Source organism: Synergistaceae bacterium (assembly GCA_012521675.1).
Classification (GTDB): Bacteria; Synergistota; Synergistia; order Synergistales; family Aminobacteriaceae; genus JAAYLU01.
On the sequence record JAAYLU010000010.1, the window covers coordinates 1 to 56,658 of the forward strand.

General features: G+C 60.9%; 51 protein-coding genes. 28 read left to right on the forward strand and 23 right to left on the reverse strand.

Annotation, left to right across the window (positions count from 1 at the left end; translation table 11 throughout):
* The 3 genes from GX181_00910 to GX181_00920 all read right to left on the reverse strand — a co-directional run.
* Positions 1-3,544: hypothetical protein (locus GX181_00910; protein ID NLM70504.1), on the reverse strand; the 3,544-nt coding region annotated here is incomplete at its 3' end.
* A 270-nt stretch (positions 3,545-3,814) separates the two neighbouring features.
* Positions 3,815-4,594, reverse strand: a complete 780-nt coding sequence (locus tag GX181_00915; protein NLM70505.1) for a thermonuclease — start codon at positions 4,592-4,594, stop codon at positions 3,815-3,817.
* A complete protein-coding gene (locus GX181_00920; GenBank protein NLM70506.1) occupies positions 4,591-5,349 on the reverse strand; it encodes a hypothetical protein in 759 nt (252 codons plus the stop codon). The genes GX181_00915 and GX181_00920 overlap by 4 nt, the downstream gene beginning before the upstream one ends.
* A gap of 49 nt (positions 5,350-5,398) precedes the next feature.
* Here GX181_00920 and rsmG point away from each other — a divergent pair, with 49 nt between their 5' ends.
* The 11 genes from rsmG to GX181_00975 all read left to right on the forward strand — a co-directional run bounded on the left by rsmG (position 5,399) and on the right by GX181_00975 (position 15,927).
* Positions 5,399-6,121 carry a 16S rRNA (guanine(527)-N(7))-methyltransferase RsmG gene (gene rsmG, locus GX181_00925; GenBank protein NLM70507.1) on the forward strand — a complete coding sequence of 241 codons (723 nt, stop codon included), beginning with the start codon at positions 5,399-5,401 and terminating at the stop codon, positions 6,119-6,121.
* 1 nt (position 6,122) lies between these two features.
* A complete protein-coding gene (locus tag GX181_00930; protein ID NLM70508.1) occupies positions 6,123-6,908 on the forward strand; it encodes a ParA family protein in 786 nt (261 codons plus the stop codon).
* Positions 6,875-7,771 (forward strand): ParB/RepB/Spo0J family partition protein, encoded by an 897-nt coding sequence (locus GX181_00935; GenBank protein ID NLM70509.1) that lies wholly within the window; start codon positions 6,875-6,877, stop codon positions 7,769-7,771. The genes GX181_00930 and GX181_00935 overlap by 34 nt, the downstream gene beginning before the upstream one ends.
* Before the next feature lie 246 nt (positions 7,772-8,017).
* The gene (locus GX181_00940) at positions 8,018-8,497 is read left to right on the forward strand and encodes an HIT domain-containing protein (GenBank protein NLM70510.1); all 480 of its coding nucleotides are present in this window, start codon (positions 8,018-8,020) and stop codon (positions 8,495-8,497) included.
* The gene (locus GX181_00945) at positions 8,494-9,123 is read left to right on the forward strand and encodes a YigZ family protein (protein ID NLM70511.1); all 630 of its coding nucleotides are present in this window, start codon (positions 8,494-8,496) and stop codon (positions 9,121-9,123) included. The genes GX181_00940 and GX181_00945 overlap by 4 nt, the downstream gene beginning before the upstream one ends.
* A gap of 97 nt (positions 9,124-9,220) precedes the next feature.
* Positions 9,221-9,361 carry a hypothetical protein gene (locus GX181_00950; protein ID NLM70512.1) on the forward strand — a complete coding sequence of 47 codons (141 nt, stop codon included), beginning with the start codon at positions 9,221-9,223 and terminating at the stop codon, positions 9,359-9,361.
* 248 nt (positions 9,362-9,609) lie between these two features.
* Entirely contained in the window at positions 9,610-10,146 is a 537-nt protein-coding gene (locus GX181_00955) for a biotin transporter BioY (protein ID NLM70513.1), read from the forward strand.
* Between the two features lie 254 nt (positions 10,147-10,400).
* Positions 10,401-11,744, forward strand: a complete 1,344-nt coding sequence (locus tag GX181_00960) for a hypothetical protein (protein NLM70514.1) — start codon at positions 10,401-10,403, stop codon at positions 11,742-11,744.
* On the forward strand, positions 11,741-13,444 hold the full coding sequence (locus GX181_00965) for a PAS domain-containing protein (GenBank protein NLM70515.1): 1,704 nt from the start codon (positions 11,741-11,743) through the stop codon (positions 13,442-13,444). Before GX181_00960 ends, GX181_00965 begins: the two co-directional genes overlap by 4 nt.
* A 14-nt stretch (positions 13,445-13,458) precedes the next feature.
* Positions 13,459-13,905 carry a response regulator gene (locus GX181_00970; protein ID NLM70516.1) on the forward strand — a complete coding sequence of 149 codons (447 nt, stop codon included), beginning with the start codon at positions 13,459-13,461 and terminating at the stop codon, positions 13,903-13,905.
* A 21-nt stretch (positions 13,906-13,926) separates the two neighbouring features.
* A complete protein-coding gene (locus GX181_00975; protein ID NLM70517.1) occupies positions 13,927-15,927 on the forward strand; it encodes a response regulator in 2,001 nt (666 codons plus the stop codon).
* A gap of 6 nt (positions 15,928-15,933) precedes the next feature.
* Here GX181_00975 and GX181_00980 read toward each other — a convergent pair whose 3' ends face one another.
* Positions 15,934-17,064 carry a 3-methyladenine DNA glycosylase 2 gene (locus GX181_00980; protein ID NLM70518.1) on the reverse strand — a complete coding sequence of 377 codons (1,131 nt, stop codon included), beginning with the start codon at positions 17,062-17,064 and terminating at the stop codon, positions 15,934-15,936.
* On the reverse strand, positions 17,061-18,596 hold the full coding sequence (locus tag GX181_00985; protein NLM70519.1) for an amidohydrolase: 1,536 nt from the start codon (positions 18,594-18,596) through the stop codon (positions 17,061-17,063). The genes GX181_00980 and GX181_00985 overlap by 4 nt, the downstream gene beginning before the upstream one ends.
* 167 nt (positions 18,597-18,763) lie before the next feature.
* Between GX181_00985 and GX181_00990 the strand changes: the two genes are divergently transcribed.
* The gene (locus tag GX181_00990) at positions 18,764-19,180 is read left to right on the forward strand and encodes a glyoxalase (protein NLM70520.1); all 417 of its coding nucleotides are present in this window, start codon (positions 18,764-18,766) and stop codon (positions 19,178-19,180) included.
* Between the two features lie 55 nt (positions 19,181-19,235).
* The gene (locus GX181_00995; GenBank protein NLM70521.1) at positions 19,236-20,672 is read left to right on the forward strand and encodes an aspartate aminotransferase family protein; all 1,437 of its coding nucleotides are present in this window, start codon (positions 19,236-19,238) and stop codon (positions 20,670-20,672) included.
* Here GX181_00995 and GX181_01000 read toward each other — a convergent pair.
* Positions 20,635-21,327, reverse strand: coding sequence for a class I SAM-dependent methyltransferase (locus tag GX181_01000; protein NLM70522.1), 693 nt, complete (start codon positions 21,325-21,327; stop codon positions 20,635-20,637). The genes GX181_00995 and GX181_01000 overlap by 38 nt on opposite strands.
* 321 nt (positions 21,328-21,648) lie before the next feature.
* Between GX181_01000 and GX181_01005 the strand changes: the two genes are divergently transcribed.
* Genes GX181_01005 through panF form a run of 3 tightly spaced genes read left to right on the forward strand, consistent with a single transcriptional unit; the run spans position 21,649 to position 24,732 of the window.
* Positions 21,649-22,911 (forward strand): serine hydroxymethyltransferase, encoded by a 1,263-nt coding sequence (locus GX181_01005; protein NLM70523.1) that lies wholly within the window; start codon positions 21,649-21,651, stop codon positions 22,909-22,911.
* A gap of 4 nt (positions 22,912-22,915) precedes the next feature.
* Entirely contained in the window at positions 22,916-23,239 is a 324-nt protein-coding gene (locus GX181_01010) for a YhdT family protein (protein NLM70524.1), read from the forward strand.
* Positions 23,236-24,732: a sodium/pantothenate symporter gene (gene panF, locus GX181_01015; protein NLM70525.1), complete on the forward strand. Its 1,497-nt coding sequence runs from the start codon at positions 23,236-23,238 to the stop codon at positions 24,730-24,732. The genes GX181_01010 and panF overlap by 4 nt, the downstream gene beginning before the upstream one ends.
* Before the next feature lie 42 nt (positions 24,733-24,774).
* Here the strand turns inward: panF and ybaK are convergent, their stop codons facing one another.
* Positions 24,775-25,254 (reverse strand): Cys-tRNA(Pro) deacylase, encoded by a 480-nt coding sequence (gene ybaK, locus GX181_01020; GenBank protein ID NLM70526.1) that lies wholly within the window; start codon positions 25,252-25,254, stop codon positions 24,775-24,777.
* Positions 25,251-25,607, reverse strand: coding sequence for a DUF488 domain-containing protein (locus GX181_01025; protein NLM70527.1), 357 nt, complete (start codon positions 25,605-25,607; stop codon positions 25,251-25,253). The genes ybaK and GX181_01025 overlap by 4 nt, the downstream gene beginning before the upstream one ends.
* 168 nt (positions 25,608-25,775) lie before the next feature.
* Between GX181_01025 and GX181_01030 the strand changes: the two genes are divergently transcribed.
* The gene (locus tag GX181_01030; GenBank protein ID NLM70528.1) at positions 25,776-26,681 is read left to right on the forward strand and encodes a chemotaxis protein CheV; all 906 of its coding nucleotides are present in this window, start codon (positions 25,776-25,778) and stop codon (positions 26,679-26,681) included.
* Between the two features lie 39 nt (positions 26,682-26,720).
* The gene (dctP, locus tag GX181_01035; protein ID NLM70529.1) at positions 26,721-27,725 is read left to right on the forward strand and encodes a TRAP transporter substrate-binding protein DctP; all 1,005 of its coding nucleotides are present in this window, start codon (positions 26,721-26,723) and stop codon (positions 27,723-27,725) included.
* 246 nt (positions 27,726-27,971) lie between these two features.
* Here dctP and GX181_01040 read toward each other — a convergent pair whose 3' ends face one another.
* Positions 27,972-29,081: an aminopeptidase P family protein gene (locus GX181_01040; GenBank protein ID NLM70530.1), complete on the reverse strand. Its 1,110-nt coding sequence runs from the start codon at positions 29,079-29,081 to the stop codon at positions 27,972-27,974.
* Between the two features lie 239 nt (positions 29,082-29,320).
* Between GX181_01040 and GX181_01045 the strand changes: the two genes are divergently transcribed.
* The 6 genes from GX181_01045 to GX181_01070 all read left to right on the forward strand — a co-directional run bounded on the left by GX181_01045 (position 29,321) and on the right by GX181_01070 (position 37,455).
* A complete protein-coding gene (locus tag GX181_01045) occupies positions 29,321-30,469 on the forward strand; it encodes a DUF3798 domain-containing protein (protein NLM70531.1) in 1,149 nt (382 codons plus the stop codon).
* A gap of 167 nt (positions 30,470-30,636) precedes the next feature.
* Complete coding sequence (locus GX181_01050; GenBank protein NLM70532.1) at positions 30,637-31,761, forward strand: DUF3798 domain-containing protein; 1,125 nt, start codon at positions 30,637-30,639, stop codon at positions 31,759-31,761.
* 188 nt (positions 31,762-31,949) lie between these two features.
* Positions 31,950-33,572 carry a sugar ABC transporter ATP-binding protein gene (locus tag GX181_01055; protein NLM70533.1) on the forward strand — a complete coding sequence of 541 codons (1,623 nt, stop codon included), beginning with the start codon at positions 31,950-31,952 and terminating at the stop codon, positions 33,570-33,572.
* 46 nt (positions 33,573-33,618) lie between these two features.
* On the forward strand, positions 33,619-34,635 hold the full coding sequence (locus GX181_01060) for an ABC transporter permease (GenBank protein ID NLM70534.1): 1,017 nt from the start codon (positions 33,619-33,621) through the stop codon (positions 34,633-34,635).
* A complete protein-coding gene (locus GX181_01065; protein NLM70535.1) occupies positions 34,635-35,927 on the forward strand; it encodes an ABC transporter permease in 1,293 nt (430 codons plus the stop codon). The genes GX181_01060 and GX181_01065 overlap by 1 nt, the downstream gene beginning before the upstream one ends.
* A gap of 154 nt (positions 35,928-36,081) precedes the next feature.
* The gene (locus GX181_01070) at positions 36,082-37,455 is read left to right on the forward strand and encodes an MATE family efflux transporter (GenBank protein ID NLM70536.1); all 1,374 of its coding nucleotides are present in this window, start codon (positions 36,082-36,084) and stop codon (positions 37,453-37,455) included.
* An 8-nt stretch (positions 37,456-37,463) separates the two neighbouring features.
* On the opposite strand, the gene GX181_01075 is transcribed toward GX181_01070, so the two are convergent.
* From GX181_01075 to GX181_01135, 13 genes are all read right to left on the reverse strand, one after another.
* Positions 37,464-38,441 (reverse strand): ABC transporter permease, encoded by a 978-nt coding sequence (locus GX181_01075; GenBank protein NLM70537.1) that lies wholly within the window; start codon positions 38,439-38,441, stop codon positions 37,464-37,466.
* Entirely contained in the window at positions 38,434-39,921 is a 1,488-nt protein-coding gene (locus GX181_01080; GenBank protein ID NLM70538.1) for a sugar ABC transporter ATP-binding protein, read from the reverse strand. The genes GX181_01075 and GX181_01080 overlap by 8 nt, the downstream gene beginning before the upstream one ends.
* A gap of 74 nt (positions 39,922-39,995) precedes the next feature.
* Positions 39,996-40,874 (reverse strand): ribose ABC transporter substrate-binding protein RbsB, encoded by an 879-nt coding sequence (gene rbsB, locus GX181_01085; protein NLM70539.1) that lies wholly within the window; start codon positions 40,872-40,874, stop codon positions 39,996-39,998.
* 82 nt (positions 40,875-40,956) lie between these two features.
* Complete coding sequence (locus GX181_01090; protein NLM70540.1) at positions 40,957-41,841, reverse strand: ABC transporter permease; 885 nt, start codon at positions 41,839-41,841, stop codon at positions 40,957-40,959.
* Between the two features lie 72 nt (positions 41,842-41,913).
* Entirely contained in the window at positions 41,914-42,306 is a 393-nt protein-coding gene (gene rbsD / locus GX181_01095; protein NLM70541.1) for a D-ribose pyranase, read from the reverse strand.
* A 64-nt stretch (positions 42,307-42,370) separates the two neighbouring features.
* Positions 42,371-43,315: an ABC transporter permease gene (locus GX181_01100; protein NLM70542.1), complete on the reverse strand. Its 945-nt coding sequence runs from the start codon at positions 43,313-43,315 to the stop codon at positions 42,371-42,373.
* Between the two features lie 4 nt (positions 43,316-43,319).
* Positions 43,320-44,414, reverse strand: coding sequence for an ABC transporter permease (locus GX181_01105; protein ID NLM70543.1), 1,095 nt, complete (start codon positions 44,412-44,414; stop codon positions 43,320-43,322).
* On the reverse strand, positions 44,401-45,948 hold the full coding sequence (locus tag GX181_01110; protein NLM70544.1) for an ABC transporter ATP-binding protein: 1,548 nt from the start codon (positions 45,946-45,948) through the stop codon (positions 44,401-44,403). The genes GX181_01105 and GX181_01110 overlap by 14 nt, the downstream gene beginning before the upstream one ends.
* A gap of 80 nt (positions 45,949-46,028) precedes the next feature.
* On the reverse strand, positions 46,029-47,051 hold the full coding sequence (locus tag GX181_01115; protein NLM70545.1) for a BMP family ABC transporter substrate-binding protein: 1,023 nt from the start codon (positions 47,049-47,051) through the stop codon (positions 46,029-46,031).
* Positions 47,052-47,094: 43 nt separating this feature from the next.
* Positions 47,095-48,906: a methyl-accepting chemotaxis protein gene (locus tag GX181_01120; GenBank protein NLM70546.1), complete on the reverse strand. Its 1,812-nt coding sequence runs from the start codon at positions 48,904-48,906 to the stop codon at positions 47,095-47,097.
* A 22-nt stretch (positions 48,907-48,928) separates the two neighbouring features.
* A complete protein-coding gene (locus tag GX181_01125; GenBank protein NLM70547.1) occupies positions 48,929-51,082 on the reverse strand; it encodes a methyl-accepting chemotaxis protein in 2,154 nt (717 codons plus the stop codon).
* A 324-nt stretch (positions 51,083-51,406) separates the two neighbouring features.
* Positions 51,407-52,816, reverse strand: coding sequence for a hypothetical protein (locus GX181_01130; GenBank protein ID NLM70548.1), 1,410 nt, complete (start codon positions 52,814-52,816; stop codon positions 51,407-51,409).
* The gene (locus GX181_01135; GenBank protein NLM70549.1) at positions 52,813-53,448 is read right to left on the reverse strand and encodes a response regulator transcription factor; all 636 of its coding nucleotides are present in this window, start codon (positions 53,446-53,448) and stop codon (positions 52,813-52,815) included. Before GX181_01135 ends, GX181_01130 begins: the two co-directional genes overlap by 4 nt.
* Before the next feature lie 263 nt (positions 53,449-53,711).
* Between GX181_01135 and GX181_01140 the strand changes: the two genes are divergently transcribed.
* From GX181_01140 to GX181_01150, 3 genes are read left to right on the forward strand one after another with little or no spacing between them, the layout of a single operon-like run.
* Entirely contained in the window at positions 53,712-54,035 is a 324-nt protein-coding gene (locus GX181_01140; GenBank protein ID NLM70550.1) for a response regulator, read from the forward strand.
* Entirely contained in the window at positions 54,035-54,928 is an 894-nt protein-coding gene (locus tag GX181_01145) for a hypothetical protein (GenBank protein NLM70551.1), read from the forward strand. The genes GX181_01140 and GX181_01145 overlap by 1 nt, the downstream gene beginning before the upstream one ends.
* A gap of 20 nt (positions 54,929-54,948) precedes the next feature.
* Positions 54,949-55,446 (forward strand): NUDIX domain-containing protein, encoded by a 498-nt coding sequence (locus GX181_01150; protein NLM70552.1) that lies wholly within the window; start codon positions 54,949-54,951, stop codon positions 55,444-55,446.
* A gap of 4 nt (positions 55,447-55,450) precedes the next feature.
* Here the strand turns inward: GX181_01150 and GX181_01155 are convergent, their stop codons facing one another.
* Positions 55,451-56,359 carry an exopolyphosphatase gene (locus tag GX181_01155; protein ID NLM70553.1) on the reverse strand — a complete coding sequence of 303 codons (909 nt, stop codon included), beginning with the start codon at positions 56,357-56,359 and terminating at the stop codon, positions 55,451-55,453.
* A 132-nt stretch (positions 56,360-56,491) separates the two neighbouring features.
* Between GX181_01155 and GX181_01160 the strand changes: the two genes are divergently transcribed.
* A partial coding sequence (locus tag GX181_01160) for a hypothetical protein (GenBank protein ID NLM70554.1) occupies positions 56,492-56,658 on the forward strand: 167 nt, incomplete at its 3' end.

Sequence of the window (56,658 nt, forward strand, 5' to 3'; positions counted from 1 at the left end):
GGATATTCTCGATGAGCTGCTTTTTAACCTGCTCCTCCGGGCTCGTCGTTGTATCGCTGCCCGCTCCCGTTGGAACTTCGATCGTAATTCGGATCTTCTTGTCGTTGTCCCTGCCTGCGTTGGAAAAGGGGATGACGGCGGGCGTGTTCTCCGAGGCGATTTTCAGGTCCGTCATCTCGGGAGCGTCCCAGGAGCCGCGCAGGTTGAAGGTGGTCTCTCTGAAGTCCCTGGAGGTCATACCGCCGATGAGGCCGGTGATGAAGCGCTGAAGAAACTGGGGGTCCGTCAGAGGATTTCCGTCGATCGTCAGGAACCCCTGCATGGCGCCGATGAAGGCGTTCAACGCCCGGACGTTGATGTCTCCGGAGCACTTCAGGTCGAGCGGCGTGTCGTTCCATCCGATGGACCCGCTGGCGGAGAAAAATCTAAACACCTCGTTGCCGGGAGGGGCGGACATCCTGCTTCCGGGCAGCAGGAATATGGTTCGCCCGTCCATGTTAAAGCTTGCAATGACGGAGGAAAATGGAATCTCGCCGGAGGCGGACACGCTCTTCAATGATTCAAAACCGGAGACGACTCCGTCGCGGGCTGAGAACTGTCCGCTTCCGAAGACAAGCCCCATCATGCCACCTGTTCCGTTGCCGCGAATTGTCAGGTCGCCGATGCCGCCGACCCGTCCGGAAGAGCCTTCTAAGATGCGAGACGAGGCGCTCTCGAGGTCCATCTCCTTGACCTGCGCCGTGCCCTCGAAGCGCATTGTAAGAGGGTCGATCTTGCCGTCAAAGCGAGCCTTGCCCCCGTGAAACAGGGCGGTCCCCTCGGAGACTAGCAGCAGGCCGTCCCGCCATGTGAAAGGGATGCTGACATCCGTCATGTTCATACGTTGTATTCTGAGTGAAGAGGCGGAGGCAGTCCCTTCGAACGACGGGGAATCCGAGATGGTGCCGCTGATTTCGAATATGGCCGATCCTTCGAACATGCCCGCCGTCTGGCTGGCGACAGCGGGAATGGCCTTGCAGAGGTCTATCCCGTCCTCGTTTTCGAGGCTGTAGCGAAGGCCTTCTTCGGTGAACTCAGCCTTGCCCTTGAATGTGATGGCGCTTTCTCCAAGCTTTACGCCCGCGACGATGGAGAAGGCGTCATCTTCCTCCGGCGCCAGCGAGAAAAACGCATTCTCTATTATTAGGCCGTACGCGCTGAGAACCGGAATCTTTCCCTCGAACGATGTCGTAATCGGCCCATCGGCCTTGCCGGAAAAAGCGAGCTTGGAGAAGAGCTGCCCTCCCAGGCGCACGGAGGGAAAGTAGACGGCGGCGAGTTCGTGAAGGTCCAGTTCGCCAAGCTCCACTGCCAGGTCGACTTCTCCACCCTTCGCCAGGCCTATGACGCCGGATGCGCCCACGTTAGCCCCCAGGACCTTGGCCGACAGGTCGGCGACCTTCAGCGCTACCGGCGTCCCGACCAGCGAGCCCCGTACGGATTCCATGTCGATGCCGCCCACGGTGATACGGGGAGAATGGAATGTTATGCCCAGGGTCGGAGACGGGAGCTTTTCGGAAAGCGAGAACTCTCCGGCGATGCTCCCTTCGACTTCGTTGTCGATACTCAAGGCCGAGGTGGCCATGTCCCCGGCGGAAAGCCCGTCGAACCGCCCCTTGAGCGATATGCTCCGACTCAGAATGTCCAAGGACCCCTCCGCGCTTAACGAGCCTTTGAAAAGGGATGCCGAGGCGCTGATTATCCGAAGACTGTCGTTCTCGTACCGCCCCTGCGTCTTCAAGCCTTTCAGAGGAAGAGCGGACATAAGGGGCGTCTCTCCTCCGGAGAGAGAGAAGGTGGCCGTCGGGGAGTCGATCGGGCCGGAAAGAGTCCACGAGGCGTCGAATAAGCCACCGAGAGGGGGGGCTTGGAGAGCTCCCTCAAGCACATTCCATTTGACTCCCTTTGCGTCCCCCTGGATGGCCATTGAGGGCGAGGCCGTGTACACCTCTCTGATCGTTCCCCTTCCGGAGACGAGCCCTTCGCCGCCCGGCGAGAGGGAGAACGAATCGACGGAGATACTGTCGTCCAAGCCGCTGAAGGCGGCATTGAGTCGTTCGACCGGGACGTGCAGAATCGAGGCTCGATCGAAGGTGAGCTTCCCGGTGAAGGAGAGAGGATCAGTCTCGGGCACTGAGAGGGCGAGCTCTGCCTTGCCCGATCCCTCCAGGGAGAGGGAGGGGGCATAGATCTCTCCGACTCGCTTCAGGTTCAAGCCCTCTGAATTCAGCACCAGACTGGTCAAACTCTCCTCGTCGTCCTCGAACAGGCTCTTCCCGGAGAAGGTGAACTTGGAACCCGCCCAAGACGCGGCTCCATTGATGTCAAGGGAGGATCCGTCCTTCATCAGCAGGCTGCACGACATGTCTTCGACGTCGAAGCCTTGCAGGACGGCCCTGTCGGCGTATAAGGCCATCGGGCCGCCGAGTCCGTCGAACGGGCCGGAGAGGTCCAGCTTGAGGGATGCGAGCTCGCCTGTTGCAAAGGAGAGCCAGGGGAAGCATCTGGACCACTCGTCGATCTTCAGGTCCTTGAGGGCCAGGGCGATCTCCGCGATCGGAGTCTTGCCGAAGAAGAGCGAGAATACGCCCGAGACGGGAGAGGAGAATACGGTTGCATCCTCCGACGGGTACAGGACGGCCTTCTCCTCGTCCGCGGACCATGAAAAATCGCCGTCCATGAAAAGGTCCCAGATATCACCGTTCTCTATTGTTGCCTCCCCTGACGCCAGGAGCTTGCCGAATGGGCGTTCGATCAGCAGGGTGGAATCGAAGGTCCCCTTGGCGGTCAGTGGCAGGTTCAGAAGCTCCGAGATGAAATCGAGCCGGAAAGCATCGACGTAACCCTCCAGGCGGGTATCCGGGAACAGGGACCCCGACAGGGAGACGACGGCGTCCCCTCCCCTGAAGAAGGCGTCGGTCAAGAAGAGTTGATCCCCGGTGATGAAGGAGACTCCAAGCTCTATCGGGAATCCGAGGAATCCACCCTGCCCATAGAATGATACTGTGTCGTCCTTCGGCGTGAGGCGAAGAAAATTCAGGGATACGGAGCCCATCGGAGTGGAGAGGAACGCGGGCTCGAAGACCAGCACGGGAAGAGACGTGCTGGATCCCTCCAGCGCGTCCGCGAAATCAGTGTCGATCAGGGCATGGATAAGTCCCTCTCCCGACAGAGTGCCGGAGTTGACCGTCACCCTGCTGACGACCCCTTCCCCGCGAAGGTATGAAAGAAGGGAGAGCCTCACCGACAGGCGTTCTGCGGTTGCGATCATCTCGCCCTTGAAGAAGACGCGCAGGTTGGAGGCGGAGTAGCCGAAGACAGGGTTGCCGGACAGCCCATCCGCCTCGAAGGTCCAGCCGTCCAAACCCTCGAAGGCATCCTCGAGGGCGGAGCGGAAGACTGATGTGGCGGCGTCCTGCCCGGTCAGAAGAAAAACACCGCACAGGACAAGTGCGGCAAAAACGCAAACAGCAAGTGTGAAAACCAGCTTTTTTGGCCTGCTCATGTCGAGATCCTTTCGAAAGATGGCATCCAGCCGCCTCATATTAGCGGCAAGAGGGGATAAACGCAATGTAAAAATACGGAGGGATAAAGGGTCTAAAACGAAGATTCTCCCAAAACAAAGGAGTAATAATTACTCATGTCAATAAAGACGAGATAGTGTTTCCTTGTGGATATGTGGATAAGCATGTGAATGAACGGTGCAAAACAGGGGAAAAACCAAGGAAAGAAGGAAAATGTGGATAAATCGGCCCTATGTGGATAAGATAATGACTCAAAAAGAGATGCGCTCGACCTGCAGATCGGAGGCTATCGGGAGTTCGCACCCGTTGAAAGAGAGTGCCAGTTTGCCCGTTGCTCGAACTCTGTCTCCGGTGGAAAGGGAGAAGACGCCCTCCGTCTCCGGCCCCTTGTAGGCGACCAGGGCGGTCTTTCCCTCGCGCAAGACGATGCGTTTGGCGGATCTGTCGATCTTCTCCACGGACAGCTCGAGCGTGATGAAGCACCCGGCCAGGCAAGGGGCCTCGCTCCAAGCCTGGGAGGCGGTAAAAATACGCGGGGAAGCCAGGTGCCAAAGCCCCCTGCCGGCCAGCCTCGCCTCGTTCAACGCGTCGATGATGCGATCCGCATACTTGCGGTTCGGATGAATGATCATGGGCAGGGCGACCCCGTGCCGCACTAGCTCCTCGTTGATGAACAGCTCTTCTCCCCCGTCATCGACGAAGAGGTATGCCAGCGAACGGCCGTAACGATCGGTGAGCTCTCGGTCGAACTCGAGGCGCAGACTTCCTCTCTTCAAGAGGTCGTTGTTCAGCAAGAGCGCCTCCCTGCCCAGCTCCTCGACGGGGCGCGAGGGATGGTGCAGCTCGGGCGTGTCTATGAGCAGGTACCTGATGGTACGTGTTTCTCCTCCGTCGTCAAGTTTGATGGTGTCTCCGTCCAGAACGCGAATCCCCTTCGGTTCTACAAGGGGCGCCTCTTTTCCGAATGGCGGGAGGAAGGCGCAAAGCGCCGCGATGACGAGGGCAAGCGTTAGGTAGCCGAGATTTCTCATTTAGCTTTGCCTTCCATATATAATAGTGAAAAGAACCTCCATATAAGAGAGGGGCACATCCACGGCGACCCGCCCGCCGAAATGTATCTTTTTACGGTGGACATGTCCGAGCCAGTCGAAACCGTGGTGATCAGGTGTGTTACACCGAATGCCTTGAAGACGGAGGGGATGAAGGGAATTCCCGGACCGTGCAGAATTACGCCTTGGCACGACCTGAAAAAGGGCTCGAGGGTGAGTATTCTCCGGTCCCGAAGGGAGTCGGGTCCAAGCCAAAGCCAGCCGCCGGAGCCAAGGTACTGGCTGCTGGCCCAGACGGGATATGACCGCCTTCCCCTGTTCTTGTCGTCGAAGATGGATATGTCGCAGTTCCAGTCGCGGAGAGTGTCGACTACGCAAGGCTCCGGCGCGAATACGAAGACCTTTTCTCCGCTCAGTACGGAGGATAGATGATCCAGCGAGCTGCCCGAGGACGGAGACGGGACGATGGCGGACAGAGAGGCGGACGCGGATGCGAACTCCTGCGGGTAGGGGGAGACGACAAGGCTCGCCAATCCGTGAGAATCGAGCGACAAGAGGTTTTTGGTATGATCCTCCCTTGTCGACAGAGGCTCGTCCTCCGTGCGAGGGGTCGAGCCAACGCCCCAGCGACCGTCCGCAAGCCGCAGAAAGCTGCCGCGCCAGCCGACGACGAACTCTTCAACCGCGCACTTCGGAGCGGTCAGGGAGAATTCCAGGATAGAGTCATACAGCCTCATGAGATCACCCCTGTACATTATTATACGCCTAAGAGGAGAATAGTGGATTATGAATGAATCCGGAAAAAGGCATAATCGCAGCGCCTCGCCGTTGGACGAGGAGGAAGCGGGAAGACTGCTTGACGCGAACAGGGAGAGGCTGCATCTGTACGCCTCGCTGCTCGCCTCTTACTCGGGGAAGCTCCGCCTTACCGGTCCGTCCGACCCCGAGGTGATAATGGACGAGCACATACTTGATTGCCTCTTCTCTGTATCGCTGCTTCCAGTCGAGGGGGCTGTGATAGACGTCGGATCCGGGGGCGGGCTTCCCGGCATTGTATGGGCCCTCTGCAGACCGGGGCTGGTTGTAACCCTATTGGACAGCGTCAAGAAGAAGTGCGTCGCACTCGAAGAGATGTCCCTTGAACTGGGGCTGGAGAATGTCAGAGTTGTCGATACGAGATGCGAGGATCACGCGAGGGAGAGGCGCGAGTCTTACGATTGCGCTGCCGCGCGAGCCGTCGCGTCCACGGATGTGCTGCTGGAATATCTCTCCCCGCTGGTCTCGGCGGGAGGAAGTATAATATGTTTCAAAGGGCCGAAACACTTGGAAGAGATCGAAACAATCGAGGATGAATGGCACTTGTTGGGCCTTGGTAACTTCAAGAGATACAAGTATGAAATAGCCTCCAAAAAGAGGTACATACTTGAATGGAAAAAGACGGGAAACACTCCGGGCGAGTATCCGCGAAAGGTAGGAATCGCAGAAAAACGACGTTGGTGGAGGTGCTGACATAATGATAACGCTGACGGTGTCGAATCAAAAGGGCGGTGTGGGAAAGACCACGACCTGCATAAACCTCGCCGCCGAACTCGGCAAAATGGGCTACTCCGTGCTTGTCGTCGACATCGACCCGCAGTCCAACTGCACCAGCGGACTTGGATGCGTGGTCGAAAGAGGAGGAAATGGCCTCTACGAGGCGTTGACAGGTGAGGTCTCCCCGGAAAGCGTGGTGGTCAAGACGAGGTGGAAGGGCGTCTCGCTGCTTCCGGCGACGCTGGACCTCGCAGGCGCGGAGATAGAGCTGGCGGGCGCCATAAGCAGGGAGACGAAGCTGAAAAAGACGCTGTCCGGACTCTCCGGGTTCGATATAGCGATAGTTGACAGCCCCCCTTCCCTCGGCCTTTTGACCGTGAATGCCCTTGTGGCCGCCGACAAACTGATGATCCCCATCCAGTGCGAGTATTTTGCCCTTGAAGGGCTCGGCCAGTTGACGAGGACGGTATCACTGATCCAGGAGGGACTCAACCCTAAACTGGACATCAGCGGAATTTTGCTTACGATGCTCGATTCGCGTACAAGGCTTGCCAACGACGTCGCGGAAGAGGTAAGGACGCAGTTCGGATCCATAGTCTTTAAGACAGCCATTCCAAGAAACGTAAAGCTCGCGGAGGCACCTAGCCATGCGGAGCCGATAGGCTACTACGATCCGGCATGCCAAGGCGCAAAGGCGTATGAAGAGCTTTCCAAGGAGGTGGAAGAGCTATGGCTAAAGAGCGCGCCCTTGGAAAAGGACTAGCTTCACTGCTGCCCCCGAGCGAGTCCGCCGAAAAGCGGACAGGGTTGCTGATGCTGAAGACCGAGGAGATAGGGCAGAATCCTCACCAGCCGAGGAGAAGCGTGGATGAAAAACTGATGGAAGAGCTGGCGGCCTCCATAAAGGCTTACGGGATCATCCAGCCTATTGTGGTCAGGAAGGATGACGAGGGGAATTATGTCCTCGTCGCCGGAGCGCGAAGGCTGGAGGCGGCGAAAAGGGCCGGACTCGGGGAGATACCGGCGAGGCTGATCGAGGCGAACGAGCACGAGACAAGGGAAATGTCCCTGATAGAAAACATACAAAGAGAGGAGCTCTCCTCCCTCGATGCCGCGCACGCGATAAACGAGCTGATCATAAAGTACTCTCTGACTCACGAAGAAATAGCAAAGAACATAGGATGGAGCCGGGCGAAGCTGACGAACAAGCTGCGGCTGCTGAAGCTACCACGAAAGATATGCACAATCCTGGAGGCGGGCATGCTGACGGAGGGGCACTGCAGGGCGCTGTTGGGGATCGGGGACGAGGAGACGATGATCCTTGTCGCTCAAAAAGCCGCGACCTACGGATATACTGTGCGCCAGGTGGAGGAAATCGTCAAGAAGGCCAACGCGGACCCAAACCTGAAGTTAAAAGGACATACCAGGAGGAAGGAGCCCTCCATACTTACACAGGCCGCAAAAGAATTTGCCCGCACCAAGGGCTTCGGAGTGAAGCTGACCGAAAGGGCCAATGGCGTAAAGCTTCAACTGGACGGCATAGAACTGAACATGGCTGAGGACATATTGCGGTTCATCGAGGAGAACGCCGAGAAATATTTCCCGGGAAATAATCCCGACGCCTGACGTGCATACAAGCAGGCAGGTATACAAAAAACCCTGCGAGTGTCATGAGTCCTGCCCTGCTCTTTCAGGCACTGAGGGCTGAAAACGATAGCTCGGTTAGTCACAATTCAACGCAGTGCCGGACCTTGGAAAGCGAAGGCCGATGAGCGCGATGCGAATGAGTTGCAGGCAGGGGTCGTCATGCCGCACATGACCGTGATCTTCGAATGTTTCACGTGAAACAAATTTTGATTGGAGGCAAGTGCTATGAAAAATATCTATGCGCCGTGGAGGATGAAATATATAGTCGCCCCGAAGAAGGATGAACGGTGCATATTTTGCTGCCTCCCCCAGGAGGACTGTGACGAGGAGAACATGATCCTCTTCCGCGGTGATAAGTGTTTTGTGATTATGAATGCCTTCCCCTACAACCCCGGGCACTTGATGGTGGCCCCTTACCTTCATACGGCGGAGTTCGAATCCTTGGATAGCGAGATACTTCTTGAAATGCAGCTGCTCGCAGGCCGTTGCTTGAAGGCCTTGGACAAATCCATGTCCCCGCAGGGCTTCAACATGGGCATCAATATCGGCAAGGTAGCCGGAGCGGGCATTGACTGTCATTTGCACTTGCATATAGTGCCTCGTTGGAACGGGGACACGAACTTCATGCCGGTCCTGTCGGACGTCAGGGTGGTCGCGGAGTCTCTGAATGAGACGTACATAAAGCTGAAGCGGGCTTGGTCTTGATGCGGGATGAGTATATAGAGCCCGCCCGGGAAACGAGCGTCGAGGTAAAGATCTCGAAGTCCCGTTTTATCGGTCGCGTAATCATAGCTAAAAGCGCGGAGGATGCAAGGGCTTCGTTGAGGCAGGTCTCCGAGTTGCATAAGCAGGCGACCCATAACTGCTGGGCTTACAGAATCGGCAGTGCAGGCTCCGAGGAGTACTATTCGGATGACGGAGAGCCGACGGGAACGGCTGGAAAGCCGATCCTGGGTGCCATACTGAAGAAAGAGCTGGTCAACACGTTGGTGGTAGTGACGAGGTATTTTGGAGGCATCAAGCTGGGTGTAAGGGGCCTGATCGAGGCTTACGCCTCCACGGCCTCCATGGCCCTCGACGCCGCGGGGACGATAGAGCGAATTCCGGTCAGAAGCTATAGAATAAGGCTGGTGTACGACGAGATGGGGCTGATCTCCAGGTTGACCGGCTCCTTCGGGGTGTCCGAGGACGACCTGGAATTCATCTTCACGGAGGATGTCCTCCTGACATGCAAATTGCCCCTTGCCGATGCGGAGAAATTTGAGCAGGCACTGGATGAAATGCTTCACACATCGCGGATAATGGAGTGGAAGGCTATTTCGGATGACTAACGGCGCGGAGGCATAACGACGACCTAAAGCCGTTCGTTCCCGACTGGTTCGAGATGACGAAAGTCGAGGAGATGAACAGTATTATTGATCAGGCTAGGTGAGTGCCTTTATACTGTTTCAGTTCCGCCGGGATGACGATAATGCCTCCGCCGTCGGGATCTCCGCGGTGTGGCGTCGTAAGGACCGAGATCCCTCCCCTCCCCTCGTCGCTACGCTTCTCGGGATAGCGAACGACTAGGCTCGCTGCGCTGCGCCTGTCGCCTGCTTACGTCGCTTCGCTCCTCGGGATAAGCGATCGACACGAACGGAAAAACCGCCCGTTCGGTTGCCTGCTTACCTCCCTGCGGTCGTCGGGATGACAGTAATACTCTGGGCGTTGGTATGAAAGAACTTCAGGTGCCCGGATGATGATGCTCCTGAAGTCGGGATGACAGTAAAACCCCGGAAGCGCATGGTTCGATATCTCTGTTCAAGGAGGCTCTGCTTTTGAAGGTAAAGGAGTGGCTTCTCGCCTGTTTGTTCGCCGTGCTGACCATTGTTGGGGCGTTTGTGAGGATCCCTTTGCCCGTCGTCCCTTTGACTCTGCAGGTTCTGATCGTGCTTCTTTCCGGTTTTGTCCTCGGACCGCGCTACGGGATGCTCTCGCAGGTAGTCTACTTGATGCTGGGGCTCTGCGGGATGCCTGTCTTCAGCGGCGGAGGCGGAATAGGCTATGTTCTGTCGCCTACCTTCGGCTACCTGCTCTCGTACCCGGTCGCGGCGTATGTCGTGGGTGTGATGAGCCCGGGGGAGAATGCCGCTTTTTCAAGGTTCGCGATCGCCTCTTTTACAGGATTGACGGTGATTTATATACTAGGTGCTACTATTCTCTATTTAAATTTACGTTTTATTGCGGACAAGGGCGCAGATCTTGTCCAAGTGTTGCAGGTGGGGGTTTTGCCTTTTGTCGCGCCAGATCTATTGAAGGCTATCGGGGCTGCTTTCATCGCCAGGAAGACATCGACTGTAATCAGGCTGAATTAGGCGAAGGAGAGGCTGTCCTATGCTGATCAAAAGACGCAGAACCCAAGAATCAAGGAATTCTGTTATCATTGATATCGTAGGTTGGCTTTTTGGTCCGCATGTCCATGCGGATAGCTCCCGGCCATTCGGGATGGATGCCAGGAGCGAATCTATTTCCCGGGAAATAGATCGAATCGCCTTGGAAGGCCACGGCGTGCTTTCTTACGCGACAGAGGGAGTATTCTCATGACTTCATCGTCGAAAGAGGGGAAAATGTGGAGTTTTTAGTCACTCTTTTTATAGCTGCAGTCGTGATCCGGCTGTTTAAAATGTATTATGCTCCCTCTCAGAACAGCTCCCCGTTGATTTTTCAAAGGGGAAGCGCTGCTCTGTCGGATCTGCCGCGCAATGTCTCGAGCGTCTGGATTGAACCCGGTCGTTCTTTTACATGCAGAGGGGTCGAGATTGCAGGCGGCATGCTATATGTCGGCTCCAGGATGAGGGATTATACCGCCGCCAATGATGCCTGCCTTATAGACCCCTCCCTTCCCGTCTCTTTTGACGGGCCGTGCCGCGAGCCGGTGAACGATCCGCTTCCACGCTACGAGACACTGACGCCGAGACAGAGGGGGAGCTACTTGACATGGCTGTCGCAGGGGAGGAGAGGCCCGGCGGATCTGGCTTGGCTCCTCTTGTTTTTCTACGGGATAGAGAGACGCCTTTTCGTTGACGCGAAGAGGGAGAGCGTGTCTCGAGAGGAGCGTAACGCGCTCGTCGCCGAAGTGGCGGACCTTTCGGAGCTCTACGGCGAACACCGCTCGTTTCGCGGCCTTTGCAAGAATTTCCTGGCCACGATCTGGGTGTTAAGCGGGCTTTATGCCGATATTCCCGGCTATGTGGATTTCACCGACCGGTTTTGCGCGAACTCCTTCAAGGCGGTATTCTCCCTCTACGTCTCGAGGGGAAGGCGCATACCGGGAGAGGTGGCGCTCCAGTGGCTGCTTCTTCACCCGGAGCATATCCCGGGCGCGGCGGGTCTCGCCGCCAAGAGAGAGCCGGAGGTATTCGAGCGCCTGTTTCTGGAGGGCTACAAGGAGAGCCTCGGGGACGGCATTTTTATCCATAATAACCGCTCTCCTCTGACAATCGTCTACAAGGGCGCGAATCCATCGTTTGGCAACGGCGTGAAAGTCTCGGTGGCATCCCTACCCGACCCTTTTTTACTCGCCACTCCGTTCAGAAACATCCGCACCGTCGCGGAGGAGTGCGTCGCCGCGATGAAAAACGATCAGTCGCTGGATCTTAGGGGGCCGAGGAAAAGGGGCGACGACCAGGATCTTCTCGACTCTTTGGACGACACTCACAGGGAGTTCATGGCGCGCCTGGCGGAAAAGCCTCTGTGGCCCAGGCGTGAGGTCCTTTCGATCTGCGGCTCTCTCTCCATACTGCCCGATCCATCGATAGAGCTGCTTAACTCGTGGGCCTTCGTGAACGGAGGGTTGCCTCTCGTAGAGGACGGAGACCCGGTCTTCGTCGACCTGGAGCTTCTGAGGGAGGTGCTCGTCGGGGACAAACAGGAGGCCCCCGAATCCGACGCGTCGGGAGGGAAGAAGGAATGAAACCAGCGAAGCATATCCTGGCGGCGGCACTGTGCATGTTGTTGGCGATCTCGACCGCGGCCTTTGGCGAGTCGGTAGCGGGCCCGCCGTCGAGCCGCAAATCCGTCTTCGAGCTGTTTCGCAGAGGATCCTACCCGGTGGTGCTGATAGACCCGGGAGACGGGACGATCATCGAGGCCAACGACCCCGCGATCGAATTCTACGGGTATCCAAGCCTCGTGGGGATGACGGTTTACGAGATCAACGCCGAAATGAGAGATCAGGTCAGCAAGGAGATGGCCAGGGCGGTCGAGCGCAGCACCGGCTTCTTCAACCTAAAGCACCTTCTTGCGGACGGAAGCGTCCGCGACGTGGGCGTGCTGTCCACCCCGTTCAGGATAGAGGAGGGGGAGGTTCTGCTGTCGCTGGTCTTCGACGAGACTGAGAGGTTGGCGGCGCAGGAGGCGGTGAGGCGGAGGGACCTCTCGATAATCCTGGTCGTGCTGATCGCGCTTATTGTGCAGTCTATTCTTATGCTTGTGATGGTCAGAAACAAGAGGCTCCGCGAGAGGGCTGAGAGTACCCTGCAGGAGAGGGAGCGCACCTTCACCGCTCTCTTCTCGGGCATGTCCGAGATGGTCGCAGTTCACAGGTTCGTCTTTGACGATGAGGGCAGGCGGATCGACTACAGGATTGTGGAGTGCAACGCCGCGTTCGAGCGAGTTATCGGCTTGCCGGCGGCCTCCGTGATAGGCAGGCGTGCTACAGAGATATATGGTGGAGAGTCCCCGTACCTCGCGGAGTACTCCGAGGTGGCGGAGACCGGCGTCCCCAGGGTGCTGGAGGTCTTCTACCCTCCTTTGGAGAAACATTTTCTGATATCCGTCGTCTCCTCCGCCAAGGACAGGTTCTCCACCCTGACCACCGACGTCACCGAGATGAAACGCGCGGAGGACAGGCTCAAGGCCAAGAAGAAGGAGCTGGAGCAGATAGTCTACGCCGCATCGCACGACCTCAGGTCGCCGCTGGTAAACGTGGAGGGTTACAGCCGCGAGCTTGAGTACTCAATAGAATCCCTCGAAGAGGCGTTGAGCCTGGACTTGCCCTGCGAGGAGCGCGAGGCCGCGGCCAGGGTCCTCTTGCCCGACATGAAGGACTCCCTCCGACGCATAAGGTCCGGGGCCCGCCAGATGGACTCGTTGCTCGCCGGGCTGCTGAAACTCTCGCGTCTCAGGAGGGCGGCGCTGAACCTCGACCAGCTGGACATGAACTCCATAGTGTCCGACCTCGTCACCTCCATGCGCTTCCAGATAGAGAAGGCCGGCGCCTCCGTCACGGTGGGGAACCTTCCCCGCTGTTACGGCGATGCTGTGCAGGTCACGCAGGTATTCTCCAACCTCCTCAACAACGCTCTGAACTACCTGGCCCCGGCCAGGCCCGGGGAGATAAGAATAGAGGGAGTTCTCATGAACGATTGGTCGGTCTACTCGGTGGCCGACAACGGGACGGGGATAGCGCCTGAGCACCAGGAGAAGGTCTTCGAGCTATTTCACCGTCTTAACCCCTCCGACGGGAGCGGAGAGGGGCTGGGACTGACGATTGTAAGGCAGATTCTTTGGATGATGGGAGGGGATGTCGCTCTCGAGTCGAAGCTCGGCGAGGGAAGCGTGTTCAAGGTCTCGATGCCGACGGCCCCGCAGGAGAGGGGGACGAAAGAATGAAAGGAGAGGGACATATGAGGGAGGAAGTCGTAATACTGATCGCCGAGGACGACGAGGGGCACGCGCAGCTTATAAAGCGCAACCTTGAGCGGGCGGGGCTTTCGAACAAGATCCTGTTCTTCGCAGACGGGCAGCAGGTAGTCGACTTTCTGTTCAGGACCGGCGACGGGGATCATCGTTCCCCGCATACGCCCTACGTTCTGCTGCTCGACATAAGGATGCCGAAGCTGGACGGGACGGAGGTCCTGGCCCGGGTGAAGAGCGACCCGGAGCTGAGGAGGATGCCGGTGATAATGGTCACCACGACGGACGACCCGCGAGAGGTGGAGCGGTGCCACGAGCTCGGATGCAGCTGCTACATCACCAAGCCGGTCGAGTATGACGCCTTCGTGAACGCCGTCCGTCAGCTGGGGCTCTTCCTGGCCGTGGTGCAGGTGCCGGAAGTGAACGGGAGCCAGTGAACCGTGAGGGAGGAAGCGGGCATGAAGGGCAACGTCGCAGGGACCAGGGAGACTAGGGTTATACTGGTCGTCGAGGATGATGACGATCTGCGAACGCTGATAACCAGGCGGCTTCGACGCGAGGGCTTCGATGCCGAAGGGGCGGCGCTCGGACGGGAGGCGCTGGACATCGCCCTCTCCCGGCCGGGATGCCTGCTGCTGATCGACCACAACCTGCCGGACATGTCGGGGATCGACCTGGTCTCGCTGCTGAAGGAGAGGGGGGCGCGCAACCCCTTCATCTTCATGACCGGTCGGGGCGACGAGCAGCTCGCGGTCAGAGCTATGAAGCTGGGGGCGCTGGACTACCTTGTTAAGGGCCCCGGCCTGCTCGACAGGCTGCCTCTCACCCTTGAGCACCAGATCGGGGAGCTGGAGACGCGCAGGCGAGTGATGGAGGACCGGGCAATCCTGCTGGATAACATCCGGACTCAGATCTGGTACCTGACCGACGAGCGCACCTACGGCGCAGTGAACGCCGCTCACGCCGCGTTCATCGGGTTGAAGCCAGAGGAGATGGCCTCGAAGGACCTGTTCGAGCTCTTCTCCAAGGATGAGGCCGAGGTCTGCATGAGGTCCAACGTGGAGGTCTTCTCCACCGGGAAGCCTGTCCTGTCGGAGGAGCATGCCCGCTCGGCTTCGGGGGAATTGCGCGTGATGTCGATCTACAAATCCCCCAAGCTGCGAGACGACGGGAGCGTGGAGTACGTCGTTTGCTCTGCCGAGGACATCACTGAGCAGAAGATGGCGGAGGAGGCCCTCATAGAGGAGAAGGAGAGGGCTGAGTGGCTGGGGCGCAAGGCCGAGGAGGCGAGCAGGGCGAAGAGCTCCTTTTTGGCCAACACCAGCCACGAGCTGCGCACGCCTCTGAACGGGGCGATAGGCTTCTTGGACCTGCTGTCCGACACGGTGCTGGACCCGACGCAGAAACAGTATCTCGGCTATATCCGCTCGTCCATGTACTCGCTTCTCGATGTGATCAACGAGGTGCTGGACATATCCAAGGTGGAGTCGGACGAGTTCGACCTCGTCCTCGGCCCGACGGATATCCCCCTGCTAGCCGAACAGGCGCTCGACGTGGTGCGCGGCAACTCCCTGCGAAAGAAGCTGACCATATCTCAGAACATCTTCGAGGAGGGACCGAGATGTGCGATGGTGGATCCGGTCAGGCTGAAGCAGGTGCTGGTCAACCTGCTTGGGAACGCGGTAAAGTTCACCGACGAGGGGCTGGTGGAGCTGACAGTCGAGGCGGCGCCGAGCGAGGACGGCAGGTGCGACTATATGTTCTCCGTCCGCGACACGGGGATCGGCATAGACTCAAACTGCGTGGAAGGGCTCTTCGAGCCGTTCTACCAGGCGGATTCCTCCACGACCAGGAGGCACGGAGGGGTTGGGCTCGGTATTCCCATCGCCCAGTCCATCCTGAAGAAGATGGGGAGCCGGCTGGAGCTTGAGAGCGTTCCAGGAGAAGGGAGCCGCTTCTTCTTCACTTTGGGCGATATCGAGACGATCCCGCCGGACGAGGCACGGGAGGACTCCACGGCACGGCCCGCCATCCCTCCGCCCCTCAAGACGACCAGGCCGGCGGTGATCTTGATTGCGGAGGATCAGAAGGTCAATCGCAGGATGTTGAGGATCATGGTCTCGAAGCTGGTCCCCGGGGCCGTGGTTCTTGAGGCGCCGGACGGCGAGAAAACGGTGGAGCTGTTCGGCGACGAGAGGCCCGACATCGTTTTGATGGACCTCCACATGCCGACCATGAGCGGCTACGTGGCGACCGAACGTATTCGCTCGATCGAAAGAGAGCAGGGGGTCGCGTCTTCCGAAAAGGCGTCGATAATCGCCGTTACCGCCGACGTGCAGACGGAGTCGAAAAATGCCTGCGACAAGTTCGGAATGGACGGCTTTATATCCAAACCCCTCGACGTCTGGGAACTGCACGAATGCCTGAAGGACGCCCTGAAGGGCCTGTTGAGGCCTTAGGGGGGGTTAGCTTCGGGAATTCCACAGGTTGATCACCGCGTAGGACCGCCAAGGACGCCACGCCTCGCCCAGGGACAGGATCTCCTTGTTGGACATGCCCTCCAGCGCCTTTCTGACGCCCAGGTCCGTGTGAGGAAAGGCGTCGGACAGGCCGAACACCCTCATGCCGAGGCAGTTGGCCGTCCAGGGGCCCACCCCCGGCAGTTCAAGCAGCTTCTTCTCTTCCTCAGCAAAGTCCGCGTCCCTGGAGAGGCGGATCATCCCGTTCGTAACGCTTTCAGCAATAGAGCGGATGGATTTCGACCTCGCGCCCGTCACGCCCAGCCCCCCCAGCCGGTCGCCGATGGAGTCGGACATCTCAAGGAATGTATCCGGGCCGGGAAATGTGCGCTCCAGCCCGTGGGCCGGTGCTCGGACATAACCGCCGAAAGAGTCGACGATTCTCGCGGCCAGCGTCCTTGCAGCCTTCACCGTTATCTGCTGCCCAAGGATCGTCCGAACAGCCGTCTCGAACGGATCGAAGCAGCCGGGCGCGCGTGCGCCAGGGTCGCACAGCCCCTCCCTCAGGTCGTTCATCACCGACAGTTTTTTATAAACCAGTTCAGGGTCGCAGTCCGTGTCGAACAGTCCACGAAGGCGCGATATCACCCTCGGTAAAACAGGCAGAAGAGACGAGGAGACGGTCACTTCAAGACGGTCGTTATCCGGGTCGTCTCGCACCGAGATCCATCCGGAGTGCTCCGTTGCCGCTGTCCTGAAATGCGCAGTCCTCATGTACTCTCCGTCGATCGCGGCCTCGGCGCCTGGAATGGCCCTGTCCGCGAGGAATTTGTACATCCATTCCCATCTGTAGGGAGGTCTGTAGCGGAGATAGAGTGTGCCTCTGTCTCCGCCCGAGAGGGATTTGGCTGCATCCCGATATAAGTCCCTTTGCCGTTGAACGTAAAGCCCTGCAGGGAGGCCGAAGGCCCTCTCGAAAGCCAGATCCAGAGCCTCCTCGGATATTCGCAGACGTGGCAGGACGTCAAGGGTGCAGGTCTCTGCGAAGCAGCTCTCCTCGAAAAAAACCGCTGCTCGCCTTACTGTGTCGTGAACCGGGTCCGAGGGAAGGCCGGGTGACAGTTCAAGGACTCTCAATACTTAACACCTCCGTGGGTGAAGCGCCCTCCAGCGATTGTGCACAGCACTCCGGCGTCGCGCAGTTCCTTCCCCGACAGGTTGCTAATATCCCTGTCGAGCACGGCGATATCGGCCAGGCATCCGGCCTCTATACGGCCGCCCTCCTCCAAGCCGATGGCCCTGTACGGGTTCTCCGCGAGCATGGGCAGGGCCTCTTCGAGAGTTAGCCTCTCTTCCGGCGCGAACGTCTTTTCTATTTTGCTCGGTCTCTCCATAAGAGCCCACAGGGAGTGAAGAGGGTTGGGCGACTCGACCGGTGTATCGCTCGATGCGGATATCGGTCCGCACTCCTTCATAATCGAGCGCCACCTGTAAGCCCATTTCAGCCTCTCCGGTCCAAGTCGCAGCGGCGCCATGACGCTGTCGCTGGGTACGAAGGACGGCTGAATATCGCAGAATACGCCCAGCTCCGCAAGGCGCGACCTTTGGTCCGGGCGGCAGACGATAAGATGGTTCACCCTGTCTTTCAGTTTCGCAGGGCCGTACTCGGAGTCAACCGTAGAGATGCAGTCCAGCGCCTGGTCGAGCGCCCTGTCGCCTATCGCATGAAGCTGGGTCTGTACACCTCTTTGGCGCGCTGTCCGCAGCATGTCCAGAACTTGCTCATCGGTCCAGTTCAGCCGGCCTTCGTTGCAAGGCGAGTCGGAATACGGTATCGAGAGAGCGGCAGTGCGCCCTCCCAGGCTGCCGTCCAGAAAAATCTTCAGCCCTTGGTATCGCACCCATTCATTCCCGAACCCCGATGGCATCGGAGGATAGGAAGGGGAGTCGTGGTAGGTGAACACGCGCAGGGGCAGTTCTCCCGCGTTGCGCAGTTCCTCGTAAAGGGACAGGTCCTCCTCCATCCCGTAGTCGTCCGCGCCACACGGGTGCACTCCGGTCGCGCCGAGGGATGCCAGCTCTGAGCAGGCTGATTTCAGCGCTTTTCGAAGAACATCTCTCGAGAATATGTTCATCTCCATTGCTCGCAACGCGTTAATGGCGTCCCTCTCCTCAAGCACGCCGTCGGCACTCGCGATGGCGGTCAGTTCAAGTGCCCTGCTGTTGGCGACGTTGATGTGGGTGCAGACACGCTGCAGCAGCACGGGGTTCGGTATGGCGAGGGAGTCGAGGTCGGCCCTTTTAAGCGAGCGGCAGCCGGTCCACCGCGTCTCGTTGTAGTTCCAGCCGCGTATCCAGCGATCCGCCGGGGTTCTGCGCGCCTCCTCCCGCACCATCTCAAGCAGTTCGTCGCGGGAGCGAGCGTTGCCCAGGTTCAGCAGGCTTCTTTGTTTGGCCCAGGTGGTGAGGTGGAGGTGCGAGTCGACAAAGCCAGGCAGCACCGACTCGCCAGACAGTCGCACCTCTTGAATGCCTGCGGAAGCTTCTGGCTGGAACTGGCTGTCATGGGCGACCGCGACAATTCTGCCGTCCTCTATGAGCACCGAATGGCCGCTCGCGAAGGAGCGCCCGGTCCAGACCGTCCCCCCGGTTATGATCAGTCTCTTCATATGCAATCCCCCGAGACAAAGATTTGAGCTCCGCGCTTATTATAGCCGAATTACGAGAGGCAGAGGGTACGGAGGGCAGTTCATCATGATAAAATCGGGCGAGCGGACAAGAGTTGCGATACGGCCTGTCTGCTCTAAAAAAAGGGGAGATGGAAATGAAAGCACCGCTGAAGATCGAATGCATCGCCGGATATGCGACCATTACAAAAAACCCCGCCGCCAGCGCGGCTCTGTTCCGGGATGTCCTGGGGCTGCCTCTCGAGGGGGACGAGGACTACGCTCACATGCAGAATTTCCCGGTTGCGGGGCACTTCGGAGTATGGTCACTGGCCATGGCGGCCCGCTCCTGCTTCGGGAAGGACGAGTGGCCGGAGGGCATCCCGGTGCCCACGTCAACTGTTGAGTTCGAGCTTCCGGATGTGGATGCCCTGCGCGAGGCTGTTCGGGAAATGCAGGACAAGGGATACGAGTTCCTCCATGATGCTCGCACGGAGCCCTGGGGACAGACCGTTGCCAGGTTCATGAGCCCCGAGGGTGTGCTGGTGGGCCTCAGCTATGCGCCCTGGCTGCACGAGGGAGAGTAGGATGTCTCCATCCTTCGGAGATGAGTGCGGTTCTCGCGGATCGCGTGCCTTTGCCATGACCAGGGTTAAAAAAGAGCTTGAAGAGCTGCCGCTTCTGCTTGACAGTGCCTCCGGCCTTGCCAGGGAGTGGCTCGATGCCTTGCCGTCCAGACGTGCCGGGGCCTTGGCTTCTGCTGATGAGCTCAGGGAATCACTTGAGGGGAATCTTAGCGAAAACGGGGAGGCGGCAACCAAAGTGGTGCAGAACTTTTCGCGATCGGTCGAGCCGGGGCTTGTCGCGTCCCCCGGACCTCGCTACTTCGGATTCGTCACGGGCGGCTCCCTTCCCGCCGCCCTCGTCGCCGACTGGCTGGCATCGGCGTGGGATCAGAACGGCTTCCTTTACGCTTCCTCCCCCGCCATCGCCGTGGCAGAGGAGATAGTCGCCTCATGGGTGCTGGACCTGCTGGGGCTGCCGCCGGAGTCGTCCGTCGGGTTTGTTTCCGGCTGCCAGATGGCGAACTTCACAGCGCTTGCGGCTGCGAGGCACGAGGTATTGAGGGGAACCGGTTGGGACGTGGAGTCCGACGGTCTGTCCGGCGCACCAAGGATCACGGTCGTCGCGGGAGAGGAGGCTCACGGCACCATCTTCACGGCACTGAGGATGCTCGGCCTGGGCGAGAAAAACGTCATACTCGTGCCGACGGACGGGCAGGGACGGATGATCCCCGATGCCCTGCGGGAGGCCCTGAAGAACGTCTCCGGCCCGCTCATAGTCTGTCTTCAGTCCGGAAACCTCAACACGGGCGCTTTCGACCCGTGCGGGGAACTTATCCCACTGGCGAGGGAAAAGGGCGCGTGGGTGCACGTTGACGGCGCTTTCGGCCTGTGGGGACTGCTGCTGCCCGAGCTTGAACAGCACACCGCAGGGATCGCCCTTGCGGACTCCTGGGCGACCGACGCGCACAAGTGGCTGAACGTGCCCTACGACTCCGGGCTGGTGATGGTCAGGAACGCCGAGGCTCACGGGGGCGCCATGATGGTGAAGGCCCCCCTGCTCGCGCCGGGCGAGGATCTGCGCGACCCTTCGGCCTGGGTGCCGGAGTCCTCCAGGAGGGGCAGGGTCTTTCCCCTGTACTGCGCCCTCAGGTCGCTAGGCAGGAGCGGACTGAGCGAGATGGTGGCGCGAAACTGCGCTCAGGCTCGTCTGTTCGCGTCGCTGCTGGGCGACGATCCATTGATCGAGATACTGAACGACGTCGTCCTGAACCAGGTGCTGGTCGCCTTCAGGCCGCCGGAGGGCGTCGACGCGGACGAGTTCACCAGGCGCGTCATAGCCGCAGTGCAGCGCGAAGGGACCTGCTGGGCGGGAGGCAACGTCCGGAAGGGGCGCGCCGTCATGCGAATCTCCGTCTCGAACTGGTCGACTGAGGAGGAGGACATACGCCTCTCCGCGGCCGCGATCAGGCGCGTTCTCAGCGGGGAGCTGGAGAGCGTTCGTCGTGGATCGTGAGGAATATACTGGAACCCCCGACATCCTCCACGCTGAAGCGTCGGCCGCATTCCTCCCCCAGCCTCTCAAGGGCGGCGTGATCAAAGGTCGTGGCCGTGAAGCCGTCCTTGCAGACGATCACGCCGTCGCCTGTTTTCTCCATGTCGATCTCGCCCAGGAGCCCCTTGTCCGCCTGCTCCTGGAACCAGGCCAAACGGTGGTCCCAGAAGTCGGGGCTGTAGCTGCTGAAGCAGGCCCTTCCACCCGGTGAAAGCAGGCGCAGCGACTGGGCGATGAGGTTGGAGGGGTCGCCCTTCATCGCGGACAGCCCGTTCTGCAGGCACAGAACCACGTCGAACGTCCGGTCGAATTCGAGCGAGTGGGCGTCCATGGTCTGGATGACGCAGTTCGGACAGTCCTTCAGATACTCTTTCCCGAGCTCGACCGAGCGCTCCGACAGGTCGACGCCCGTTATGCTCTTCAGGGAAGGGGCGAGCTCCTTCATTATCCTGCCGTAGCCGGCCCCGAGCTCCAGTGCGTCCTCGTCCCCGCCCAGGCCGGATCGGACGAACTCGATCTCGTCCTTAAGATAGTCGCGCACCTGGGGTATCGCCGTGTCGTACGCCTGGAACAGCAGATTGGCGTTGAGCTTCTCCGAGTAGTAGTCCTTGCCCAAATCAAACCCTCCCTTCTTCCGTTGCGAAAGCGGTCGTTAACTCCGGCGAGATCGGGACTCGCTCGCGCTTCAGGGCCTCAAGTATCATGTCTGCCCCCGGCAGGTTCGAGCAGAGGAACTTGACCGGCGCCTCCCCCCTCCTCCGAAAGGCATGTACGTACAGTGGGCATCAAAATACTTGATGTGTGGCGAATTGTCAAACGATATTTTCCACCGCCCCGCCGCTTGCCCCGAGCCGTAAGATGGAGTATCCTCGTCGCAGGTGGAAGGGGCGGCCCGACCGGGCATCCGCCCGAAAACAGATCAGGAGGTCATCGGAGGATGCTTAAGCATACCAGGGTTTCCGATCCGGAACTTTACGGCATCGTTGCCGAGGAACTGGACCGGCAGGAGAGGAACATAGAGATGATAGCGTCGGAGAGCACCGAGTGCGAGGAGCTGCTGGAGCTGTCCGGATGTGTGTTCGCGAACAAGACCACGGAGGGCTATCCGGGGGCGCGCTTCCAGGCGGGTTCCCAGGTCGCGGACAAGATGGAGAGGCTCGGAATAGAGCGAGCGAAGGCCCTGTACGGAGCGGACCACGCGAACCTTCAGCCCTACTCGGGCTCGACGGCCAACTACGGCGTCTACGCCGCCGTTTTGAAGCCAGGCGACAGCGTCCTGGGGATGAGGCTGGACCATGGTGGACACCTGACGCACGGGTCGCCCGCGAACTTCATGAGCAAGTTCTATAATTTTACCTCGTACGGGTTGAACGAGCGGACCGAGCAGATCGACTACGACGAGCTGGAGACCCTGGCCAGGGAGCACAAGCCAAGGCTTATCATCGCGGGCGGCAGCGCTTACCCGCGCCTTATAGACTACGAGAGGATCGCCGGAATTGCGCACTCGGTCGGCGGGATGCTTATGGTGGACATGGCCCACATAGCCGGACTAGTCGCGGCAAAGGTAATACCAAGCCCTGTGCCTTACGCTGACTTCGTCACCTCGTCGACCACGAAGACCCTGTGCGGCCCGCGCGGCGGCATGATCCTCTGCAAGGCGGAGCACGCCAAGGTCCTCGACAGAGGGGTATTCCCCGGGGCCATCAGCTCCATCCACCTGAACATCATGGCCGCGAAGACGTGGCTCTTCAAGCACGCCGCCACTTCCGAGTTTCGCGATGTGATGCTTCGGGTCGTCGCCAACGCCAGGACCCTGGCCGACGAGATGGCCGGCTACGGATTTCGTGTGATCAGCGGCGGCACGGACAATCACATAGTGCTGCTGGATCTGCGACCCAAGGGCATAACCGGCAAGCTCTTCCAGGACGCGCTGGAGTACGTCGGCATCACAATCAACAAGAACATGATCCCGTCCGACCCGGAGAAGCCCTCGGTCACCAGCGGCGTCCGCATCGGGACCACCTCCGTGTCGCAGCGCAGTCTTGGCGCTGAGGAGATAAAAAAGATCGCGGCCATTATGAACAGGGTCGCGAGCGCGCCGGAGGACGGAACAGTGCTCGACTCGAGCAGAAAAGAGGCCCTGGAGCTGATCGCCAACTTCCCACTCTATCCGAGGGGGCCTCTCGGCGAGGGAGAGTAGCGTGATGATGAAAAAAAACGAGCTCGGGTTCGTCGAGGACCCAAGGTACAAAGATTGTGAGAGAGAGGCATGGTACGGCGCGGCCCTCGGCCTGGTCAACCTTGCGATATGGGCCGTCGGCGGCTACTGGCTGGGGAGCGGCCCGACGGAGGAATACTCCTACATCATGGGTTTCCCCGCGTGGTTCTTCGTCTCCTGCGTGGCCAACTCCGCGCTGGCGATCGGGGGTGCGATCTACATAGTCAAGAGAAAGATGCGCGACATGCCGCTGGGCCCCATGACGGAGGATGAAGCGGCCGAGTACGAGAAGGCGGGGGCCGGGTCATGAACGGGCTTAACTGGTCCACCCTGCTGCCGATAGCTGCCTACTTCGCGGCCATGTACGCGATCGGTTTTTACGCGATGAGGATGACGCACAGGGCCAGCCTCGACAAGGGCGGCTGCGGCGCCGCCTACATGGAGGAGTACATGACGGGCGGGCGCGCGTCGGGAGGCTTCGTGCTGGCGATGACGCTGGTGGCCACCTACCTCAGCGCGGGCAGCTTCATAGGCGGCCCCGGAACGGCCTACACGCACGGCCTGGCATGGGTATTCCTCGCGATGGCCCAGATACCGACGGGGTACTACACCCTGATGGTCCTAGGGAAAAAATTCGCCATCGTCTCGCGCAAGACCGGGGCCAACTCGATCAGCGACTTCCTTCGCGCTCGCTACCAGAGCAGCGCGGTGCTGATAATCGCCTCCCTGTCGATAATCTGCTTCCTGGTGGCGGCGATGTCCGCGCAGCTCATCGGTGCGGCCCGCCTTCTGCAGGGATCCACCGGTCTGGACTACAGAAGCGCGCTGATCTTCTTCGCGGTGACGGTGGTCGTCCACACCGCGGTGGGAGGCTTCAGGGGAGTGGTCTTCAACGATACCCTGCAAGGGGTGGTCATGACGATGTCGACCCTCGCGTTGTTCGCCGCCGTATTGGTAAAGGGCGGGGGAGTGGCGAGCATGGTCGGGCGGATGGAGGCGCTGAATCCCGGCATGATCTCCCCTTACGGAGTGCAGGAGGGGTTCATGAGCGTGCCGTGGGTATCCAGCTTCTGGGTGCTTGTCGGCTTCGCTGTCGTTGGTATCCCGGCCGTGGCCCAGAGGGCGATGAGCTACAGGGACTCCGAAAGTCTTCACTCGGGAATCATCTACGGGGCGGTTGTCTCAATCGTGCTGCTCCTGGGGATGCACCTTGCGGGGGCGTTCGGCTCGGTGCTCGTCTCGGATATCTCCTCAGGGGACCTCGTGATACCAACCCTGATAACCACTCTGTTCCATCCAGTGGTCGCCGGGCTGGTGTTGGCGGGCCCGCTGGCGGCGGTGATGTCGACGGTCGACTCGCAACTCCTGGTCGTGACCGCGGCAGTGGTGAACGACCTGCTGGTCAACTACGTCAACCCCGGCCTCAAGGACAGACTGCGCGCACTCCGCTTCATAACAGTGGCGACCTGCCTGGTGGTCGGCGCGATAACCGTGGTTCTCGCCTTCGATCCGCCGGAGCTGATGGTGTGGCTTAACCTGTTCGCGACCGCGGGACTGCTCTCCACCTTCCTCTGGCCGACCCTTCTCGGGCTTTATTGGAAAGGGGCCAACGCCCCCGGCGCTCTGGCGGGAATGGCGGCGGGGATAGCGACATACCTGTACTTCAACTACTTCATACCGAGGCCGATCGGTCTGCACCCGATAGTGCCGTCGCTTGTGCTGTCTCTGGCGGCGTTCGTCGTCGTGGCCAGGATGACGAAAAAACCCTCCGTCGAGGTAATAAAACTCTTCTGGGGGCTTTGAGGGCGATGGAAGAGGGGCGGGTGCCGAGAGGCCCCGCTTTTTTCAATCTCCCGCACGGTGCTGCAGCGGGGCGTACTTCGCGCTCGTCAGTTTTTGCAGGTCTCCGGGCGAAAGTTCGATGTCCAGTCCCCTGCGCCCGGCGCTGACGAAGATCGTCTCCAGGGATTCGGCTGTCGAGTCTATGAAGGTTCGAAGCCGCTTCTTCTGCCCCAGCGGGCTGACCCCTCCGACCACGTAGCCAGTGGCGCGCTCGACGTCTGCCCTGGGCGCCATTGCAGCCTTTTTCGCCCCTGCGGCCTTCGCCATCTGTTTCATGCCGAGAGTGGAGTCGACCGGGATTATCCCCACGGCCAGCTCCCCGCCGTCCAGGGCCACGACCAGCGTCTTGAATACCCGAGCGGACGGAACCCCGAGCTTCTCCGCCGCCTCCATCCCGAAGGACTCGCTCGCAGGGTCGTGCTCGTACTCGTGCAGGGTGTAATCGATTTTCGCCCTCTTGGCCGCGACTATTCCGGGTGTCATGAGCCCCCTCCTTCACGGCCCAGAAAGGCCGCTATCACCGATGCGTGGTTTATCGACCTGTCCCTGGCGGCGTAGATCAGGGTGACGTCGGTCTTTCGCAGATGTTCGCGGATGACCTCCACCGTGCTGTTGGCCTCCAGCTCCTTCGTGTAGAGGGAGCGGAACTCGTCCCAATTCGCCGGGTCGTGGTTGAAGAACTTGCGCAGGTCGGGGCTAGGGGCGACGTCCTTCAGCCAAAGATCGACCTTCGCCGCCTCCTTGGTGACGCCCCTGGGCCACAGGCGGTCCACCAGGATGCGAAAACCGTCCTCCGGCCCCGGCACGTCGTACACCCGCTTCAACAGCAGCTTCATTCTGTCACCTCCTGTGCCGAATGGCTGTCGGACAATTATAACACCGGTCGCCCTGCGGCAGCGACTTGCAGAAAACCCTTTCTTCATCCGTGGGGTTGTGATAGAGCCCCAAATGCCCTATTATGTTGAAGTAGATTTGTGACTCTTTCGGTCGAGGGGGGAGCGTTCATGGATGTTCAGAACAACGAGTGGCAGGTAGTGGTCTTCTTCTTGGGAGGCCAGGAGTTCGCCATAAGCGTGGACAAGACCAGGGAAATTCTCAGGTGGCCGGGGAGCCGACCGATACCGGACTCGCATCCGGCCATGATAGGCATAACATCCGTTCGAGGGGAGGTAATGCCCCTGGTCGATCTGAGGACGTATTTCGGGATAGCCCCCAAGATGTCGCTCGAGTCCAGCAAGGTCATAATCGCCGAGTTCAACGAGAGCAAACTTGGCTTCGCGGTCGACGCGGTTGAGCGTATCTACGGGATAGACCCCTCCGAGCTCGATTCCACTCTGACCAACGCTGTGCTGGGCAATTCCATCCTATATGTCATAAAGCGCAAGGACGCCAACGTGCTTATCCCCGATTACGAGGCCATCATCCAGGCGGCCGCGCCTGCGTTCGACACGACTCTCTCGGTGGACTTGGACAGGGTGGCGGAGCTTGCGGCCCCGCTGGGCGACCTGTCCCGCTTCCGCATCCTGGTGGCGGAGGACTCCCCTCTTATTCGCACCCAGATATGCGACGTGCTTAACCGGGGCGGCTTCACTGGAATCACCCAGGTGGCGGACGGAAAGGAGGCGTGGGACAGGCTGGCGGTCAAAAACGAGCGATACGACCTGCTGATCACCGACGTAGAGATGCCTCGTCTTGACGGCGTTACCCTGGTGAAGCAGATCAAGGCGCACCCGGAGCTCAGGCGTCTGCCCGTAATCATCTACTCCTCGATAATGGCCCAGGACGTGAGGGTGAAGATCTCCGGCGCGGGCGCGGATGCCCATGTGACGAAGCCGGAGCTGCCAAGGATGGTGGAGAAGGCGTGCCGCCTTCTTGCGAACAGCAAGAAAAAGCAGGCGGCGGCCAGATAGAGGCGTCTCTGTTCCGAAAAACCGAAAGGAGTGGGTTCGATGCGAAAGATCTTCATGCGTCTCCTGGTAGCCACAATGATTGTCTTTTATGTTACCGGCGCCTGTATTGCCTCCGACGCGATCGTGCTTCGCTTTGCGGGGCAGTTCCCCGAGGATCACACGTCGTCCAAGCTGATGTACCAGATCGCGGACGAGGTGAAGGAGAAGACTGAAGGGCGCATTGAGATCGAGGTGTTTCCCGACAATGAGCTGGGCGACTATACTCTCGTCTACGAGGAGCTGATCCGCGGTTCCCTTGACATGGCCGCGATTACAGCCCCCAGCCAGTTCGACCCGCGCATGGAGCTCTGCAACATAAACTGTTTCGTCAAGGACTTCGACGAGGCCCGGGCGATTTTCGCCCCCGGAGGTTGGGTCTTCCGCAAGATGGACGAGTTTCACTCCGCTCTCGGTGTCAAGCTTCTCGGCTTCCAGTTCGAGGGGTTTATCGGGATAGGGAGCGTCAAGCCCGTCGACGAACCCCTGGACCCCGAGGTCAAGAAGGGCATCCTGCTGAGGATACCGAATATGGAGGTCTTCAAGCTGGGGGCGGAGGCGATGGGATACAAGACCATTACCATCCCCTGGGACGAGGTCCGCGCGTCGCTCAAGAACGGCTACGCCGAGGGAGTTTACGGCATGACATCAGCGGCAGCCTGCTCCATACTCGGAGATGTCATTAAATACTGGTACGACCTGCGCTGCTCCGTGGAGAACCTGAACTACATGATAAGCCTGAAGACCTGGGAGAAGCTCTCCGAGGAGGACCGCAAAATAATCAGGGACGTGTGCGGCAAGGTGACGGCTACCAGCGTCTACCTGGCGGAGGAGGATCAGGAGAAATGCCTGCAGGACATGGCCGATGCGGGCGTGGAGGTGCACAGGTACACGCAGGAGGAACTGGCGCCGACTTTCTCGAAGATCGCCTCGACGTGGGACGACCTGTCCGAGAGGTTCTCCGAGGAGTTCGTAGAGGAATTCAAGAAGGAGTTTTCGGACAAGTAGTGGTGTAGTTCGCTCGTGTTGATGAATGCTCCCGGCCAGGCGTTCCGGCCGGGAGTTTTTGTTTGTCATCCCGAGCACGCACCTCTTGTCATCCCGAGCACGCACCTCTTGTCATCCCGAGCACGCACCTCTTGTCATCCCGAGCACGCGCCTTTGTCATCCCGAGCGCAGCGAGGGATCTCAACGGGTACAGCTTGGAATTTAGATCCCTCGTCTTACCGCCGTTAGGCTCGAGGTTTCGCAGCGTTAGCCTATCGTCACCGATTCGATATCCCTCGGGAACTTGTTCAGAGCCTCTCCTGTGCCGTCCGGACGCACGGCCACCAAATTCTCTATCCTCACGCCGAACTTGCCCGGCAGGTAGATCCCCGGCTCAACGCTGAAGACGTTCCCGGGCTCCAGCGGCTTGTCGTTGCCCTCGATAATGTAAGGATGCTCGTGCACCGCCACTCCTATCCCGTGCCCCACGCGATTGAAGAAGAACTCCCCGTATCCCGCGTCGACTATCACCTTGCGCGCGGCCCTGTCCACATCCTGTCCCGTGACGCCGGGTTGCACCGCCGCCTCGCCGACCGCCTGCGCCTCTCTGACTATCTCGTAGACCTTCCTATGCTCGTCCGTCGGAGTCCCGGTGAAGAAGGTTCGGGTCGTGTCGGAGCAGTAACTCTTGTGCCGTCCGCCGAGGTCCAGGATTATGACGTCGTTCTCCTCTATGACCCTCCTGCCGCCGCTGTAGTGCGGCATCGACCCGTTCGGTCCGCTTGCGACTATCGGGCTGAAAGACGGGGAGTCCGCGCCCGCCTCCTCGAAGAACTCCGGTATCTGCTTGGCGATCTGTCTCTCGGTCATCCCGGGCTTGATGTAGCCGTGCAGCATCCGCACAACCTCGTCGACCAGGCGCGAGGCCTCCCTCATGTAGCCGAGCTCCTCGTCGTCCTTGCGCGACCGCAGCGGCATCAGCACGTCGCCGCCGTTCTCCATGCTCATCTTCATCACGTCACGGATCACGAGCATGTCCACGGCGCGCACGCCGTCGTTGAAGGCGATCCTGCCCCCGACCACTCCGAGGTGCTCGCATCCTCTTTTGAAGGCCCCCGCGAATCCCTCGTGGTCGTTCCACTCCGCGTAGTATGGCACGTCGCCGAAAGCGTGTAGGATCTCCTCCTTGTAGAGCAGAGGAGTCATGGCGAAGCACCGACCGTCGCTTCCGACCACCAGCCCTCTCACCCTCTCGTCCGGGTGGGTGTCCAGCCCCGTCATGTACTCGAGGTCGGTGGAAGGACCCAGGAAAATAGCATCCAGCCCCAGGGCCTTGAGCTCGTCCGCGAGCCTCGAGAGTCGTTTTTGATGTATCATTTAAATCCCCCCTGAAAGTAGATCGTATTCGCATATTCTACAGCCCCGCTTGCCGCTTGTCCAAGTGAAAAATCGCGCGGGAGGGCCCGTGTGTTTCGGAGCGAAAGGGCGCTATCGCCTGTTGTATCGCGTCGCGCGTGCGCTTTGAGGTGTGAAGCCAGGCTTGACAAAGACACCCTGAACCGGTATTTTTTATATAGAGTCACGATTTCAAATATAATCAAAGCGGAGGACAGCGAATGAAAAGGATGTTCGGAGTACTGTTGGGCCTCGTGGCTATTGCGGTGGTCGCCTATTACATGTTAGCGCCTGTGGAGGTTTCGTTCGCTCCTCCCGCGGGGGACCGGAAGGTCGCGATAATCACGAACACCGTGTCGCAGAACGAGGAGGAGTACCGGTCGGCGCAGCAGATGGTCGACAAGTACGGCGACAGGATCGTCCACGTCATGTGGCCGGACAACTTCATGGCCGAGCAGGAGCAGATGGTCGGCATCCTCTCCAAGCTGGCCCATGACAGCAGCATCAAGGCGGTCATCATCAACCAGGCTGTCCCCGGCACCAACCCGGCGATCGACAAGCTGCGCGAGATCCGACGCGACGTCTTCATCGTCTACGCCAGCCCTCAAGAGAACCCCCCGGACGTAGCCGAGAAGGCGCATCTCATCCTGATGCCTGACGAGCTGGAGATGGGCAATACCATCCCGATGCAGGCACAAAAACTTGGCGCGAAGGTCTTCGTTCACTACTCCTTCCCTCGCCACATGTCCCAGGTGCTCCTGTCGGGACGCAGGGAGCTCATGAAGGCCAAGTGCGCCGAGCTGGGGATCGAGTTCGTCGACGCCACCGCCCCGGACCCGATGGGCGACTCCGGCCTCCCCGGCGCGCAGCAGTTCATCCTCGAGGACGTGCCCAAGATGGTGGAGAAATACGGCAAGGACACCGCCTTCTTCTCGACCAACTGCGCCATGCAGATCCCCCTGATCAAGTCGGTCGTCGATACGGGAGCGATCTACCCGCAGCCCTGCTGCCCGTCGCCCTACCACGGCTTTCCGACGGCGCTGGGGGTAGAGTCCGACCTGTCTCGGACGGACAACCTTCAGCACGTGATCGACGAGACCCGCAGGATCCTCAAGGAGAAGGGCGTCGAGGGCAGGCTCTCCACCTGGCCCGTGCCGGCCGCTATGATGTTCACCATTGCAGGCACCGAGTACGCGTTCAAGGTGATCGACGGCGAGTTGCCGCTGGGCACGCTCGACATCAGGGAGATAGAGAGATGCATGGCCAACTACGCCGGGGTCGAGGTGAAGAGCTCTGCTTATGTGGACGAGGTCACCGGCAGGGCGTACAACAATTTCCGCTTCGTCCTGATGGACTTCCTCACCTACTAGCTCGCCCGCGTGAAAACGTGGCCGTATGAGAGCGAAAGCGCGTGGTTGCGGCATTTCACCCTTCCGCATGCTTGCTGGGCGGGAAAAACGGGCTTGACAAAGGAATGGTATAGCAGTATCTTTCATGCGGATACACGATACCAAATACAAGAAATGGAGGGTATTGAATGAAGAAGGCACTAGGTATTCTGTTGGTTTTCGTTATGGGAGTCTGCCTGGTTTCGTCCGCGGTCCCGGCCTTGGCCGATTACAAGGTCGCCATCGTGACGAACACCGTGTCGCAGAACGAGGAGGAGTACCGGTCGGCGCAGCAGATGGTCGACAAGTACGGTGACAAGATCGTCCACGTAATGTGGCCGGACAACTTCATGGCCGAGCAGGAGCAGATGGTAAGCGTGCTGGCCAAGTTGGCCTACGACGAGGACGTAAAGGCCGTCGTCATCAACCAGGCCGTCCCCGGGACCAACCCGGCGGTCGACAAGTTGCTTGAGACGCGCGACGATGTCTTCATCGTCTACGCCAGCCCGCAGGAGAACCCCCCCGACGCGGCGGAGAGGGCGCAGCTCATCCTGATGCCCGACGAGCTCGAGATGGGTAACACCATTCCCATTCAGGCTCAGAAGCTCGGTGCGAAGGTCTTCGTGCACTACTCCTTCCCGCGCCACATGTCCCAGGTGCTCCTGTCGGGACGCAGGGATCTCATGAAGGTCAAGTGCGCCGAGCTGGGGATCGAGTTCGTAGACGCCACCGCCCCGGACCCGATGGGCGACTCCGGCCTCCCCGGCGCACAGCAGTTCATCCTCGAGGACGTGCCCAAGATGGTGGAGAAGTACGGCAAGGACACCGCCTTCTTCTCGACCAACTGCTCGATGCAGATCCCGCTGATCAAGTCGGTCGTCGACACTGGCGCGATCTACCCGCAGCCCTGCTGCCCGTCGCCCTACCACGGCTTCCCGACGGCTCTTGGCATCGAGTCCGACCTGTCTCAGACGGACAACCTTCAGCACGTGATCGACGAGACTCGCAAGATCCTCAAGGAGAAGGGTCTTGAGGGCAGGCTTTCCACCTGGCCCGTGCCCGCAGCGATGATGTTCACCATCGCGGGCACCGAGTACGCATTCAAGGTCATCAACGGCGAAGTGCCGTTCGACAAGCTCGACATCAAGGTACTTGAGCAGTGCATGGCGGACTATGCCGGAGTCAAGGTTGATTCCACCGCGTACCTGGACGAGGCGACAGGAAAGGTCTACAGCAACTTCCGCTTCGTCCTGATGGACTTCCTGACCTACTAGGCCGGGAGCATTACTGGTTAAAAAACCGAAACAGAAGCACTGTCTGTCCGGGGACGAGTGGCGCCTTCACCCAAGCCGCCGATTTGACGCGGGTTCCGACGACCCGAGTCGGACGGAGCGAGGGAACGGAGTCCATTCGTCCCCATACTGCTGCGCTTTTTATCTTTCGGAGTACAGGGGGTAGTGCGTTGAGCGAAAGCCTTCTCCAGTTCAGGAACGTTTCGAAGAGCTACTTTGGCAACAAGGTGCTCTCCGACGTGAACTTCGACGTGAAAAAAGGAGAGATACACGCTCTCATAGGAGAGAACGGGGCCGGCAAGTCCACTTTGATGAATATCCTCTTCGGAATGCCGGTCATAACAAGTACAGGCGGTTACGAGGGAGACGTCCTTCTGGACGGAAAAAAACTGGCATTCAAATCTCCTCACGAGGCAATGGACGCCGGCATAGGTATGGTCCACCAGGAGTTCATGCTGATTCCAGGGTTCACCATCACGGAGAACATCAAGATCAATAGGGAGCTCACAACTCCGAACATCGTATCCAGAGTCCTGGGTCACCGGCTCGAGACATTGGATATGGGCAGGATGAATGTGGATGCCCGCAAGGCCCTGGACCAGCTCGACATGAACATAGAGGAGTTCCTGCTGGTGGCGGGGCTCCCGGTCGGTCACATGCAGTTCGTGGAGATAGCCCGCGAGATAGACAAGACGGGAATAAAGGTGCTCGTATTCGACGAGCCCACCGCGGTTCTGACCGAGTCCGAGGCGAAGAACCTGCTGGCAGCGATCCGCAGGCTCGCCTCCCTGGGAATCGGCATAGTGTTCATAAGCCACAGGCTTGACGAGATAGTCGAGGTCTCGGACAGGGTGACGATACTGCGCGACGGGGAACACGTCGCGACCAAGAAAACTTCGGATACGGACGTGGTGGAGATCGCCTCCCTGATGATAGGTCGCAAGATGACCATCGACAGGGCGGAGGGATCGAAGCGAAAGATCTCCGACGAGGTATACATGAGCGTGCACGACCTCCACGTCGCGATGCCGGGCGAGATGGTCAGGGGCATCGACCTTAGCATAAAAAAGGGCGAGATCGTCGGCATAGGCGGACTCGCCGGGCAGGGGAAGCTGGGAATAGCAAACGGCATCATGGGCACTTATCACACCAGCGGAGAAGTCTTCTTCAAAGGGAAAAAGATGAGGCTTGACGACCCTCGCTCCGCGATCCGGTCGGGCATCGGCTTCGTCAGCGAGGACAGGAAGGGAGTCGGGCTTCTGCTGGACGAGTCCATCGAATTGAACATAGCCTTCACCGCCATGCAGGTCGGCGGCAGATTTCTGAAGAAGACCGGTCCCTTCACCCAGCAGGACGACGCCTCCATAAGACGCCACGCTCTCAAGATGATAAAGGATCTGGACATCCGGTGCGAGTCTCCGATGCAGCACACGGGCAGCCTGAGCGGCGGAAACCAGCAGAAGGTCTGCGTCGCGCGCGCCCTTACGCAGGAACCCGAGTTCCTGTTCGTCTCCGAGCCCACCAGGGGCATCGACATCGGCGCGAAGAGGCTGATACTCGACCTGCTTATGAGGCTGAACGAGGAGCTCGGGATGACCGTGGTCATGACCTCGTCGGAGCTGGCGGAGCTCCGCAGCATCTGCGACAGGATACTGATCATCTGCGAGGGCAGGGTGGCCGGGGAGCTGGCGCCCGACGCCTCCGACGCGGAGTTCGGACTCATGATGGCCGGAGCCAAGACCGCGAAAGCGGGCGGTACGATGAAGGGAGGTTCTGCAGATGTCCGAGCTTAACGGAAACGACGCGAAGCTTGGAAAAAAATCCAAGGGACTTGTCGGTATGGTCGGCCTCCCAACCCTCATCATCGCGGTGTTCTGGATAATGACCCTTGTCGCCGGGCATTTCGTCGGCATCTCGATGTCGATCCTTTTCAGCGATACTCTCAAGCGAGCAGGGATGAACGGTATCCTGGTCCTCGCGATGGTGCCCGCCATCCAGTCGGGCACCGGGCCCAACTTCGCCCTGCCTATCGGCATCGTCTGCGGGCTCTTCGGGACGGTCTGCTCCATAGAGTTCGGCTTCCTGGGAATATGGTGGCTCCTGGTCGCCGTCGCGATCTCCCTGCCGATCGCCATAGCCGCCGGGTACGGATACGGACGGCTGATGAACTCGGTCAAGGGCTCGGAGATGACCATAGCGACCTATACGGGCTTCTCGATAGTCGCGCTGATGTGCCTCGCCTGGCTTATGATCCCGTTCAAGAGCCCGAAGATGGGCTGGTTCATCGGGCAGGGCCTTCGAGAGACGATTCAGCTGGACGCCGTCGAGGCGGCGCAGATACTGAACAACTTCCTCATGTTCAAAATCGGGGACGTCATAGTGCCGACCGGTCTGCTGCTTACCTTCGCCTTCTTTTCATTTCTCGTCTGGCTCTTCTTCCGCTCCAAGCGGGGAATAGCCATCTCGGCGGGAGGAGCGAACCCCAAGTTCGCCCAGGCGGCGGGGCTTAACATCGACGGCAACAGGATCTACGCGAACGTTATATCCACCATCCTCGGCGCCGTAGGAATAATCATCTATTCCCAGAGCTACGGCTATGCGCAGCTGTACTCCGCTCCCCTGATGATGGCCTTTCCCGCAGTGGCTGCGATCCTGATAGGCGGGGCGACGGCGGCTCGCGCCAAGGTGTCTCACGTGGTCATAGGCGTAGTGCTATTCCAGGGTCTGCTAACCACTGCTTTGCCAGTGGCCAACGAACTCTTCGCCGGCACCGACCTCTCCGAGATAATGAGGATGATGGTCCAGAACGGTATAATTCTTTACGCTCTTACTCAAGTCAAGAGAGGTGTGCAGTGATGGAAAGCCTCGGACAACATCAATCGAAAGGCGTCGGCGAGTGGATCCTCGAGAACAGCGTGACGCTGATATTCATAGCGTTCACCCTGTTCGGGTTCATGGCTTCCTCGGGCGTCTCCATTGCTTTCTTCCTGTCGGAGCTTTCCTGCAGGGTCTTCAGGAACACCTTCCTGGTGCTGTCTCTGATAATTCCCGTGCTCGCCGGACTCGGCCTCAATTTCGGGATAGTCATAGGCGCAATGTCCGGGCAGGTTGCGATCACATTGGCCCGCTACTTCGAGATGGGAGGAATCCCCGGCCTGCTCTTCTCCTTCGCCGTGGCCGGACTCATAGCGGCCTTGTGCGGGTACCTGACCGGGATCCTTTACAACAAGACCCGCGGCCAGGAGATGATAGCCTCGCTGATAGTCGGATACTTCGCAAACGGAGTCTACCAGTTTCTCTTCCTCTTCGTCGTTGGAGTGATAATCCCGGTCGCGGCCAATCATCCGCTCATCAAGCCGGACGGCGTGGGCATACGAATGACGGTCGACCTCGTTCCCTACAAGAAGGGGGGCATGAAGGACGCTCTCGACTCCATCTACCAGATCAAGTTCGTCCATGCCCTGCTGATAATAGCCGTGGTGGCCATCGTGGCGTTGCTGGTTCGCTACTACCTGAACAAGAAGCGCGGCTACGGATACAGGAACAGCTTCCCGGCCCTGATTACCAACCTCGTCCTCTGCCTGGCCCTCGCCGGGGTCTCCATCTATGCCATGCTCAACAAATCTCCGCTGAACATGGTAAGAAAGATCCCGGTGGTAACGTCCCTGATAATCATCGCCCTGTGCATATTCACGGTGCTGATAATGAAGACGAAGCTCGGGCAGGACTTCCGATCGGTCGGACAGAGCCAGCACACGGCGGAGGTCTCGGGAATAAACGTCGACCGGACGAGGATAATCGCCACCATGATATCGACTGTCCTGGCCTCCTGGGGGCAGATAATCTACCTGCAGAACATGGGCACCCTGAACACCTACAACGCCCACACCCAGATAGGAATGTTCTCGGTGGCGGCTCTGCTGGTCGGAGGGGCGTCCACGTCCAAGGCCAGCGTCAAGCACGCGGTATTCGGCACCATCCTCTTCAACGCCATGTTCATCATGTCGCCGGAGATAGGTCAGTCGCTGTTCGGACAGGCCATCCTCGGCGAGTACTTCAGGACCTTCATGGTCTATGGCGTCATCGGGCTGGCCCTCGGGTTGCACGTCTGGAACAGCAACAAGAAGAGCAGGATAGCCCTGGAGTAGCGACTTCCCCCGCGCCTTCGACCAAGGGCGCGGGGTTTTTAAAAATACCGAGATACGGGCGTCCAAATTGCCTTGTATTTATGTCGGATTGCGACTATAATTGTATATGACATGATGCGTTCCACACACAAGAGATGAAAGAAGGGCACGATATATGGACGCAAGCGCCGCTCAGCATGAGAGGATGACGGTGACGCCGGTCGGCAAGCTGATCGTCTCTCTGGCCATACCGACTATAATCAGCATGCTGGTGACGGCGATCTACAACATAGGCGACACCTTCTTCGTCTCCAAGCTCGGCACCAGCGCCTCGGGAGCGGTGGGTATAGTCTTCTCTCTGATGGCCATAATCCAGGCGGTGGGCTTCACCATAGGCATGGGCACAGGCACGTGGATATCCCGCCTGCTTGGGGCCCAGAAGGTGGACGAGGCCAACACCGTCGCCTCCAGCGGCTTCTTCGCTGTCATCTTATTCGGCGTCCTCCTCGCGATCTTCGGACTGAACTCCATAGACGGGCTGATGCGCCTGCTTGGCGCAACGGACACAATATTGCCCTACGCCCGCGACTACGCCAGCTACATCCTCTACGCGGCGCCCGTAATGGCGGCGTCATTCCTGCTGAACAACATACTGCGAGCGGAGGGCAAGGCCCGGCTGGCCATGGTCGGCCTGACGACGGGCGGCCTGCTGAACCTCGTGCTGGACCCGATATTCATCTTCGTCCTAGAGCTGGGAATAGCCGGGGCGGCTATAGCGACGGCCATAAGCCAGTGCGTCAGCTTCACCATACTCATCTCTTGGTTCATAAAGAAGCAGACGATCACCCGCATCAGCCTCGCGAGGGTATCGAAAAATATCTCGGTCTACGCGACCATACTCAAAAACGGCTTCCCGGCCTTCATCAGGCAGGCCCTGGCCAGCGTGGCGACCATCGCGCTCAACCTGGCCGCCGCAACCTACGGCGACGCTGCTGTGGCGGCGATGGCCATCGTCAGCAGGCTCTTCATGTTCGTCTTCGCGGTCAACCTGGGGATAGGACAGGGGTACATGCCAGTCGCGGGTTACAACTACGGGGCGGGGAAGTACGACAGGGTGAAATCGGCCTTCTTCTTCACCCTGAGGGCCACAAGCGTCCTGATGGCCTTATGGGCGCTTCCGGGGTTCGTATTCGCCCCCAACCTCATAAGGCTATTCATAAAGACCGACCTGGAGGTCGTCCGCATAGGCACGGTCGCCCTCAGGGCGATGTGCATGGTGATGCCGCTGGTGCCGATAGGAGTCGTCACAAACATGACCTTTCAGTCGATCGGCAGATACGGGACGTCGACCCTGCTGTCGCTGGCCCGCCAAGGCATCTTCTTCCTGCCCATGATACTCGTATTGCCGAAGTTCATCGGCCTCACGGGCGTCCAGATCACCCAGGCCCTGTCCGACGTGTTTACTTTCCTCTCCTGCCTGCCGCTCGTCTGGTGTCTGCTAAGGGACCTCGACGAGAGCGAACACGGCAGTGTCGAGTCGGCATCCTAGCGGGGCCCCTACTCGTCCCTCCCCCTGTCTCTCCTGTAGTACCCTTTCAGGGCCAGGTCCAAGAGGACCGCGCCGACGAAGACGACTCCCTTCACCGACTGCTGCACGTAGCTCGACACGGCCAGCATCCTCAATCCGTTGTCCAAAAATCCCATTATCAGAACTCCGGCCACCGTTCCGCCGACGCCTCCGACGCCGCCGAACAAACTCGCTCCGCCCAGCACCACCGCCGCGATCACGTCGAGTTCCAGCCCCATGCCGACGTTCGGTTGAGCGCTCCACAGCCTTCCGACCATCAGCACCCCGGCCAGCCCCGCCATCGCGCCGGAGATCGCGTAGACCGAGAGGGTAATGCGCGTAGCCGATAGCCCCGCCAATCGCGCCGTCTCCGGGTTGTCGCCCATCGCGCGCAGGTGCACACCGTAAGGTGCCCGTTGAAGCAGCACCCAGGCAGCGCACGCCATCCCCAGGAAGATCAGACCCGACACGGGAATTCCGGCGACGGACGCCCACCCGGGAGTGTAGAAAGCCTGCGGCAGGCCGGAAATGGGGTAGCCGCGGGTCATCAGCAGGGTGCAGCCACGTGCGCCCGCCATCATGGCCAGAGTCGCCATGAAGGGCGGCACCCGCCCGAACGCCACCAGCGCGCCCGACCCCAGTCCGCAGACAAGCCCTGCCAGGACGGCCGCTCCCCATGCGGCGGCTACCGGCAGCCCCAGCTCCTTGCAGCTCCAGGCCCCCACCGCCCCCGAAAGGGCCAGCACCGCCCCCACCGACAGGTCGATCCCGCCGGAAAGAAGCACGAAGGTCATCCCGACAGCGCACACGCCGACTATAGCCGACTGTGCAAGCACGTTGGCCAGGTTACCGGCCCCGAGTATCGATGGGTCCAGAGAGGCGAGCAGCCCCACCACCGCCAGCAGCAGCAGACCCCCCGCCCATCCCCTGTCGCGCAGCGCGATCAGCACGCTTCTGCCGTCAGTCATGAGAATCGCCCCCGGTCGCCGCGGTCATGATCCTCTCGCTCATCTCGCCGGCGGACTCGCCGCGGGGGAAACGGGCCACACATCTCCCGTCGCGGAAGGCCAGCACCGAGTCGCTCATCCCGACCACCTCGGGCAGGTCGGAAGAGATCATCAGTATGCCCATCCCCTGCGCCGCCAGCTCGTCCATGATCCCGTGAATCTCCGCCTTCGCCCCGACGTCCACCCCGCGAGTCGGCTCGTCCAGCACCAGCACTCTCGGCGACACTGCGAGCCCCTTGGCAATGGCCACCTTCTGCTGGTTCCCCCCGCTCAGCGAGAATACCGAGTCGAGCACGCCCCTGCATCTGACCCCAAGTCTCCGGACAAAGGACTCGGATAGCTCCATGGCCGCGGCCCTGTCGACGAACGGACCTCTGCGAAGTCCGTTCAACAGCCGCATCGACACCACGTTGTCGCGGATGGTCCGGTTAAGGAAGAGCCCCTGCCTCTTCCTATCCTCCGGCACCAGCACAATCCCGCGTTCAAGGGCATCCGCCGGCGTGCGCGGCTTGAAGATCGCCCCGCCGACCAGTATCTCTCCTCCGTCGAACGGGTCGAGACCCGCCAGGCATCTGGCCATCTCCGTGCGGCCGCTCCCCACGAGCCCGGACACCCCCAGTATCTCGCCCGACCGAAGGGAGAAGGACACGTCCGTGAGTACTTCCGTCCTCGACAGCCCCCGGACCTCCAGCAGCACCTCGCCCGGTGTACCGAAGCTACGAGGGTAGAGCGCCTCCACGTGCCTCCCCACCATCATCGAGACGACCCTCTCGGAGTCGAGTTCTGCCGCCTCCCCGCCGCCGACCATCTCCCCGTCCCTCATAACCGAGATCCGGTCCGCAAGTGAGAACACCTCGTCCAGGTGGTGCGAGATGTAGATGATGCCGACGCCGGACCCGCGTAACTCCGAGATCACGTGGAACAGCCTCTCGGTCTCGCGCGCCGACAGGCTGGAGGTCGGCTCGTCCATAGCGAGGATCGAGACCTCCTGCGACATGGCCTTCGCTATCTCCACCAGCTGCTGCTCGCCTGGCGAAAGGACGCCCGCGCGCGCCCCTGCGTCTATCTCGACGCCGAAGCCGTCCAGCAGCCTGGCCGCGTCATCGCGCAGCCTCCTCCTGTCCGTGAACGGCCCTCGCCTAGGCTCCCGCCCCAGGTAGATGTTCTCCGCCACTGACAGGTGCGGCGCCAAGCTCAGCTCCTGGTGGATTATCCCGACTCCGGCCCGGATGGCGTCCCCGGGGCCGCTCCACCGGACCCGCTCGCCGCGGATCAGCATCTCCCCCTCGTCGGGCGCGATAACACCTGCGAGAGTCTTCACCAGGGTTGTCTTGCCCGCCCCGTTCTCGCCCACCAGGGCGTGCACCTCGCCCTCCCGCAGCGAGAAGGAGATCCCCTTCAGAGCGTGCACGCCCGGGTAGCGCTTGTGCAAGTCCCTCATCTCGAGCAGAGAAGTCACATTCCGCACCTCCGAGGGGCGCCGCCGGCTTGGACGGCGCCCCGCAACGTGTGAAGCTATTCCGTAACGAGCTGGAGGGGCACCGGGATGAACTCCGGCAGCTCCTCGCCCTCTAGCAGCGCCGCCGCCTTCTCGACGCCCGTCGCTCCTATCATCGCGGGCTGCTGCGCCACGGTCGCGGCCAGCTTGCCCTCCTTGACGGCGGCCACAGCGTCGTCGACCGCGTCGAAGCCCACGAAGACTATCCCCGTGCGCCCGGCCGCCTCCGCCGCCTCGACAGCCCCCAGGATCATCTCGTCGTTGTGAGCGAAGACCCCGTCTATCTCCGGCTGTGCCTGCAGTATGTTCTCGAACACCTTCAGACCCTTGTCGCGGCTGAAGTCCGCCGCCTGGGACGCGACTATCTGAATCCCGGCGAAGTTCTTCATCGCTTCGTTGAACCCCTCTCCCCTGTCCCTGGCCGCCGAAGTGCCCGGGATGCCGACCAGCTCGACCACCTTGCCCTCGCCGCCCAGCTTCTCCGCCAGGAACTCCCCGGCCATAACCCCGCCCGCGACGTTGTCGCTCGCCACGTGGCACGCCACCTTGCCGCCAGACGCGCCCCGGTCTATGGTCAGCACCGGTATCCCCGCCTCGTTGGCCTTCATGATCGATGGGACGACCGCATCCGAGTCGGTCGGGTTGACCAGTATCGCGTCCACCTTCTGCTGCACCAGGTCCTCCATCGCGGCGGTCATCCTGGCCGAGTCGTCCTGGGCGTCAAGGATCACAAGCTTGACCCCCGCCTTCTCCGCGGCCTCCTCGGCTCCCTCCTTGAGAGTGACGAAGAACGGGTTGTTAAGGGTCGAAATTACCAGCCCCAACGTCTTCTCCGCCGCAGCGGCGGGCGCCGCGAAGATAGCGACCACCAGCAGCATCGCAAGAAACTTCCTCATGATACACGCACCTCCTTGGATTATGGCCCGGCCCGCTCACGCGCCCGAGCCTTCGAAACCTATATTTTCAAGCCGCTCCGCCTTAGGAGCGCTCGGTCCGCCTTCTCATGGCGCCGTGCGCGGTCAGGGCGGCGGCTATCACAATCCCCTTGACCAGCTGCTCGGACAGGGGGTTGACGTTCAGCAGGTTCATACCGTTCTCCAGCACCGCCATGATCAGCACACCCAGCAGTGTCCCGGACAGAGTTCCAGCCCCTCCCGAAAAGCTCGTGCCTCCCAGCACCACCGCAGCTATCGCTCCGAACTCGTACCCCACGCCCGCGCCTGGCTGGGCCGAGTCCAGGCGGCCTGTCAGCATCAGCCCCGCGACGGAGGCCAGCAGCCCGCTCAGCAGGTAGGCCCTTGCCACCGTCCCCCGCACGTTCAGCCCCGACCCCCAGGCCGCCGTCAAGTTCGACCCGGTGTTGCGGACGTACTCTCCCCACGGGCATCGCTCCAGCAGGATGTGGGCCGAAACGAAGGCCGCGCCGAAGATGATCGCCGGCACCGGCAAACCCGCGACCACCCCCGCCCCGGGCAGGCGGAAGAGAGACGGGAATCCGGTGATAGGAGCGCCTCCCGTGTAGATGAATGAGAGTCCCCGCGCCAGCCCCATCATGCCGAGGGTCACGATGAAGGGGGGCAGCCGCAGATTCGCGGTGAAGAGCCCGTTGATCCATCCCAGAAAGGCCCCGGCCAGCAGCGCGCAGCCCCAGGCCAGGGGCGCGGGCGCCCCCGACTTCACCGCCGAGGCCGCCACCAGCGACGAGAGTGCCAGCACGCTCCCCACCGACAGGTCTATGCCTCCCGTCAGGATGACCACCGTCATGCCGAGCGAGATCACGCCTATGATCGACGACTGTCGCAGCACGTTCAGCAGGTTCGCCCCGGTGAAGAACCTACCCTCCAGCGACCCGGCAAGCAACATCAGCCCTGCCAGCAGCAGCAGGAGGACAGTCCTCTGATCGGCTCGGCGAAGGAAGGACAAGCCGATCTCCTCCTAAAATGGAACCCCGCAGCGCAGCAGCACGTTCGCGTAGGGGGTGAACTCCCCGGTGCGGACCACGAAGCGAGCGTCCAGCAGCAGGTCCTTGAACTCCTCGTGAGGAATTGCCGACCCGGAGTCGCCGAACAGCTCCTCCAACCTCTCCCTCACCTCCGGGCTCTTCTCCTCTGCCTCGCCGGCCCAGACCGCCCCCTCCACGCACATCTCCGCCAGCATCGCGTCCAGGACCTCGAAAAACCCCGGCCTTCCGGGCACAAAGCCCAGGTCCACCCTCGGGGTCTCCGGCGGAATCGGCAGTCCTGCGTCCGCAATGCAGATCAGGTCTCCGTGCCCGCACGACGCAAGTTGAAACATCAGCTCCGGGTGAATTATCCCGCCCTTTTTCATACCATCGCACCTCCTCGCGCCCCGCCTGGCGCAGGGCGCATCAAAAAAACCAGCCGCGACCCGCTCACGTGCGGATCTCCCGGTCGAAAGGCCTGCCCAGCGCCGTAGGCCCCAGGAGCAGACTCTCTCGGCTGAAGGCCAGGGCACCGATCACCAGCACGTAGGGCAGCATCACCGCGAACTCGTAGGGGAAGTTTATCCCCCGCCCCTGGATCGCAAGCTGAAGCGCCTGCGCCAGGCTGAAGAGCAGAGCGCCTCCCGTTATCTTCAACGGCCTCCAGTGGCCGAAGTAGACAAGCGCGACCGCTATGAACCCTCGCCCGGCTATGATCTCGTCGCTGAACATCTTCGCCTGGCAGAGGCTCAGGTAGGCCCCCGCCAGCCCTGCGAGAGCGCCCCCCACCGCCAGCGCCTGGAAGCGCACCAGGTTCACCTTCACTCCGATCGAGTCCGCAGCACGAGGGTTCGCACCCGACGCACGCACTCGCAGCCCCCACGGGGTCTTGAACAGAACGTACCAGGCCGCCGGCGCCAGCAGGAAGGCCACGTAGACCAGCGGGTTGTGAGAGAAGAGCACCGGCCCCAGCACGGGAATCTTGGATAGCAGGGGGAGGGGCATGGCCGGAATCCCCGGAATGCTCTGGGTCCCGCCGACAAAGTGCCGGAAGAAGGTCCCCGCGACCCCGACGCCGAACATCTGCAGCCCTATTCCCGCGATCCCCTGCGGCGCGCGGAATGTCACCACGGCGATCCCGAAGAAGAGCCCCATCAGAGCCCCCGCGACCATCGCCATCAGTATGCCCGCGTAGTTCCAGATCTCCGCCGTCGGCCCTCCTCCGCCCACCAGGAAGGGCGCGAGGAAGCCCATGAACGCCCCCATCGCCATTATCCCCTCGCAGCCCAGGTTGAAGACCCCTGCCCTTTGATTGAACATCTCGCCGAGCGACGCGATGAGCAGCGCCACGCTGAAGGGCACCCCGAGCGCAAGAATGTTTACCGCGAAGTCCATCGGATCACGCCTCCCCGCCTCGCTCCGTCGAGCCGAACAGCCTGTTCCCGACCCTCTCCCTCAGGTATGGGTTCTCCAGGACCATCCGGGTGGCGACGATGACGAGGATTATGACACCCTGCAGCGCCGTCACCACGTTGGCCGGCACCCCCGCCATCCTCTGAGTCATGTCCGCCCCGACCAGGAGCATTCCGAAAAAGAAAGCCGCCGGTATGATCCCCGCCGGGTGCAGCCCGCCGAAGAGGGCGACGACGATAGCGCTGAAGCCGTAGCCGCTGGTGACCCCCTCGATGGCCCTGCGGTGCACCCCCGCTATCTCGACCGCCCCCGCCAGTCCGGCGCACGCCCCGCTTATAACCATCGCCGTCACCAGGCAGCGCTCCACCGCGATCCCGCCGTACTTGGCCGCCCGCTCGCCCGCACCCGACGCCCTCAGCCTGTAACCCCACGACGTGCGGAAGAGCAGCAGCCAGATGACGAACGCCAGTCCCAGCGCCAGCCAGACCCCGGAGTGAATGCGAGTGCCGGGCAACAGGCGGTCCAGCCATACTCCCCTGGTCAGCCTCATCGACTGGGGGGTGCCGCTTCCCATCGTTATCTCCGCCGGGTCGAGCATAGGACCCCTCAGGCAGAAGGTGTAGAACTGAGCGGCTATGTAGTTCAGCATCACGGTGGAGAGAAGCTCGCTGACGTGCAGCCTTGCCCTGAGGATACCAGGTATGAAGCCCCAGGCCGCCCCGCCAAGCGCCCCCGCGGTCAGGGCCAGCGGCAGCAGCGCGAACCTTGGAGCGTTCGGCAGCGCGAGCGCCACCGCGGTCGCGGCCAATATCCCCATCGACATCTGCCCCTCCGCGCCTATGTTGATGATGCCGCTGCGGTAGGCCACGGAGATGCCGAGCGCTATGATCGTCAGAGGTATCGCCCTTATGATCACCTCGCCTATCTGCATGGCGTTCTTCAGTGGCTCGAACGCGATCACCGAGTAGGTCTTCGTCACGTCCGCCCCGATCGTCCACAGGATCAGCGCGCCGGCGAGGGTGGCCACACCCGCTGCCAGCAGGATCACGACCGTCGTGTAGAGGGTTTTAAACCACTTCATCTTCGCCCTCCCCGACACCCGCCATCAGGACCCCCAGCCTCCTGCTGTCCGCGTGCTCCCTGTCCAGGGTGTCTATTATCCGCCCCTTGAAGATCACCGCGATCCTGTCCGACAGGTCCAGGATCTCCTCCAGCTCCTCGCTGATCAGCAGGATGCCCATGCCCTCCTCCCGCTTCTCCAGAAGCCTCCTGTGGATGAACTCCGCCGCGCCCATGTCCAGCCCGCGGGTGGGGTAGACCGCCACCAGGAAGCGCGGCTCGCGCGACAGCTCCCGCGCAAGGATCACCTTCTGGATGTTCCCCCCGGACAGTGAGCCGGCCGCCACCCTCGTGTCCGGGCTGCGGATGTCGAACTCCTTGCGAAGTCTCTCCGCGTTGCTGTCTATCTCCCTCAGTCTCAGGAACGACCTGCTGGAGTAGTGCGGGTCGCCCGAGTCCTTCAGTATGAAGTTCTCCTTCATCGAGAATTGGGGCACTATTCCCTCGGTGTTGCGCTCCTCCGGAATGTAGCCCATCCCCGCGGCGATCACGTCGTGAGGCGACAGGTTCGCTATATCGCGCCCGAAGAAGATTATCTCCCCATCCTCGGCGCGGCGAAGTCCGTTGATCGCCTCGGCGAGCTCCCTCTGTCCGTTGCCCGACACCCCTGCCAGCCCTACTATCTCACCCGAGCATACCGATAGGTCCAGGGAGTCGACTGCGAAGAAGCCCCTGTCGCTCCTCACCTTCAGACCCCTGATAGTCAGAGCCTCGCACCCCTCGCAGCAGGGCGCCTCGTTCTTCGGCAGGACGATCTCGCGCCCTGTCATCAGTGCGGCTATCTCCCCGGGCGAGTGGTCGGCGGTGCTACCCTCGAAGACAACAGAGCCCCGTCGCAGGATCACCACCCTGTCGGACAGGTTCTTCACCTCGTGCAGCTTGTGGCTGATGAATATTATGGACAGCTCCCTGCTCATCCTCTTGAGCAGCTCGATCAGCTCGTCCGTCTCCTGCGGGGTCAGGGCGCTGGTGGGCTCGTCCAGTATCAGGAAGCGAGCGCCCAAGCACAGGGTCTTCACCAGCTCCACCCTCTGCTGCTCCCCTATGGAGAGCTGCCACACGTACGAGTCAGGGTCGACCACGAGCCCGTACCTCTCCGCCACCGTGTCGATCCGTTCGCGCACCATGCCCAGGTCGACCTTCAGAGGCGACCAGGCCTGCCTGTAACCCAGCGCTATGTTCTCGAGCACCGTCATGTTCGCCACCAGCATATACTGCTGGTGGACCATGCCAAGCCCGGCGGCGAAGGCGTCGTTGGGGGAGCGGAAGACAACCTCCGACCCGTTGATCAGGATGCGCCCCTCGTCCGGGCGGTAGAGCCCCATCAGGATGTTCATCAGCGTGGTCTTTCCCGCCCCGTTCTCCCCGACCAGCGCCAGTATCTCCCCCTCGTTCACGGAGAGGGAGATGTCGTCGCACGCCAGAACGCCGGGGAAGCGCTTCGTCACGCCCTCCATGCGAAGGCTGGTTATTCTGTCGGTTCCGGCTGTCGCCATATGGTGGACCTCCGTGCTGCGGCGTTGTTATCAAAGAAAGGGCCCCGCAACACGAAGGGTCGCGGGGCCTCGATAAAGAACTACAGCTTCGAGTAGTCCACCTTGCTCCAGTCGATTGTTCCGGGGGTGGAGCGGAATTTCTCCAATGTCTCGGCGATCTTCTGCTCGATCGGCCCCTCCCACATCTCCTTCAGGTCGTCGTTGAACCGGAAGTTGAAGCCGCCGTTGGCGAAGTTCAGCGCGATGCACTCGCCGCCCGTCTCGCCCGCGTCCAGCTTCGCGACCAGGTCGACTATGACGGCGGCGTAGTTGTACTCCGACGCGCCGATGCACTTGTAACCCTCGGGGATGCCTAGCTGCGCCGTCTCCTGGCCCACCCACCAAATCGGCTCGTCCCTGTGGTCGGCGACGGCTCTCAGTGCGCCGAGCGCCTGCTGAGAGGATCCGGTAAGCACGTCCGCCCCGGCCTTGATCTGGGTCTCCGCCACCTCGCCCGCCTTGACGAAGTCGCCGAACGAGCCGGAGTGCGCCACTATAACCTTCGCCTCCGGGTTGATCGCCTGCACGCCCAGCACGTAGCCCCTGTTGTACCTGGCCGCGTCGCCGCCGTCCACCGGCCCCACGACTCCGACGATGTTGTTTTTGGTCGTCATCCCGGCAATGACCCCGGAAAGGTACCCCGTCTCCTCGCTCTCCGGCATGTAGGTGTATACGTTTGCCGGCCCTATCTCCGCGCTGGTGCCGAAGACGAAGGTCACGTCCGGGTACTCCTCGGCCATCTCGAGCATCAGGTTCTTGTACTGGGCGCCGTGGCCTATTATGACCCCGTACCCCTGCGACACGTACTGCAGCACCGCCGAACCCGCATCCACCGGCTTCATCTTCTCGCTGTAGCTGTAATCGATGCGTCCGGGCAGCCTCTTTTGCGCCTCCGTGATGCCGTCGTGCATCGACTGGCACCACCCCTTGTCGTCGACCGTGCTCTCGACGATCATCGCAAGTTTGATCACCTCGTCCGCGCCGGCCGCGACAGTCCAGCCGCCCGCGAGAATCGCCCCGGCCGCGAAGGCCAGGCAGATCGTACCAAGCAAAACTTTCCTCATAACAATCCCCCCTCACAGTAAAAATTTGCACGATTATAGTATATCAGTCCACGAGGTTCGATGCATCCTCCGCTTGTCCCTGCTCGTCTGGTTCGCCCGCCTCCAGCGGGAGCTCCGTAGCGGTTGTCTCCACCTCGTAGGCGAAGGTCCCAAGCAGCCTCCTCAGTTCGCCCGCAAGCATCGAGAGCTCGTCGGCGCCCCGAGCCACTTGCTCGGAGGAGTTTTCAACCTCCCCCATTTTCTCCTTCACCATGTCCGAAGAGGCCGCGGCGTTGCTCACGCGGGAGGATATGCTCTGTATGGCGCTTGTTATCTCCTCGCCGGATGCGGCCTGTTGCTGCGACACGGCCGCCATGTCCTGGGTCGCGGATGCGATCCTGGACAGAGCCTCCATCATTCGGTCTATCATCTCGCGCGTCTCTCCCGCAAGCTTGCTGGACTCGTGAGAGTCCCTCGCGTTGCTCTCGGCGGACGACACGATCGTGTCCAGGTCCGTCGTTATGATGGATGCGAGTTCGGCGATCTTCTGCGCGGCCTCGTTGCTCTCCTCCGCAAGCTTGCGCACCTCGTCGGCCACCACCGCGAAACCCCTTCCGGCCTCGCCCGCACGTGCCGCCTCTATGGCCGCATTCAGTGCGAGCAAGTTCGTCTGGTCCGCGATGCCGCCTATCTGCGAGACGAAGCTCTGAATCTCTCGAGCCCTGTCCCCCAAGGTCCTTATCGCCTTCGCCGACTCCTCTACGTCCTCCGCGACCTTGCTGATGCTGCCGACCACCTTCTCCACGGCCCTGACGCCCTCTTCCCCGGAGAGTCTGGCCTGCTCGACCTCCTCGGCCATCTCCGTGCCCTTCTGCGCGGTCGCCTGGGTGCCGTGAGCCACCTCCTCGACTGATTCATTGATCTCGCGCGCCGCCTCGGCCAGGCTCTCCATCTGCGCGGAGACATCGTCGACGCCGGTGCGCGACTCCTCGATCCAGGCGTTGGATTCCTCGGCCAAGGAGGAGAATTCGCTCGCCGTGTCCCCCAGCCTGCCGGAGACATCGGCGATACCGCTCACCGCGCCCCTCAGCTTTTCAGTCATGACCGAGAGGGCGTCCGCCACCTCGCCGAGCTCGTCGCCGGTATCGATGCCGAATTCCTCGCGGCTCACGGTCAGATCTCCGTCACCCACGCGGTCCGCAAGGACGACCATGGTCCTCAGCGGGGAGGAGATGATCCTGGCTATCACGAATCCCAAGAAGAGCGCTATCAGGGCCGAGGCCACGGAGATGCCGATGGTAACGTTGAGGGAGGCGTCGGAGTCCAGCTTGTTCCGCTCGTTGACCTCCTGCGCGGCCTTGTCGCTGTAGTCGCTGAGAAAGCGGATCTCGTCCTGGTATAACTCGAAGTACAATAGTCCCTCGTCCGCGAAAAACTCGTAGGCCTCCCGGTCCCTTCCCGCAAGGGCAAGCTCGATTGCCCTGTCCATAACCGGCGTGTACAGGCCGAACACCCTTTGCGCGTTGGCCAGGTGGTTGGCCTCCTCCTCGGAGAGCGACCCCTTTGAGAAGGCCTCGATGCACTCCTCGACTATCTTCGACCTCCGTTCGATGTCCTCGTGAAACTCCTGTTTTCGGAAGTCGTCGTCAGCCAGTATCATGGAGAATATGTCCGCTTGTATGGCCCTGCCGTGAACCAGAGCGTTGTAGATCAGCTGAGTCGGAAGAAGCCTGTCGGTGTACAGACTGTCCATATTCTCGACGGCCTTCCTGTTGCAGTTGTATCCGGCGTACCCCACCACCAGCAGCATAATCGTCATCACTGCGGCCAGGGTGAGAATCTTCCCCCTGATCCTCAGACTTTCGAGCCATTCCATGCAATCACTCCCTCAGTATCCGTCAATCCCTCCCGGGCGCAGGCAGGGCCTCGCGATGGTCCTGATGGTCCTCGTCGTCCCTGTCCACTACGAACCTCTCCGTCATGTGCTTGAGCTCCTCGGACGTCTCGCTGACCTCCTGCGAGCCGGTCGCCACGTTCTCCATAGCCGCCGCCGTCTCCTCCATGGAGGCGGCCAGATTTTGAACGTGGTCGTCCGTGGTCTCCATCACGCTCGCGGTCAGGTCGATCAGCTCGATAACCCTCTCGGACTTCGCGACCTCCTCGTCCGTGGTGGTGATGATCCTGCGCACGTCATGGATGGAGCTGTCAACCGCCTTCTGGATGCGTTCCAGGGCCTGCCCCGCGACGTGGGCCACCGACACTCCGTCCTCCACTCCCTCGCGGCTCTTCTGCATCGACGAGACGGCCGAGCGAGTGCCCTCGAGTATCTTCTCCACAAGGTCGGCCACCTCGCGAGCGCCCTCCTGCGACTGCTCTGCCAGCTTCCTGACCTCCTCGGCGACGACCGCAAATCCGCGTCCCGCCTCGCCCGCTCGTGCGGCCTCGATAGCCGCGTTCAACGCAAGCAGGTTCGTCTGGTCGGCAAGGCCGGTGATCGTGTCTCCCACCACTCCGATTCGCTGGGAGTAGGTGTCCAGCTGCCTGAGCTGCTCCTCCGTCTCGCGGACGGAGTCCTTGATGTTCTCCATGGTGTCGATGGTCTTCACGACCGTCTCGCTCCCCTCCGACGCCGCCTCCGCCATGTCGGTGGAGTTCTTGTCGGCGTTCGAAGCGAGGGTCTGGGCTATCTGTATAAGGCTGCTCATCTCGAGCATCACCTTGGAGGATTCGATAGCGTTCGCACGTCCTTCCCGGGTCTGCTCGGCCAGCTTCGCGTTGCTCTCTGCGACCTCGGCGGTCGTGCTGGTGACCTCCTCCGTCGACGCGGCCGTCTCCTCGGAGATCGCCGACAGGTGGACCGACTTGTCCTTTAGGTCGCGGATCATGTCTCGCTGAACGGAGATCATCTCGGCCAAAGCGTCCGCCATCAGCCCGAGTTCGTCGCGGTTGACTATCCGGAAGTCCTCGCGGTCGATGGTGAAGTCTCCGTCCCGCGCCCTCGCGGCCAGCTCCTGCACCCTGCGCAACGGCCCGGTGATGCTGCGCGTCATGATGAAGGCCACGGCGGCGCCCAGCACCACAGCTACGAGGACGGCCGCGACGATGAATCCGATCGTGGTCCCGAGGCTGCTCACCGTGTCGTTCGCTATCCTGACAGTGGCGTCGGTAGCTGTCTGCTGCAGATTGAGCGCAACTCCGGCGACGTTGATCCCGGCCTCGTCGCGCTTCTTGCCCAGTTCCTCAAGATCCCTCCAGGCGGCCAGCATTCTCTCCATGGTCGCCTGGTAGTCGTCCGCCGCCTTCTGGATGTTGTCGAGCTGGTCGAGGTTGACCTTCTGGACGGTGACCTTGCGGATCTCGGCGATATTGCCCCCTATCTCCTTGAAGCGCTCGATCCCTCTCTCGATCCGCGACGTGTCGCGCAGCGCCTGTCCCCTGAAGTTGTCCAGCCGGACGGCGGTGCCGCCCTCGGAGATCCCGTCTATCAGAACCAGCTTGTCCAGTCGCTCCGCTAGGGCCTCCTCCCCCAGATTAAGCCTTATCTCCTCGTGCATTGTCTTGAGCTGCGACTCGAAGAAGGCCTCGGTGTTGTCGACGAATGCACGCGCCGCCACGTCCGCCGCCGCCCTGATCTCAAGGATATCCTTGACCGAATCCTCGGTGAGCTTCATCATGTCGTCGTACTCGTTCAGGCTGGCCTCGACCTTCGGGAGATCCTCGCGCAGCCTGACGAGCCTCGGGGACTTGGCCGCGTGTTCCGTCGCCTCCCCGAGGTACTTCCTCGCGTTAGCGGCGTGCATGCGCCCGGCATCGTCGTACCTCTGCTCGTAGGTGTCCCCGAAGCTCCTCATCTCGTAGACCATGTCCTTGATCGAGTCGAGTACGTCGCCCGCGATGTTGGACTCCGGTACGTACTGCTCGGCCAATGCATCAGCCTCGTTCCTTACCGAGTTCATGTTCACCCAGCTCAACGCCCCCACTCCAGCGAAGATCAGCAGGAGCACCCCGAAAGACAGTGCAAGCTTCGCGCCTATCTTTATGTTCCTGAACATAAACATCCCTCCTTCAGATGAGATTGACGAAAACACTCGTCTCTCCGTGCTTTGAGAGCCTCTTGGCTTGTGTCCTGCAACCCTTGAAACGACGACCGACGACGCGCTGTTTGATCTCGATGCTCCGCGCCACGGCCGGTGTGGCCCTCTTGCGACCTCAATGCGCGTTGATCCTGCTGGTTCTACAAAATTTGAATCATGGTGAAGCGGTGTGTGATCGAGATGATTTTTACGGCAAATCTGGCGTTTAGCCTGACAAGATTATACCCAAAGGAAGCCGATTGGCAACAGGCAACCCGGCTCAACGCCCCTTCTCGGGATGACCTAGGGTGGTGCCCCGTCCGCCTCGAGCGGCAGCAGGATCTCCAGCCTGCAGCCCTCTCCCGGACGGGATGCTATCGTCATCTCCGCGCGCAGCAGGCGCGAGCGCTCGAATATGTTGGAGAGTCCTCGCTTTCCAGCGGCCCGCAGCTCCTCGAAGCCGTCACCGGTCAAGCCCTCCGCGTCGAAGCCGCTTCCGTCGTCCTGGATGGAGAAGAGCAGCCGTCCGTCCCCTATGCGCAGTTCCACCTGTATGAATCGCGCCCCGCCGTGCCGGACGGAGTTGGAGGCCGCCTCGTGGAGTATGCGCGCAAGGGCCGTCACTTGCGCTTCGTCGAAGTCGGCCCTGGTTCGCAGCAGTTCCATGTCGGCGTCCACGTCTATTTCAAGCCCCTCGTATGCTCGTGCCAGCCGCGCCGCCGTCTCCTCCAGCGCGCCGGTCAGCCCGAGCCTGGCCCAGGAGGGGGAGAGAGCCTCGCAGTAGTCCCTTATCTCCGTTGCGGTCGCCTGGGCCGCCTCCTCGGCGGTATCCAGGTGTTCGAGGGCCGGGTCGTCCGCGGTCCTCCTCGCGAGCTGTATCCTCTTGATCGCGGCGACCGCGGACTGCAGAGCGCCGTCGTGAAGCTCGCGCGCCAGCTGCCTCCTTGTGTTCTCCTGCGCCTCGACCAGGTCCGTCACGTACCGGGCCTTAAGCTCCTCCTTCTCGTATGACTCCGCCGCCAGCCTTCCTATCACCGCCGACAGGGCCGACAGCTCCGCCAGCGGGCCGTCGTAGAGGTTTACGTCCGGCTCCTTTCCCCATTTGATCAGGCCGAGGCGCTCGACGAAGCCCCGCAGGGGGAATGCAAGCAGGCGCCACAGCATGAAGACGCCGAGAAGCACCGCGGCGGAGGTCAGCATGGCAGACAGAACCCAGTTCCTCCACACCACGGCGAGCGGGGCCAGCAGATGGGTCCTAGAGACGGCGGCCATTATGAAGCTATCGCCCTCGAGGGAGCGAACCACCACGTAGAAGCTGTTTCCATCGGCGTCCTCGATCTTGAGGGGTTCTTCGTCGGCCTTCACCCCCTTCCAGAGGGGGAGCAGCCTCTCTGCGCCCGGTGTCGATGACAGCACCCTTCCTTCGCTGGAGATGAGCAGCATGCCGCCCGCCTCCGGGGTCTGCAGCGCCGGGTCCACCGACAGCATCCTGAAGCGCATTATCCGCGCCATCCTCGGCCTGTGCGGCCTGTCGGCGGAACCGGCCTCGGGCATGGTGCTGGAGAAGTTCTCGGCCAGGTCGAGCACATACGAGCGCATCATCGAGTCCATGGCCGCCTCCTGCGCCCTCAGGGCGTGCAGCGAGACGAGGAAGTTGCCCGCGGTGAAAAGGGTCACCAGGGCCAGCAGAAGCTGAAGCAGGCGGCTTTTCATCTCTCGTCGCCGCCTATCTGGTCCAGCATTATGATGCCCTGTTTGAGAGCAGTCAGCACGGCCTCCGTCTTGTTCTTCACTCCCAGCTTGGAGTAAACGGAGGTCAGGTGAGCCGCGACGGTGCGCCTTGTTATCGACAGCAGCCGGGCGGTCTCGGACGAGGGGAGGCCGCGCGCGGTCAGGAGCAGGACCTCCAGCTCCCGCTCCGACAGTTCCGGCCCTTCATCGGGGGCGGAGAGAGACAGAGAGGGGTCGAGGAAGAAGATCCCTCCTGCTGTGTCCAGGATGGCACGCCTCAGCAGCTCGAAAGGGGCCGACTTCAGCACGAACCCCATGGCCCCGGCGCGTATCGCCGCCATGACGTACTGCTGCGCGCTGTAGGCCGTGAGCATCAGGACCCTGGTGTCGAGGTCGCTTTTCGCGATGCGCGACGCTATCTCCAGGCCGTCGCCGTTCGGCATCTCTATGTCGAGCATCGCGAGGTCGGGCTTCAGCTCAAGCGCGGCCCTCCAGGCCGATTCGCCGTCCTCCGCAAGGCCGACGAGCTTGAACTCATCCTCATCCTCGAGCCAGGTGGAGATGCCGGAGCGAGTGGAGGGGTGGTCGTCGGCAAGCAGAATTCTTATGGTCACGTCGGATTCCTCCCGTTTTGCCTCGTTTTCCGCGTGTTCGCGGTGCTATGTTATTTTATCATCGACGGAGGTGATGCTTCTTGAGATCCCTCAGTCCGGATTATCACTGGTTCGAGGAAATCCTGGTCTCTCTCGTCGCGCTTCATGTTATAATTCAGGAAACGGCATTTTGGGCGTAAAAAAACCTGTAAGGAGGGTTTTTCCCCGTGGAGAAAAAGTTCACCGCGCTTGTATGCGACGACTCGGCTGTGGTGCGAAAGATCATGAACAAGATCTTGAGCGAGGGGCCTTTCAAGGCCATTCACGAGGCCAACGACGGAGTTCAGGCGGTAGATATGTACCGCGAGCATCGTCCGGACATTGTCTTTCTTGACATAGTCATGCCGGGAAAGACCGGCATCCAGGCCCTGTCGGAGATCAGAGAGCTCGACCCGTCGGCCAGGGTGGTCATGGCGTCGTCCACCGGAACAACCAAGAATCTGAAGGCTGCGATCGATTTCGGAGCGGTCGACTTCATCCAGAAGCCCTTCGAGAAAGAGGCTGTACTGGCCCTCGCACGCCGGATTTTGGAAGGAGAGTGGGATTAGTGTTCTCTCGGCTTTTCGGACAGTTTCTTCTGCAGGAGGGGATCGTATCCTCGAGCTCCCTCTCCAACGCTCTGGGCCGGCTCGGTGAGGTCCGTCCGCTGATTGGAATGCTCGCCCTTGCGCAGGGTTTTATGACGCCCGACCAGGTACTTGAGGTCAACGAGGCCCAGAAGAAGGTAGACCGCCGCTTCGGAGAGCTGGCGATCGAGAAGGGCTACCTCACAGTGCAGCAGCTTGAGTCGATAATCTCTGCCCAGAAGAGCGAGCACGTACTGTTGGGGCAGATTCTTGTCCAGGACGGGTTCATGTCCCACGAGGGCTTCCTCAAGGCGCTGGAGCTGTATCGCACCAAGGCGGGGCTGACGGACGAGGGGTACGAGGCGGTCAAGGCCAACGACGTCGATGGGGTGATCTCCTCCGTGCTGGCAGGGCAGCCGGGGGCCAGGCGACCCCTCGTCGGAAAATGGGGCTCGGTGTTCATGAAGAGCGTCATACGCTTCGTCGACCCGGGCACCGCTTTGGATCCCCTTGCGGAGGCGAGCTATTCGAACCTTCGCGGCTTCGTCCAGAGGATGAGCGGCGAGCAGAGGATCACCGTCTTCCTAGGGGCGCACGACGACGTCTACGTGGACCTGGCACGCCGATTCACGGACTTCGAGGACATCGTCTCGTACGACGAGATGGCCGAGGCCGGCGTCGGGGAGTTTCTGAATCTCGCCAACGGGCTGTTCACAGTGAACTGCTCCGACGAGGGCATAGAGCTGGACATGCATCCCCAGGAGATGGTGGAGAGAGTCTCTTCGATCGACATGCCTCGTCCGGATGCGGTCTTCCCGTTCCTGCTTCCGAAGGGGCTCCTGTGGACCGGCATACGGCTGGAACGCGCGTGGTGACGGGCTGAGGAGGCCGCGGCATGGAGTCATGGGAGGGTTGCGCCTACACTGCCCTGATAGTGTTCGGCTTCTTGATCAGGGACGGCAAGGTGCTGATCGTCCGACGGGCGAACGACCCGTACAGGGGGGAACGCACCGTGCCCGGAGGGCGGAAGCAGCGAGGCGAGTCACTTCGCCAGGCCTTGGCGCGCGAGATAAAAGAGGAGACAGGCTGTGTCGTGAAAGGCGCGGAGTACGCAGGGACGCTGCACGCCGTCGTGGAGGGCGATGAGATGGAGTACCTTTCCGTCTACTTCGTCTGCAGGAATTTCAACGGCGAGCCGCACGGCAGCGACGAGGGGGAGGTCGAGTGGATGGATGTCGACGAGAGCCTTACCGCGCCGGATATGCACCCGATCTATCGCCTCCTGATGCCGCGCATAATCGGGGGGGACTATCCGTTCGACGGCACGATGCTCGTCGAGAAGGGGGCGCCTCCCGTGTACGACATCGCCGGTCCGGTACCGAGAGCCCTGTGACCTGCTAGCCCTTCAGTTCCGATATTATATCCTTGATCAAGAGGTCGGCGGCCGAGTAGGACACTTGGCAGGTGCCGACCCTTTTGTGTCCGCCCCCTCCGTGCTTCAGCATCAGGGCTCCTATGTCGGTCTTGCACGTCCTGTTGAGGATGCTGTGCCCGCACGCGATGGCCACGTTCTGCATCTGCTTGCCGTCGACTATCCAAACGGAGGCGTTCTGCTCGGGGTAGAGGCTGTATATCAGGAACCTGTTACCTGTGTAGATGGGGGATACGCCGCGCAGGTCCGTGATTATCACGTTTCCGTTTATCCTGGTGTGAGAGTGGATCATCTCCGTGAACAGCGCCGTCTGCTCGTAGTACATCGCGACTCGCTCCTTCACGTCCGGGTGCTCCAGTATCTCGCCTATGGTCATGTTTCTGCAGTGGTTGATCAGGTTCTCCATCAGCTGGTAGTTGCTTATGCGAAACTCCCTGAACCTGCCCAGCCCGGTCCGGGGGTCGCAGAGAAAGCCCAGAAGGATCCAGCCCTCGGGGTTGAGGATCTCCTCCGCGGTCAAATTGCCCGAGTCTACTTTGTCGACTCCTTCGATCATATCATCATAACCGGGGAAGCGCTCCGCTCCGCCGTAATACTCGTAGATTATCCTGGCGGCGGACGGCGCGAGGCGGCTCTCTCCCTTGGCGTCCTGCGTCCATCCGACCCGCTCCTCCTCGGACGAGTGGTGATCGAACCACATGCCGCAGCCTGGAACGTAGGGCACGTTCGCCAGCACGTCGTTCTCGGTGGGCTGGAAGAGCCCGTCCTGGAGGTCCTTCGGGTGCACGAACTTCCAGGAATTGATGACCCCCGCCTCCTTCAGCAGTATTCCGCAGATCAGGCCGTCGAAATCAGAGCGTGTGATAAGGCGCATGTGCGACCAACTCCCCATCATATTCTACTGAACCCATTATACATTTACGGGAGGGTCCGCGCGACATCGCAAAGTCCCGACCGGTTGCCTTAATGATGGTATCATTTATCGAGCATGAGAGGAGCGAAAGCCATGCAAGAGCATCGGTTCACTACGACCGCCTGCCCGTACGACTGTCCGGACGCCTGCGCCATGAGGGGGCGCTTCGACGGGGGGAGGACGATCCTGGCGCCCAACCCGGACCTGCCGTACAGCGCCTTTCTGTGCGCCAAGGGATTGAGATGGGCGGAGAGGGCGAC

Coding starts and splice junctions, on each gene's coding strand:
- GX181_00915 (NLM70505.1), bottom strand. CDS start 4,594: ATGAGAAATCTCGGCTACCTAACGCTTGCCCTCGTCATCGCGGCGCTT.
- GX181_00920 (NLM70506.1), bottom strand. CDS start 5,349: ATGAGGCTGTATGACTCTATCCTGGAATTCTCCCTGACCGCTCCGAAG.
- rsmG (NLM70507.1), top strand. CDS start 5,399: ATGAATGAATCCGGAAAAAGGCATAATCGCAGCGCCTCGCCGTTGGAC.
- GX181_00935 (NLM70509.1), top strand. CDS start 6,875: ATGGCTAAAGAGCGCGCCCTTGGAAAAGGACTAGCTTCACTGCTGCCC.
- GX181_00940 (NLM70510.1), top strand. CDS start 8,018: ATGAAAAATATCTATGCGCCGTGGAGGATGAAATATATAGTCGCCCCG.
- GX181_00965 (NLM70515.1), top strand. CDS start 11,741: ATGAAACCAGCGAAGCATATCCTGGCGGCGGCACTGTGCATGTTGTTG.
- GX181_00970 (NLM70516.1), top strand. CDS start 13,459: ATGAGGGAGGAAGTCGTAATACTGATCGCCGAGGACGACGAGGGGCAC.
- GX181_00975 (NLM70517.1), top strand. CDS start 13,927: ATGAAGGGCAACGTCGCAGGGACCAGGGAGACTAGGGTTATACTGGTC.
- GX181_00985 (NLM70519.1), bottom strand. CDS start 18,596: ATGAAGAGACTGATCATAACCGGGGGGACGGTCTGGACCGGGCGCTCC.
- GX181_00995 (NLM70521.1), top strand. CDS start 19,236: ATGACCAGGGTTAAAAAAGAGCTTGAAGAGCTGCCGCTTCTGCTTGAC.
- GX181_01005 (NLM70523.1), top strand. CDS start 21,649: ATGCTTAAGCATACCAGGGTTTCCGATCCGGAACTTTACGGCATCGTT.
- GX181_01010 (NLM70524.1), top strand. CDS start 22,916: ATGATGAAAAAAAACGAGCTCGGGTTCGTCGAGGACCCAAGGTACAAA.
- panF (NLM70525.1), top strand. CDS start 23,236: ATGAACGGGCTTAACTGGTCCACCCTGCTGCCGATAGCTGCCTACTTC.
- ybaK (NLM70526.1), bottom strand. CDS start 25,254: ATGACACCCGGAATAGTCGCGGCCAAGAGGGCGAAAATCGATTACACC.
- GX181_01025 (NLM70527.1), bottom strand. CDS start 25,607: ATGAAGCTGCTGTTGAAGCGGGTGTACGACGTGCCGGGGCCGGAGGAC.
- GX181_01030 (NLM70528.1), top strand. CDS start 25,776: ATGGATGTTCAGAACAACGAGTGGCAGGTAGTGGTCTTCTTCTTGGGA.
- dctP (NLM70529.1), top strand. CDS start 26,721: ATGCGAAAGATCTTCATGCGTCTCCTGGTAGCCACAATGATTGTCTTT.
- GX181_01040 (NLM70530.1), bottom strand. CDS start 29,081: ATGATACATCAAAAACGACTCTCGAGGCTCGCGGACGAGCTCAAGGCC.
- GX181_01045 (NLM70531.1), top strand. CDS start 29,321: ATGAAAAGGATGTTCGGAGTACTGTTGGGCCTCGTGGCTATTGCGGTG.
- GX181_01050 (NLM70532.1), top strand. CDS start 30,637: ATGAAGAAGGCACTAGGTATTCTGTTGGTTTTCGTTATGGGAGTCTGC.
- GX181_01060 (NLM70534.1), top strand. CDS start 33,619: ATGGTCGGCCTCCCAACCCTCATCATCGCGGTGTTCTGGATAATGACC.
- GX181_01065 (NLM70535.1), top strand. CDS start 34,635: ATGGAAAGCCTCGGACAACATCAATCGAAAGGCGTCGGCGAGTGGATC.
- GX181_01070 (NLM70536.1), top strand. CDS start 36,082: ATGGACGCAAGCGCCGCTCAGCATGAGAGGATGACGGTGACGCCGGTC.
- GX181_01075 (NLM70537.1), bottom strand. CDS start 38,441: ATGACTGACGGCAGAAGCGTGCTGATCGCGCTGCGCGACAGGGGATGG.
- GX181_01080 (NLM70538.1), bottom strand. CDS start 39,921: ATGAGGGACTTGCACAAGCGCTACCCGGGCGTGCACGCTCTGAAGGGG.
- rbsB (NLM70539.1), bottom strand. CDS start 40,874: ATGAGGAAGTTTCTTGCGATGCTGCTGGTGGTCGCTATCTTCGCGGCG.
- GX181_01090 (NLM70540.1), bottom strand. CDS start 41,841: ATGTTGCTTGCCGGGTCGCTGGAGGGTAGGTTCTTCACCGGGGCGAAC.
- rbsD (NLM70541.1), bottom strand. CDS start 42,306: ATGAAAAAGGGCGGGATAATTCACCCGGAGCTGATGTTTCAACTTGCG.
- GX181_01100 (NLM70542.1), bottom strand. CDS start 43,315: ATGGACTTCGCGGTAAACATTCTTGCGCTCGGGGTGCCCTTCAGCGTG.
- GX181_01105 (NLM70543.1), bottom strand. CDS start 44,414: ATGAAGTGGTTTAAAACCCTCTACACGACGGTCGTGATCCTGCTGGCA.
- GX181_01110 (NLM70544.1), bottom strand. CDS start 45,948: ATGGCGACAGCCGGAACCGACAGAATAACCAGCCTTCGCATGGAGGGC.
- GX181_01115 (NLM70545.1), bottom strand. CDS start 47,051: ATGAGGAAAGTTTTGCTTGGTACGATCTGCCTGGCCTTCGCGGCCGGG.
- GX181_01120 (NLM70546.1), bottom strand. CDS start 48,906: ATGGAATGGCTCGAAAGTCTGAGGATCAGGGGGAAGATTCTCACCCTG.
- GX181_01125 (NLM70547.1), bottom strand. CDS start 51,082: ATGTTCAGGAACATAAAGATAGGCGCGAAGCTTGCACTGTCTTTCGGG.
- GX181_01130 (NLM70548.1), bottom strand. CDS start 52,816: ATGAAAAGCCGCCTGCTTCAGCTTCTGCTGGCCCTGGTGACCCTTTTC.
- GX181_01140 (NLM70550.1), top strand. CDS start 53,712: ATGAACAAGATCTTGAGCGAGGGGCCTTTCAAGGCCATTCACGAGGCC.
- GX181_01150 (NLM70552.1), top strand. CDS start 54,949: ATGGAGTCATGGGAGGGTTGCGCCTACACTGCCCTGATAGTGTTCGGC.
- GX181_01155 (NLM70553.1), bottom strand. CDS start 56,359: ATGCGCCTTATCACACGCTCTGATTTCGACGGCCTGATCTGCGGAATA.